This is a genomic window from Actinocorallia sp. API 0066, assembly GCF_020991275.1.
In the GTDB taxonomy this organism is placed as follows: Bacteria; Actinomycetota; Actinomycetes; order Streptosporangiales; family Streptosporangiaceae; genus Actinocorallia.
The window spans coordinates 1-56,729 of the sequence record NZ_JAJLQY010000016.1 but is presented as its reverse complement, the minus strand read 5'-3'; the positions used below and the strand labels follow the sequence as shown (position 1 = coordinate 56,729).

52 protein-coding genes (1 of these 52 running past the window's edge) are annotated in these 56,729 nt (G+C 71.4%); 33 read left to right on the top strand and 19 right to left on the bottom strand.

Going from position 1 to position 56,729, the window contains the following annotated elements; genetic code table 11:
* The 24 genes from LO762_RS30170 to LO762_RS30055 all read left to right on the top strand — a co-directional run.
* A protein-coding gene (locus LO762_RS30170) for an ROK family transcriptional regulator (RefSeq protein ID WP_230619547.1) crosses the window boundary here: on the top strand, window positions 1-826 show its 3' portion. It extends 359 nt beyond the left edge of the window; the window shows 826 of its 1,185 coding nt (coding positions 360-1,185); the start codon falls outside the window, past its left edge; it ends in the stop codon at window positions 824-826.
* A 435-nt stretch (window positions 827-1,261) separates the two neighbouring features.
* A complete protein-coding gene (locus tag LO762_RS30165; RefSeq protein WP_308104802.1) occupies window positions 1,262-2,893 on the top strand; it encodes a DUF885 domain-containing protein in 1,632 nt (543 codons plus the stop codon).
* Window positions 2,894-3,215: 322 nt separating this feature from the next.
* On the top strand, window positions 3,216-5,033 hold the full coding sequence (gene asnB / locus LO762_RS30160) for an asparagine synthase (glutamine-hydrolyzing) (protein ID WP_230619545.1): 1,818 nt from the start codon (window positions 3,216-3,218) through the stop codon (window positions 5,031-5,033).
* Between the two features lie 37 nt (window positions 5,034-5,070).
* A complete protein-coding gene (locus tag LO762_RS30155; RefSeq protein WP_230619543.1) occupies window positions 5,071-5,925 on the top strand; it encodes a TauD/TfdA family dioxygenase in 855 nt (284 codons plus the stop codon).
* 12 nt (window positions 5,926-5,937) lie between these two features.
* Complete coding sequence (locus LO762_RS33780) at window positions 5,938-7,554, top strand: GMC family oxidoreductase (RefSeq protein ID WP_230619541.1); 1,617 nt, start codon at window positions 5,938-5,940, stop codon at window positions 7,552-7,554.
* Complete coding sequence (locus tag LO762_RS30145; protein ID WP_230619540.1) at window positions 7,547-8,923, top strand: hypothetical protein; 1,377 nt, start codon at window positions 7,547-7,549, stop codon at window positions 8,921-8,923. Before LO762_RS33780 ends, LO762_RS30145 begins: the two co-directional genes overlap by 8 nt.
* Window positions 8,924-8,928: 5 nt before the next feature.
* Window positions 8,929-9,621, top strand: a complete 693-nt coding sequence (locus tag LO762_RS30140) for a bifunctional 2-polyprenyl-6-hydroxyphenol methylase/3-demethylubiquinol 3-O-methyltransferase UbiG (protein ID WP_230619539.1) — start codon at window positions 8,929-8,931, stop codon at window positions 9,619-9,621.
* 24 nt (window positions 9,622-9,645) lie between these two features.
* Complete coding sequence (locus LO762_RS30135; protein ID WP_230619538.1) at window positions 9,646-10,911, top strand: diaminopimelate decarboxylase; 1,266 nt, start codon at window positions 9,646-9,648, stop codon at window positions 10,909-10,911.
* Window positions 10,908-11,732 (top strand): 2,3,4,5-tetrahydropyridine-2,6-dicarboxylate N-succinyltransferase, encoded by an 825-nt coding sequence (locus LO762_RS30130; protein ID WP_230619537.1) that lies wholly within the window; start codon window positions 10,908-10,910, stop codon window positions 11,730-11,732. The genes LO762_RS30135 and LO762_RS30130 overlap by 4 nt, the downstream gene beginning before the upstream one ends.
* 2 nt (window positions 11,733-11,734) lie before the next feature.
* On the top strand, window positions 11,735-12,916 hold the full coding sequence (locus tag LO762_RS30125) for an aminotransferase class I/II-fold pyridoxal phosphate-dependent enzyme (protein ID WP_230619536.1): 1,182 nt from the start codon (window positions 11,735-11,737) through the stop codon (window positions 12,914-12,916).
* Window positions 12,906-14,486 carry an AMP-binding protein gene (locus tag LO762_RS30120; protein ID WP_230619535.1) on the top strand — a complete coding sequence of 527 codons (1,581 nt, stop codon included), beginning with the start codon at window positions 12,906-12,908 and terminating at the stop codon, window positions 14,484-14,486. The genes LO762_RS30125 and LO762_RS30120 overlap by 11 nt, the downstream gene beginning before the upstream one ends.
* On the top strand, window positions 14,483-14,728 hold the full coding sequence (locus LO762_RS30115; RefSeq protein ID WP_230619534.1) for an acyl carrier protein: 246 nt from the start codon (window positions 14,483-14,485) through the stop codon (window positions 14,726-14,728). The genes LO762_RS30120 and LO762_RS30115 overlap by 4 nt, the downstream gene beginning before the upstream one ends.
* A gap of 3 nt (window positions 14,729-14,731) precedes the next feature.
* Entirely contained in the window at window positions 14,732-15,682 is a 951-nt protein-coding gene (locus tag LO762_RS30110; RefSeq protein WP_230619533.1) for an amidohydrolase family protein, read from the top strand.
* Window positions 15,679-16,584: a chlorinating enzyme gene (locus tag LO762_RS30105; RefSeq protein ID WP_230619532.1), complete on the top strand. Its 906-nt coding sequence runs from the start codon at window positions 15,679-15,681 to the stop codon at window positions 16,582-16,584. Before LO762_RS30110 ends, LO762_RS30105 begins: the two co-directional genes overlap by 4 nt.
* The gene (locus tag LO762_RS30100) at window positions 16,584-16,859 is read left to right on the top strand and encodes a hypothetical protein (protein WP_230619531.1); all 276 of its coding nucleotides are present in this window, start codon (window positions 16,584-16,586) and stop codon (window positions 16,857-16,859) included. Before LO762_RS30105 ends, LO762_RS30100 begins: the two co-directional genes overlap by 1 nt.
* Window positions 16,856-17,788, top strand: coding sequence for a hypothetical protein (locus LO762_RS30095; protein ID WP_230619530.1), 933 nt, complete (start codon window positions 16,856-16,858; stop codon window positions 17,786-17,788). The genes LO762_RS30100 and LO762_RS30095 overlap by 4 nt, the downstream gene beginning before the upstream one ends.
* Entirely contained in the window at window positions 17,785-18,240 is a 456-nt protein-coding gene (locus LO762_RS30090; RefSeq protein WP_230619529.1) for a GNAT family N-acetyltransferase, read from the top strand. Before LO762_RS30095 ends, LO762_RS30090 begins: the two co-directional genes overlap by 4 nt.
* A gap of 3 nt (window positions 18,241-18,243) precedes the next feature.
* A complete protein-coding gene (locus LO762_RS30085) occupies window positions 18,244-19,188 on the top strand; it encodes a hypothetical protein (RefSeq protein WP_230619528.1) in 945 nt (314 codons plus the stop codon).
* A 16-nt stretch (window positions 19,189-19,204) separates the two neighbouring features.
* Window positions 19,205-19,738: a cupin domain-containing protein gene (locus tag LO762_RS30080; protein ID WP_230619527.1), complete on the top strand. Its 534-nt coding sequence runs from the start codon at window positions 19,205-19,207 to the stop codon at window positions 19,736-19,738.
* Window positions 19,728-21,005, top strand: coding sequence for an MFS transporter (locus LO762_RS30075; RefSeq protein ID WP_230619526.1), 1,278 nt, complete (start codon window positions 19,728-19,730; stop codon window positions 21,003-21,005). The genes LO762_RS30080 and LO762_RS30075 overlap by 11 nt, the downstream gene beginning before the upstream one ends.
* Window positions 21,006-21,009: 4 nt before the next feature.
* A complete protein-coding gene (locus LO762_RS30070) occupies window positions 21,010-22,230 on the top strand; it encodes an acetyl-CoA carboxylase biotin carboxylase subunit family protein (protein ID WP_230619525.1) in 1,221 nt (406 codons plus the stop codon).
* Complete coding sequence (locus LO762_RS30065) at window positions 22,227-23,459, top strand: ATP-grasp domain-containing protein (RefSeq protein WP_230619524.1); 1,233 nt, start codon at window positions 22,227-22,229, stop codon at window positions 23,457-23,459. The genes LO762_RS30070 and LO762_RS30065 overlap by 4 nt, the downstream gene beginning before the upstream one ends.
* Before the next feature lie 100 nt (window positions 23,460-23,559).
* Window positions 23,560-24,450 (top strand): hypothetical protein, encoded by an 891-nt coding sequence (locus LO762_RS30060; RefSeq protein WP_230619523.1) that lies wholly within the window; start codon window positions 23,560-23,562, stop codon window positions 24,448-24,450.
* A 62-nt stretch (window positions 24,451-24,512) separates the two neighbouring features.
* Complete coding sequence (locus LO762_RS30055) at window positions 24,513-24,740, top strand: hypothetical protein (protein ID WP_230619522.1); 228 nt, start codon at window positions 24,513-24,515, stop codon at window positions 24,738-24,740.
* Between the two features lie 67 nt (window positions 24,741-24,807).
* On the opposite strand, the gene LO762_RS30050 is transcribed toward LO762_RS30055, so the two are convergent.
* The 8 genes from LO762_RS30050 to LO762_RS30015 all read right to left on the bottom strand — a co-directional run bounded on the left by LO762_RS30050 (window position 24,808) and on the right by LO762_RS30015 (window position 35,711).
* Window positions 24,808-28,038, bottom strand: a complete 3,231-nt coding sequence (locus LO762_RS30050; RefSeq protein WP_230619521.1) for a S41 family peptidase — start codon at window positions 28,036-28,038, stop codon at window positions 24,808-24,810.
* A gap of 33 nt (window positions 28,039-28,071) precedes the next feature.
* On the bottom strand, window positions 28,072-29,022 hold the full coding sequence (locus tag LO762_RS30045) for a GNAT family N-acetyltransferase (protein WP_230619520.1): 951 nt from the start codon (window positions 29,020-29,022) through the stop codon (window positions 28,072-28,074).
* 66 nt (window positions 29,023-29,088) lie between these two features.
* A complete protein-coding gene (locus tag LO762_RS30040; RefSeq protein ID WP_230619519.1) occupies window positions 29,089-30,390 on the bottom strand; it encodes an Ig-like domain-containing protein in 1,302 nt (433 codons plus the stop codon).
* Window positions 30,387-31,667 (bottom strand): Ig-like domain-containing protein, encoded by a 1,281-nt coding sequence (locus LO762_RS30035; RefSeq protein WP_230619518.1) that lies wholly within the window; start codon window positions 31,665-31,667, stop codon window positions 30,387-30,389. Before LO762_RS30035 ends, LO762_RS30040 begins: the two co-directional genes overlap by 4 nt.
* Before the next feature lie 145 nt (window positions 31,668-31,812).
* Window positions 31,813-32,460 carry a VC0807 family protein gene (locus LO762_RS30030; RefSeq protein ID WP_230619517.1) on the bottom strand — a complete coding sequence of 216 codons (648 nt, stop codon included), beginning with the start codon at window positions 32,458-32,460 and terminating at the stop codon, window positions 31,813-31,815.
* Window positions 32,461-32,609: 149 nt separating this feature from the next.
* Window positions 32,610-32,912: a GlsB/YeaQ/YmgE family stress response membrane protein gene (locus LO762_RS30025; RefSeq protein ID WP_230619516.1), complete on the bottom strand. Its 303-nt coding sequence runs from the start codon at window positions 32,910-32,912 to the stop codon at window positions 32,610-32,612.
* A 111-nt stretch (window positions 32,913-33,023) separates the two neighbouring features.
* A complete protein-coding gene (locus LO762_RS30020; protein WP_230619515.1) occupies window positions 33,024-33,764 on the bottom strand; it encodes a hypothetical protein in 741 nt (246 codons plus the stop codon).
* A gap of 111 nt (window positions 33,765-33,875) precedes the next feature.
* Window positions 33,876-35,711: a long-chain fatty acid--CoA ligase gene (locus LO762_RS30015; RefSeq protein ID WP_230619514.1), complete on the bottom strand. Its 1,836-nt coding sequence runs from the start codon at window positions 35,709-35,711 to the stop codon at window positions 33,876-33,878.
* Between the two features lie 379 nt (window positions 35,712-36,090).
* On the opposite strand from LO762_RS30015, the gene LO762_RS30010 reads away from it, so the two are divergent.
* On the top strand, window positions 36,091-36,993 hold the full coding sequence (locus tag LO762_RS30010; RefSeq protein ID WP_230619513.1) for a metal-dependent hydrolase: 903 nt from the start codon (window positions 36,091-36,093) through the stop codon (window positions 36,991-36,993).
* An 8-nt stretch (window positions 36,994-37,001) separates the two neighbouring features.
* On the opposite strand, the gene LO762_RS30005 is transcribed toward LO762_RS30010, so the two are convergent.
* Window positions 37,002-37,427: a CBS domain-containing protein gene (locus LO762_RS30005; RefSeq protein ID WP_230619512.1), complete on the bottom strand. Its 426-nt coding sequence runs from the start codon at window positions 37,425-37,427 to the stop codon at window positions 37,002-37,004.
* A 121-nt stretch (window positions 37,428-37,548) separates the two neighbouring features.
* Window positions 37,549-38,406: a hypothetical protein gene (locus LO762_RS30000; RefSeq protein WP_230619511.1), complete on the bottom strand. Its 858-nt coding sequence runs from the start codon at window positions 38,404-38,406 to the stop codon at window positions 37,549-37,551.
* A 187-nt stretch (window positions 38,407-38,593) separates the two neighbouring features.
* Between LO762_RS30000 and LO762_RS29995 the strand changes: the two genes are divergently transcribed.
* Window positions 38,594-39,532 carry a sulfotransferase gene (locus tag LO762_RS29995; RefSeq protein ID WP_230619510.1) on the top strand — a complete coding sequence of 313 codons (939 nt, stop codon included), beginning with the start codon at window positions 38,594-38,596 and terminating at the stop codon, window positions 39,530-39,532.
* Between the two features lie 218 nt (window positions 39,533-39,750).
* Here LO762_RS29995 and LO762_RS29990 read toward each other — a convergent pair whose 3' ends face one another.
* The 5 genes from LO762_RS29990 to LO762_RS29970 all read right to left on the bottom strand — a co-directional run bounded on the left by LO762_RS29990 (window position 39,751) and on the right by LO762_RS29970 (window position 45,128).
* On the bottom strand, window positions 39,751-40,188 hold the full coding sequence (locus tag LO762_RS29990; protein WP_230619509.1) for a hypothetical protein: 438 nt from the start codon (window positions 40,186-40,188) through the stop codon (window positions 39,751-39,753).
* Between the two features lie 93 nt (window positions 40,189-40,281).
* Window positions 40,282-42,177 (bottom strand): ABC transporter ATP-binding protein, encoded by a 1,896-nt coding sequence (locus LO762_RS29985; protein ID WP_230619508.1) that lies wholly within the window; start codon window positions 42,175-42,177, stop codon window positions 40,282-40,284.
* Window positions 42,178-42,261: 84 nt separating this feature from the next.
* Window positions 42,262-43,026, bottom strand: coding sequence for an enoyl-CoA hydratase/isomerase family protein (locus LO762_RS29980; RefSeq protein WP_230619507.1), 765 nt, complete (start codon window positions 43,024-43,026; stop codon window positions 42,262-42,264).
* A gap of 175 nt (window positions 43,027-43,201) precedes the next feature.
* Window positions 43,202-43,414, bottom strand: a complete 213-nt coding sequence (locus LO762_RS29975) for a helix-turn-helix domain-containing protein (RefSeq protein WP_308104791.1) — start codon at window positions 43,412-43,414, stop codon at window positions 43,202-43,204.
* A 115-nt stretch (window positions 43,415-43,529) separates the two neighbouring features.
* Window positions 43,530-45,128, bottom strand: a complete 1,599-nt coding sequence (locus LO762_RS29970; protein ID WP_230619505.1) for an ABC-F family ATP-binding cassette domain-containing protein — start codon at window positions 45,126-45,128, stop codon at window positions 43,530-43,532.
* Between the two features lie 284 nt (window positions 45,129-45,412).
* Between LO762_RS29970 and LO762_RS29965 the strand changes: the two genes are divergently transcribed.
* The gene (locus tag LO762_RS29965) at window positions 45,413-46,204 is read left to right on the top strand and encodes a VOC family protein (protein ID WP_230619504.1); all 792 of its coding nucleotides are present in this window, start codon (window positions 45,413-45,415) and stop codon (window positions 46,202-46,204) included.
* Here the strand turns inward: LO762_RS29965 and LO762_RS29960 are convergent.
* Both LO762_RS29960 and LO762_RS29955 read right to left on the bottom strand, forming a co-directional pair.
* Window positions 46,201-47,319, bottom strand: a complete 1,119-nt coding sequence (locus LO762_RS29960; protein WP_230619503.1) for an EAL domain-containing protein — start codon at window positions 47,317-47,319, stop codon at window positions 46,201-46,203. The two genes, LO762_RS29965 and LO762_RS29960, sit on opposite strands and share 4 nt — an antisense overlap.
* A gap of 117 nt (window positions 47,320-47,436) precedes the next feature.
* Window positions 47,437-47,829, bottom strand: coding sequence for an ABC transporter permease (locus tag LO762_RS29955; protein WP_230619502.1), 393 nt, complete (start codon window positions 47,827-47,829; stop codon window positions 47,437-47,439).
* Window positions 47,830-47,982: 153 nt separating this feature from the next.
* Between LO762_RS29955 and LO762_RS29950 the strand changes: the two genes are divergently transcribed.
* The 4 genes from LO762_RS29950 (at window position 47,983) to LO762_RS29935 (ending at window position 50,926) form a co-directional block, all read left to right on the top strand.
* Window positions 47,983-48,612, top strand: coding sequence for an AIM24 family protein (locus LO762_RS29950; RefSeq protein WP_308104835.1), 630 nt, complete (start codon window positions 47,983-47,985; stop codon window positions 48,610-48,612).
* Window positions 48,612-49,262: an AIM24 family protein gene (locus tag LO762_RS29945; RefSeq protein ID WP_230619501.1), complete on the top strand. Its 651-nt coding sequence runs from the start codon at window positions 48,612-48,614 to the stop codon at window positions 49,260-49,262. Before LO762_RS29950 ends, LO762_RS29945 begins: the two co-directional genes overlap by 1 nt.
* A gap of 1 nt (window position 49,263) precedes the next feature.
* Window positions 49,264-50,214 carry an AIM24 family protein gene (locus tag LO762_RS29940; RefSeq protein ID WP_230619500.1) on the top strand — a complete coding sequence of 317 codons (951 nt, stop codon included), beginning with the start codon at window positions 49,264-49,266 and terminating at the stop codon, window positions 50,212-50,214.
* A 64-nt stretch (window positions 50,215-50,278) separates the two neighbouring features.
* Window positions 50,279-50,926, top strand: coding sequence for a DoxX family protein (locus LO762_RS29935; protein WP_230619499.1), 648 nt, complete (start codon window positions 50,279-50,281; stop codon window positions 50,924-50,926).
* On the opposite strand, the gene LO762_RS29930 is transcribed toward LO762_RS29935, so the two are convergent.
* The gene (locus LO762_RS29930) at window positions 50,905-51,762 is read right to left on the bottom strand and encodes an NAD(P)-dependent oxidoreductase (RefSeq protein WP_230619498.1); all 858 of its coding nucleotides are present in this window, start codon (window positions 51,760-51,762) and stop codon (window positions 50,905-50,907) included. The genes LO762_RS29935 and LO762_RS29930 overlap by 22 nt on opposite strands.
* Window positions 51,763-51,922: 160 nt before the next feature.
* Here LO762_RS29930 and LO762_RS29925 point away from each other — a divergent pair, with 160 nt between their 5' ends.
* Together LO762_RS29925 and LO762_RS29920 are read left to right on the top strand one after the other, a co-directional pair.
* Complete coding sequence (locus tag LO762_RS29925) at window positions 51,923-53,254, top strand: TrkH family potassium uptake protein (protein ID WP_230619497.1); 1,332 nt, start codon at window positions 51,923-51,925, stop codon at window positions 53,252-53,254.
* Window positions 53,247-53,906, top strand: coding sequence for a TrkA family potassium uptake protein (locus tag LO762_RS29920; RefSeq protein ID WP_230619496.1), 660 nt, complete (start codon window positions 53,247-53,249; stop codon window positions 53,904-53,906). Before LO762_RS29925 ends, LO762_RS29920 begins: the two co-directional genes overlap by 8 nt.
* 56 nt (window positions 53,907-53,962) lie before the next feature.
* Here the strand turns inward: LO762_RS29920 and LO762_RS29915 are convergent, their stop codons facing one another.
* Entirely contained in the window at window positions 53,963-56,008 is a 2,046-nt protein-coding gene (locus LO762_RS29915) for an alkaline phosphatase family protein (protein WP_255688072.1), read from the bottom strand.
* Window positions 56,009-56,729 lie beyond the last annotated feature (721 nt).

Genomic DNA, 56,729 nt, shown 5'->3' with positions numbered 1-56,729 from the left:
GTCCGAGGTCGTGCCGCGCATCCTCGCGGGGGTCGAGGCCGTCATGGCCGACGCGGGCGTCGACGCGTCGTCGGTGCTCGGCGTCGGCATCGGCGTGCCGGGCGTGGTGCGGCAGCGGCCCGAGGTCATCGTCGAGGCGCAGACGCTCGGGTGGTACTCGGTGCCGCTGGAACGGCTGCTGCGCGCCGGCACGGAACTGCCGCTGCTCATCGACAACGGCGCCAACACCATGGGCCGCGCCGAACTCTGGTTCGGTTCGGGCCGGGGCGCGCGCAACGCCGTCATCGGGCTCATCGGCTCGGGCGTGGGTTCGGCCGTCATCTCCGACGGCAGCCCCGACCGCGGCTCGGACGCCTCCGCGGGCGAGTGGGGCCACACCCCCCTCATCGTGGACGGCCGCCGCTGCCGCTGCGGCAACATCGGCTGCCTCGAAGCCTACGTCGGCGCCGAAGCCATGCTGGAGCGTTACACAGAGGCGGGCGGCCCCCCTCTGTCCGGCGACCAGGAGACCGCCCTGGCCTCCCTCATCCTCGAAGCCGCCTGCCCCGACACCGTCGCCGCCCTCATCGTCGACGAGACCGTCTGCTACCTGGGCGCCAGCATCGGCGGCCTCATCAACCTCCTCAACCCAGAACGCATCATCCTGGGCGGCTGGGCCGGCCTCCTCCTGGGCGACCGCTACCTCGACGCCCTACGCGCCGCCGCCTCCCGCCACACCCTCCACCACCTCTACAACACCACCTCCATAGAACTCTGCCGCCTAGGCCCCGACGCCGTAGCCCTAGGCGCCGCCACCCTCCCCCTAGAGAACTTCCTCACCGGCTAACCCCCACCCCCAAGCACACCCCCGCCGAGCACGTGATCGGCCTTGGCTCGGCGGTGGCGTCGGTCGGGGCTGGAGATCACGGCCGCCATCGTTGATCGTCTCCGCGAACCGGTCGAAGAATCTCGAATTCACGGCCGGTGCGCGCAGCGCGGGCTGACCTGGACGGTGGGGCGGTGCGGGTCCTGTGTCGTCTGGGCGGGGCTGCGTGCGTGTGCGTCTCCTGGGCCTTTGTGGCGGGGGGCTTGGGCGTGGTCCTGGGTGCGGGAGAGTGCGTCTTCGGCGGGCATGCGACGGGGAGTGTGTGGGCGTCGGGGCTCGGGGTGGTGCGTCGTTGTGCGGCATGTGCGGTAGGCGTTTCCTGGGTGGTCCGTTTGTTGGGTGGGGGTTGTGTTGGTTTGTTGGGTGGGGGTGGGGGGCTGATTGTAGGTTGGGGGGGTGGGTGGGGTTGGGGAGATTGCCGCGTGGTGGGTTGGGGAGTTGGGGCGGGTTGATGCTGGGGTGGCGGATCTTTGTGGGGTGGTGGGTGGGGAGGGGAGGCTTACGGATTATGGGGGGGAGGGGAGGGGGGAGAGGGTTGGGGTGGGGAGGGAGGCTTTGCGGCGGTTGCGGGGGGTTCGGGGGGAGTTGGGGGTGGGGGGGTGGGTGTTGCGGGAGAAGGTCGGGGTGCTGGTTGAGGTGGAGGAGAGTGGGGGGTTCTTGTGGGATTTTTCGGGGGTGGATGGGCCGTTTCAGCGGTTGCGGCGCGGGGTTGAGGTGGCGGAGGAGGGGGCTTGGGCTTGGCGGAGGGGTGGGGTGGCTGAGGAGGGTGGGGTGGAGGGGCTCGTTAGGAGGGTTGAGGGGTTTGGGGGGGCGTTGGGGGGGTTGCGGGAGGGGTTGGAGATCGGGAGGGAAGAAGGGAGGGTGCCTAGTCGGAGGATGGTGGTGGGGAACTTGAGGCAGGTGGAGGGGGCGGCTGGGTATTTTTTGCGGCTGGGGCGGGAGTGGGAGGGGTTGGAGCGGGGGGCTCGGGAGGCGGCGGGGGCCTGCCGGGAGTTCGCGGACTATCTGCGGGGGTTGGCGGGGGTGGCGGAGGACAGGGACGGGGTGGGGCGGGAGCGGTATGAGCTGGGGGTGCGGAACCATCTTGGGGCTCGGCTGGATCTGGTGGAGGTGTATGAAAAGGGGTGGGAGGAGCTTGCCGAGGTGAAGAGGGATCTTCGGGGGACGGCGGCGGAGATCCTGCCTGGGGCGTCGCTGCCGGAGGTCAGGGCGGAGCTGGACCGGCGGTATCGGATCAGGACCGGGCGGCCGTTTCTCGACTGGATTCAGGGGCTCGCCGACAAGGCGATCGAAGAACTCGACGGGGTGCACTTCGACATTCCGGCGCCGCTCAGGCGGATCGAGTGCACCGTGCCGCCGTCCGGTGAAGGGATCCTCTACCTGGCGCCGTCGGAGGACCTCAGTAGGCCCGGACGTGTCTACTACGGCGTCCAAGGGGAGGAGACGCCCACGTGGACGGTCCCGGCGATCATGTTCCACGAGGGGGTGCCGGGGCACCATCTCCAGCTCGGCGCCACCGTGCTGGAACCGTCGCTCAACCGGTTCCAGCGGATCGCCAGCGAGCTGCATCCCGGGTGGGGTGAGGGCTGGGGCCTGTACGCGGAGCGGCTGATGGACGAGCTCGGCCACTACCCCGATCCGGCGTACCGGTTCGGGATGCTCGACGGCGGGCGGCTGCTACGCACGGTCAGGGTCGTCCTGGACATCGGCCTGCATCTCGGCCTGCGCATCCCGGACCACGCCGGTTTCCACCCGGGTGAACGCTGGACGCGGGACCTGGCTGTGGCGTTCCTGCGCGCGCACAGCCCCGAACCGGACGAGGTCGTCGCCTGGGAGGTGGACCGCTACCTGGGCCTGCCCGCGCAGGCGATCTCCTACCGGCTGGGCGAGCAGGTCTGGCTCGACGGACGCGAGGCGGCCCGCGCAAGGCACGGCGCCGCCTTCGACCTGAAGGAGTTCCACGCCGCCGCGCTGCGTCTCGGCCCGATGGGTCTCGACCTCCTGGCGAGCGAGCTGGCCAGGCTCTGACACACGACCTGACCGCCCGCCGCACCCCCACCACACCGCCGTTCCGCGCGCCCCCGAGCCGCCCGCACCGCACGTCCGGCCCGGCACCACACCCGCCGACGCCGAATCAGAACCGTCACACGCATATCCATGACCTCAACGGCAACACCATTCCACCCACAACGGGAATTGTTGTTTCGGCTGCGTTTCGGAACTCTCACCCGGGATACCAGATCTTAACGACATATCCTCATTGACACACTGACTCGCGCCATGTGAAAGTCGTTTCGTCACCAGCCGAATTGCCGATAACCGTAATGCAGCCGGAGGACGGAAAGCAGCGATGAGCGGGCTCGTGGGCTGTGTCGATTTCACCGCCGATCTCCCGGAACAACGGGAAGTCCTGACCGCGATGACCGAGACGCTGCGTGACCGCGGCCCCGACGGCGGCGGCGTGTGGCTTTCGAAGAACGTCGGCCTGGGCCACCGCGCCCTGTTCACCGGAGCGCGGGAACAACCCCAGCCCGTCCACCTGGCGCTCCCCCGGGGCGAGCTGGCCGCCGTCCTCACCGGGACCCCGGACAACCTCGCCGAGCTGCGCGCCGTCCTGGACCGTCCCACCGACGCGGCGGCCGAGGTGCTCCTGCACGCCTACCTGCGCTGGGGGACGAGCTGTGTGGAGCGGCTGCACGGCGCCTTCGCCTTCGCCCTCTGGGACGGCCGCGTCAGCACCCTGCTCCTGGCCCGCGACCGGATGGGCGTCAAGCCGCTCTACTACCACCCGCACGGCACCGGCGCCGTCTTCGCGTCGCAGCCCGCGGGCGTCATGGCCCACCCGCGCTTCGAGGCCGGCCTCGACCTGGCGAAACTCCCGATCGTCCTCCAGCCGAGGCTCGCGCTCCCCGGCGAGACCCCGCTCAAGGACCTGCACGAGGTGCCGCCCGCCCACGTCGTCCGGATCAGCCCCGAGGGCAGAACGGTCCAGCGGTACTGGCGCCTCACCAGCGCCCCGCACGAGGACACGTTCGACAAAACGGCGCGCCGGGTGCGCGAACTGCTGGAGGACGTGGTCGCACGCCAGGCCGACCCGGCCGCCCCGACGGGCGCGATGCTCTCCGGCGGCCTCGACTCGACGTCCGTCGCCGCGCTCGCCGCACGCAGCCTCAGCCCCACCAGGCTCCGCACGTTCTGCGTCGGCTTCGACGGCGACGGCGAGCACTTCGCCGCCTCCGACCTGCGCCCCGACCTGGACGCCCCCTACGCCGCCGAGGCCGCCGCGCACCTGGGCGCCGAGCACACCGAGCTGACGTTCACCGTCCCGGACCTGCTCGCCGCCTTCCCGGCCACCCGCAAGGCAAGGGACCTCCCCGGCTGGGGCCAGTTCGACGCGTCGATGCGGCTCCTGTTCGAGCGCGTCGCCGCGACGTGCCGGGTCGTCATGACGGGCGAGGCGGCCGACGAGGTGTTCGGCGGCTACCCGTACTACTTCCGCCCCGACGTCAGGGCGAAGCGCGACGGCTTCCCCTGGATGTTCGACGGCCCGAAGCTCGTCGACCAGCTTGCCCCGGACGTCACGGCGGAGATAACGCCGGGGGAAGACGAACGCGCCCGCTACGAGACGCTGCTCGCCGAGGTGCCCCGCCTCCCGGGCGAGGATCCGGCCGAGGCCCGCATCCGGGAGCTGCTCTATTTCGGGATGTGCGGTCCGCTCACCGTCGTCCTGGACCGCAAGGAGCGGATGAGCGCGTCGGTCGGCCTGGACGTGCGGATGCCGTTCTGCGACCACCGGCTCGTCGAGTACGTGTGGAACGTGCCGTGGGCGATGAAGTCGGCGGGCGGCGTGAAGGGCCTGCTGAAAGCGGCTATGGGCGACCTGCTGCCGCCCGCGGTGCTGCGCCGCGCGAAGAGCGCCTACCCGCACGTGCAGAACCCCGCTTACGAGGAGGCGCTGCTCACCGAGGCCGCGTGGATCGTCAACGACCCGGGCTCGCCGCTGGCGCCGCTGTTCGACACGGCGCGGATGAACGCGCTGATCGGCCGGATCAGGGCCGGGCGGATGGCCGCGGAACTACCGGGCGGCGCCACTCCGGCGGCGCTGCTCATTCAGCTTGTGGAAATGCATCACTGGATCGAGGGCAATCGCATCAGAACGCCCGCCTGACACCCTCACCGGCAGCCGGAAAGAAACAGGACGCGCCATGCTCGAATTGCGGCCGATCACCGACGGTATCGGCACCGAGGTTCGTGGGATCGACGTCACCCAGGACATTTCTGACAAGGATTTCGACAGGATCTACGAGGCGTGGATCGACACGACGATCCTGCTGTTCCGGGACCAGCGGATGACCCCTGCCCAGCATGTGGCGTTCACCCGGCGGTTCGGCGAGGTCTACGCCTACACCCGCTCGCAGTTCAACCAGGACGACCATCCCGAGATCCTGGTGCTGTCGAACATCGTCAAGGACGGCAAGCCGATCGGGTCGCCCTACAGCGGCAGGGTGTGGCACAGCGACGGCGCTTACCTGGAGCGGCCGCCGGTCGGGTCGATGCTTTACGCCCGCGAGGTGCCGCCGGTCGGCGGGGACACCTCGTTCAGCAACCAGTTCGGCGCCTACGCGGCGCTGCCCGAGCGGGTGAAGGAACGGATAGCGGATCTCCAGGTCGTCATCAGCCGTGTCCGGTCCCGCCCCTACAACTACCCCGACCGTCCCGCGCCGACGGCCAAGGAGCGGGCCGAATGGGTGGACGTCTCCCATCCGATGGTCAAGGTGCACGAGGTGAGCGGCCGTAAGGCGCTCAACGTAGGCGGGAACGTTCCCTGGGAGATCGTCGGGATGCCGCAGGAGGAGAGCACGCCGCTCATCACGTTCCTCCAGGAGTTCGCGGTCCTCCCCCGCTTCACCTACCGGCACCGCTGGCGGGCCGGCGACATCATCCTGTGGGACAACCGCAGCGCGATGCACCGCGCCAGCCCGTACGACGAGACGAGGACCCGGCGGCTCATGCACCGCACGACGATCTCCGGCGCGCGCGTCGAGCGCCCGGCCGCCTAGGGGGACGGCGACGTGCGCGATCCCCACTACATCATCGTCGGGTCCGGCGCGGCGGGCGGTGTGCTCGCGGGCCGCCTCACCGAGGACCCGAAGGTACGGGTGCTGCTGCTGGAGTCGGGACGGGAGCGGCGCAGCCCGCTGCTGGCGATCCCGGCCGCCGAGACCCTCCTCATGGGCGACCCCCGCTACGACTGGTGCTTCACCGCCGAGCCCGACGCGACCATCGCGGGACGCGCCGTCGGCATCCCGCGCGGCCGTCTGCTCGGCGGCTCGAACGCGATGAACGGCATGATCTTCGTGCGCGGCCAGCGCGCGGACTACGACGGCTGGGCGGCCCAGGGCAATCCCGGCTGGTCCTGGAACGACGTCCTCCCCTACTTCCGCAGGATGGAGACGGCCGTCGGCCTCACCGGCGACACCCGAGGCACCCGTGGCCCCATCCGCGTCGGCCTCCCCCAGGAGCGCGACGTCCTGTGCGACGCCTTCCTGGAGGCGGCCGTCAAATCAGGCCACCCGGAGAACCCCGACTACAACTCCGGCGACCAGGAGGGCTTCGGCTACTACCAGGTCAACCATGACAGGGGCCGCCGATCCGCGGCCCTCGGCGGCTACCTGAAACCGGCGAGGCGCCGCCCGAACCTCACGGTGCTCACCGGCGCCCACGTCACCCGCCTCACCCTGGACGGCACACGCTGCGTCGGCGTCGCCTACCGCCACCGGGGCAGGGACAGGACGGCGAGCTGCACCCGCGAGGTGATCGTCAGCGCGGGCACGGTGCAGTCCCCGCAACTCCTCGAGCTCTCCGGCATCGGCCAGGCCGACGTGCTGCGCGCGGCGGGCGTCTCCGTCACGCACCATCTGCCGGGTGTCGGCGAGAACTACCGCGACCACTTCGCGGCCCGGCTGCGCTGGCGCGTCACCCGGCCGATCACGTTCAACGAGCGGTCACGCGGCCCGCGCCTGGCCCGCGAGACGGCCCGGTACCTGCGGCACCGGCGCGGGCTGCTCAGCCTGCCGATCGCGCTCGGCCACGGCTTCGTCCGCACCGCTGAGGCCGAGCCCACACCGGACGTCCAGTTCCACTTCGCCCCGGCCAGCTACGGCGAGGGCGCCACCCGCAGGCTCGACACCAAACCGGGCATGACGGTCGGCGTCTACCCCCTGCGCCCGGAATCCGCCGGGTCGATCCACATCACCTCCGCCGACCCCCTGACACCGCCCGCGATCCGGCCCCGCTACCTGGAGAGCCAGGACGACGCGCGCCGCCTCATCGCCGGGATGCGGATCGCCAGGTCCATCGTGGCGAACCCCGCCCTCGACCCCTACCGGGCGCACGAGCTCGTCCCCGGCCCGGACGTCCGGTCCGACGACGAGCTCCTCGACTACGCGCGACGGCACGGCGACACGTCCTACCACCCGGTCGGGACGTGCCGGATGGGCGCCGACCCGATGGCGGTCGTGGACCACCGGCTGCGGGTGCACGGGGTGGCGGGCCTCAGGGTCGTGGACGCCTCGGTGATGCCGTCGATGGTCTCGGGAAACACCAACGCCGCGGCGATGATGATCGGCGAGCGGGGCGCCGACCTCGTGCTCGCCGACCTGCGGGAGACGGGAGGCGTCCATGGCTGACGCGCGTGCCGCCGACAGATTCGACCATTCCACCAACCTGGCAAGAGCCGGGACGTACCGGGACCACCGGGGCGCGTTCTGGCCTCCCTCCGACGGCTACGGCCTCGCCGTCCTCGACCTCGGGCCCTCGGTGCCGGAGCTCGGCCCGCAGTTCCCCGGCGCGCTCGCCGCGCTGCGGTCGGCGGTCGAGGCCGAGTGGCGGCGGACCAAGGAGGCGGGGGTGCCCGCCCGGCGCAGGTTCAACGATCCGCTACCGGTCGCCAAGGCGCTGCGCGAGGTAGCCGAGCAGCTTCCGGGCGAGGCGGACCGGCACGCGGCGACGCTGCGGGCCGGCGCCGTCGAGGACGGCTACTCCGACACGATCCTGGCCGAGCTGGCCGGGCTGCGGGAGGAGCACACGGTCGTCGCGGGCCAGATCTCCACCTGGTTCGGCAAGGAGGTCAAGGGCCTGCCCACGGCCTTCGCCTGCCGCGCCGACGCCGCCCGCCAGGCGTTCGTCGAAGCCGCGACCCGCCAACCCTCCGCCGACTACCTGCGCTCCCTGCACCCGGACCTGCTCCTGGGCGACGTCCCCGCCTACGGCGCGACCGAGCTGTTCTTCATGGCCGGTGAAGGCGACCTGCACCCCAAGCACATCGCCTACTTCCTGCCCGAGGACGAGGGAGTGAAGTACTCGCCCTTCAAGAAGACCTACTACTTCGCCAACACCCACGCCGCCCTGCTCCGCGCCGTCTCCGCCCCGCTGCACCGCGAACTCACCGCGACCGGCGCCGACTTCGACCCGGACGACGCCCGGTGGGCCGCGATCCCGACGCTCGGCGTGCTCGGCCACGAGTTCGGGCACTTCGTGCACCGTCCGTCCACCGACTTCACCGCGCTCAACGCGGCCGACCGGTGGGTGTCGGTCACCCTCCAGGAGGTCGCCGCCGACGTGTTCGGCGCGCTCCTGCTCACCGAGGTGTGGGCAGAGCCGCTGGGCTACACGCAGACCGACGCCCTCTCCTACTACCTCGCCGAGTGCCTCAGGTACGTCTCGCGCGGCCTCGGGCACTTCCCCGACAGCGACGGCATGTACCTCCAACTGTCCTACTTCCAGCAGCTCGGCGCGCTCACCGTCGAGTCCGGCGGGGGCCGTCCGGTCCTCACCGGCGACCCGGAGGTCGTGCTCGCCGGCCTCCGCTCCCTCGCCCGGGTCCTCGCCGACACCCTGCTCGCGGGGGACGCGGCCGGGTCCCGCTCGCTCTACCGGGCCTTCGGCCCCGCGACGCCGGAGCCGCTGGCCCCGCTCGTCGCGGCGCTGCGGGATCGGCCGCTCATGTCCGTCGAGTACACACAGGAACACCTCTACTCGGGAGCCGACCGGGGATGACGACGATGCGCGCCAAACAGGATGTTGACCAGGTCCGCGACTACTACACCGAGCCCCGCAGGGTCGGCGCCGCCGAGGAGACCATCTACGACATCTGGGAGCGGGGCGGGGCGTTCCACGACTCCATCACCCCGTCCACGTACGTGCCGGAGTACCGCTCGCACATGGTGCTCAAGCTGCTGTCGCTCACCCAGGACGGGGCGAGTATCTTCTCGCTCGGCTGCGGCAACGGCTTCGTCGAGGGCGACCTGTGCGGGTTCGACCGCGAGGTCAGGGCGATCGACCTGAACGACGAGGCGGTCGAGCTGACCCGCCGCAAGGGCGTGGACGCGTTCGCCGCCGACTTCTACGCGCTGCTGCCGTCCAGCCTCGGCGCGCCCGACGTGGTGTACGCCGACGGGTTCCTCGGCCACCTCTTCGACCCTGAGCTGGGCACCGGGCCCGCGCTGGCGAAGCTGAAGACGTTCGACCTGAAGTCCGGCGGCCACCTGGTGATCTCCAACGACGCGCCGCGCGACGCGACGGCCCCGTACGCGCCGCACGACAGGCTGTCGGACTTCTGGTTCCTGTCCAAGAACTACCTGGGCGCGTGCCTGGCCGAGCACGGGTTCGAACCGGTCGAGTCGTACTACTTCCCCTATCTGCGGCCGATCAGCGGCATGCGCAACCGCACGATCTGCGTCGCGCGGGTCCCGTGACGGGCGGCGCGAAGGGAGGCGGCGGTGCCCGCTTCTGAGGAGTTCACCGCGCGGCTGCTTCCGCTCCTGCGGGAGGTCGTCGCGGTGTACGGCACGCCGTTCCACATCTACGACGCGCGCGGGATCGTCGCGACCCATCGGGCGATGGAGGCGGCGTTCGCGGGCGAGCCGTTCCGGCAGTACTTCGCGGTGAAGGCGCTGCCGAACCCGTCGGTGCTGCGGCTGCTGCTGGCCGAGGGCAGCGGGCTGGACTGCGCGTCGCCGGTCGAGCTGGAGCTGGCCGCGCGGGTCGGCGCCGAGGGCGACGCGGTGGTGTTCACGTCGAACAACACGGCGCCGCAGGAGTACGCGCTGGCGCGCAAGGGAGGCGCCCTCATCACCTTCGACGACCGCGCTTTCTTCGACAGGGTGGACGAGCTGCCCGACGTCGTCGCGTTCCGGGTCGCGCCGCACGGGCTGGCCGCCGGGTCGGCGCTGATGGGCGACGCGACCCGCACCAAGTTCGGCGTCCCGGCCGACGAGCTGGCCGACGCCTACCGGGAGGCGCGGCGCCGGGGCGCGCGACGGTTCGGCGTGCACGGCATGATCTGCGCGAACGAGCTGGACGTGGGCCGGGCCGCGCGGGCCGCCGCCGACGTCATCGAGCTGGGCGCGGCCGTCGCGGCGAGCGCGGGCGTGCCGCTGGAGTACGTGAACGTGGGCGGCGGGCTCGGCATCCCCTACCGGCCCGGCGAGCGCCCGTTCGACTTCGCCGCCTACGCCCGCGCGATCCTCGCCCAACGGGACGCGAGCTTCCCCGGCCCGGACAAGCCGAAGATCCTCATGGAGTGCGGCAGGTACGTGACGGGCCCGCACGGCGTGCTCGTCACCACCGTCCTCAACCGGAGCCGCAAGGCGCGCGAGATCGCCGGGCTCGACGCCTCGATGTCGGCGCTCATGCGGCCCGGCTTCTACGGCGCCTACCACCACGCGACCCTCCCGTTCGCGGACGACAGGGCCGAGGCGACGGTCGACCTCGTCGGGGCGCTCTGCGAGAACATGGACAAGTTCGCCGAGGACAGGACGCTGCCCGACCCGCGCGTCGGCGACATCGTCCTCGTGCACGACACCGGCGCGCACGGCCACGCCATGGGCTTCACCTACAACGGACGGCTCCGCCCGCCGGAACTGCTGCTCACCGACGACGGCGACGTCGTGGAGATCCGCAGGGCCGAGACGTTCGAGGACTACACGGCCACGGCCCGCTGGCGGCCCGAACCCGTGCTGAGCGCGGCGAGGACGGCGTCATGACCGACCCGAAGGCGCTCATCGACGACGCGTTCGCCCGGCGCGACCGGCTCACCGGCGCGGACCTCGAAGAGATCGCCCCCGTCGTCGCGGCGGGCCTGGCCGCGCTGGACCGGGGCGAGACGCGCGCGGCCCGGCCGGTCGGCGACGCGTGGGTGCCCGACACCCACGTGAAGAAACTCATCCTGCTGTCGTTCCTCACCTCCGCCAACACGATGGCCGACGGCGGCCCCGGACGGCCCAGGACGTTCGACAAGGTGCCGCTGAAGTTCGAGGACTGGGCGCCGGACGACTTCGTCAAGGCGCGGCTGCGGGTCGTGCCCGGCGCCGTCGTCAGGTACGGGGCGCACATCGCGCCGGGCGCGGTGCTCATGCCGTCGTTCGTCAACGTCGGCGCGTGGGTCGGCCCCGGCACGATGGTGGACACGTGGGCGACGGTCGGGTCCTGCGCGCAGATCGGGGCACGCTGCCACATCTCGGGCGGCGCGGGCATCGGCGGGGTGCTGGAACCGCTCGGCGACAGCCCCGTCGTCATCGAGGACGACGTGTTCATAGGCGCGCGCTCCGAGGTCGCCGAGGGCGTCCGGGTGCGGCGCGGCGCCGTCCTCGGGATGGGCGTGTTCCTCGGGAAGTCCACACCGATCGTGGATCGGGCCACCGGTGCGGTCACCTACGGGGAGGTGCCGGAGGACGCCGTCGTTGTCCCCGGAACCCGCGCCGACCCCAAACAGCCGGGGCTCGCGCTGGCCGCCGCCGTCATCGTCAAGTACGCCGACGCGCGCACCCGTGGCAAGACCGCGCTCAACGACCTGGTGCGGGAGTGAGCATGCCCGAGCCCAGCGCCTTCGACCGGCTGCGCGCCCTGCTGGACGGCGCCGCGCCGCCGCCCGGCCTCGCCCCGATCGCCCTGCACCTCGGGGAGTCCCGGCTGGCGCTGCCGCACGGCGTCGATCTCGGCCCGCTCGCCGACGCCGACGGCTGGACCCGCTACCCGCCGCTCGGCGGCACCCCCGAACTGCGCGCCGCCTACACCGGCTGGCTGGCCCGCCGCTTCGGCGTCACCCGTGCGCTCGCCGACGGGCGGGTCGCGGTGGAGCCCACGGCGGGCACCAAACACGCGGTCGCCGCCGCCGTGGCGCTCGCCGTCGCCCGGACGGGCGGCGCCGCCCCGGTCGTCCTGCCGAACCCGTACTACCCGACCTACCGCGCCGCCACCTCCTCGGCCGGAGCGGAGGCCGTCTACTACCCGGCCGACGCCGACGTGCCCGCCGCCGTCGCCAAGGCCCTCGCCGACGCCGGAGGCCACGCCGCCGCCGTCGTCCTCTGCGACCCGGCCAACCCCGGCGGCACCTTCCTCACCCCCGCCGAACTCACCGCCGTCGCCGCGCACACGGCCGCCGCCGGAGCCCTGCTGATCGTCGACGAGTGCTACACCGACCTGTCCACCGGCCCCCTCCCCCCAGGCTTCCTCTCCCTGGTCGAGCACAACGAGCACTCCTCGTTCCTCGTGTTGCACACGCTTTCCAAGCGGTCTTCGATGCCGGGTCTGCGCAGCGGGTTCGCTGCGGGGGATCCCGGCACGGTGGCGGCGTTCGCGGCGTACAACCGGGCCTGCGGGGTGTCGATGGCGGGGCCCGTCGCGCGGGTGTCGGCGGCGCTGTGGGCGGACGAGGCGCATGTCGCGCGGGGGCGGGCGGCGCTGGCCCGCGCCTGGGACGCCGCCGACGAGCTGCTCGGGGGGCTGCCCGGCTACCGGCGCGCGGACGCGGGCTTCTTCCTGTGGCTGCCCGTCCCCGACGACGCGGAGGCGGCGCTGGCGCTCTGGCGCGAGCAGGCGCTCACCGTCATGCCCGGCCGGTACCTGGCCGCCGCGACGGGCGCGGGCAACCCGGGCGCTGGCCACCTGCGGATCGCCCTCGGCCACCCCGAGGACACGGTGCGCGCCGCGCTGACCCGCCTGGCCACCGGACTCCACGGACCCACCGGAAGGAGTACCCATGTCCGCTGACCTGGCCGGGCTGACCGACGCCCTGGCCGCGCATCCGGACCGCACCGTCCGCCACGTGGGGCGCGACGGACGGCTCACCACCCGCACGTTCGCCGAGCTGCGCGCCGACGTCGAGGCGCTCGTCGCGGAGCTGAGCGGGTGCGGGGTCCGTCCCGGCGACCTCGTGGGGATCGCCGGGCCGAACTGCCACGCCTGGGTCGTCGCCGATCTCGCGCTCCTGGCCCTCGGCTGCGTCTCGGTCGCGCCGCCCCTCTCGGCAGCCCCGGACGCCGCCGAACTGGCCGGCCTCGCCGAGCGGTACCACATGACGGCGCTGCTGCTCGCCGGAGACGCGGTGCCGCCGGAGCCACCGCCCCACGTCGCGGCGCTCGCGGACCGGCCGCTGCGACTCGTCCCGCGCGAGGCGCCACCCGCCGAGACACCCGAGGGCGTGTTCACCGTCGCGTTCTCCTCCGGCACGTCCGGCACCCGCAAGGGCCTCCTGCTGACCCGCGCGGGCGTCGCCAACACGATCGACGTGTCCGCGACGGCGTGGCGGCTCACCGGCGCCGACGACCTCCTCGTCGTCATGCCGTTCTCGAACTTCCAGCAGCGCTACCTGATGTACCTCGCGATCACCACGGGCTGCTCCGCGACGATCGTCGTGCCCGAGCGCATGTTCCAGAAGATGCGGACGCTGGAACCGACCGTGGTGCTCGGCCCGCCGTCGTTCTACGAGATCGTCGCGCACCGGGTGGACGCCGCGCGCGGCCGGGAACGCCTCCCCTACCTGCTCGCGACCGCCCTGCACACGCTGCTCCCCGACCGGCTCAGCCGCGGCCTGCGGGCCCTGCTCGGCGCCCGCTGGACGGGCATGTACGGCTCGCGCGTCCGGCTGATGTTCACCGGGTCGGCGCCGGTGCCGTCGCGCGTCGTCCGGATGTTCCAGCGGCTCGGCGCGCCCCTGTACGAGGTGTACGGCAGCACCGAGGTCGGCTGGATCGCGTTCAACCTGCCCGGCGCGCACCGCACCGGCACCGCCGGACGCCCCGTGCCCGGCGTCGCCGTCGAGCTGGGCGACGACGGCGAGGTCGTCGTGCACAGCACCGCGCCCCAGGCGGCGGGCTACGTGTTCGACGGCGTCGAGACCGCCGCGTCGGTGTTCCGCGCCGACGGCGCCCTCACCACCGGCGACCTCGGCGTGTTCGCCGGACGCGGGTTCCTGCGCCTGGTCGGCCGCAGCAAGAACGTGATCATCACCCGCAGCGGCGTCAAGATCAACCCGGAGGAGCTGGAACTCGACGTCGAACGGCGCTGCCCCGTCACCCGCGCCCTCGTCGCCTCGCCGACCGGCGACGGACTCCTCACCTGCGTCGTCTGGCTGCCCGACCCGGCGGCGCCCGACCGCGTCGCCGAGGTCGAGACGGCGGTCGCCGCCGCCAACGCCGCACGCGACACCGCCCACCGCATCACCGAAGTCGTCTTCCGCCCGGACAAGGAGCTGACCGTGGAGAACGGATTGCTCACCAGGAACCTGAAACTCGACAGGGCGGCGGCGCTCCGCGAGGTCTTCCCGGAGGCCGTCCGGTGAGCGCGCCCACCGACGACGGGCTGTGCGCGCTCATAGCCACGGTGCTGCCCCGCGCCGCCGCGCGCGGCGGCGTCAAACCGTCGATGAGCCTGCGCGCCGACCTCGGCGTGGACTCGGTCGGGCTGATGAGCATCGTCTTTGTGCTGGAGGAACAGGTCGGCATCGACGCGTTCGGCAACGTCGACCGGTTCGTCAGCGCCGAGTACGTGTCCGACATCATCAAGATCGTGCGGGAGGGCTGAGCGATGACGGGCGAGCCGATCATCGACTTCCACTGCCACATCGCCGACCCGATGTGCTTCCCGCCGTCGTTCCGGGACGGCGTCGTCGCCAACATGGAACTGGCCCTGCACGCCAAGGGCCTGCCCGTGCCGCGCGCGAAGGTCGCCCGCATGCACGACGGCACCCTCAGCGACCCGCTGTGCGACGAGCTCGTCGCCCAGATGGACGACGCGGGCATCGGCGAGGCCGTGCTGCTCGTGCCGGACTTCACCTACGCGCTGCGCGACGGCGACCACGGCATCGAGGAGATCCTCGCCCACCACGCGGCGGTCGTCGCCCGGCACCCCGGCAGGTTCCGGGTGTTCGCCGGGGTGGACCCCCGCTGGGGCGCGGACGGCCTCGCCCTGTTCGAAAGGTCCGTCACCGAGTGGGGGTTCGACGGGATGAAGCTGTACCCGCCGTGCGGCTACCGGCTGTCGGACAAGATCCTCTACCCGTACTACGAGATCTGCGCCCACTACGGGCTGCCCGTGCTCACCCACATCGGCGCGACCTCGCCGGTGCTGGACTTCGAGGCGGCGCTGCCCATCCACCTGGACCGCCCGGCCCGGGACTTCCCCCAGGTCGACTTCGTGCTCGCGCACGGCAGCGTCCACTACCCGGACGAGTGCGCGATGCTCTGCACCAACCGCCCGAACATCTACCTGGACGTCAGCGGCTACGAGGCGAACGGCGTCGCCGCCCTGCGCGCGCTGTTCGGCCGCGGCATCAACCACAAGATCCTCTTCGGCACGGACTGGCCGATCTTCCGCCTCCAGGGCAGACAGTCCGACTTCGTCGCGCGGCTGGAGGCCGAGGGCGCGTTCCCGCCGGAGATGACCGACACCGAGCGCGCCCTCTTCTTCCACGGCAACGCCGCCCGACTCCTCGGCAAGCGCAAGGTGAAGCACAGCGAGAAAGGCGTACTGACATGACCGAGACCAAGGCCATGGGCCTCACCGACGAGCAGGTCGCGTTCTTCCGGGAGAACGGGTTCGTCGGCCCGTTCGACCTGTACTCCGAGGAGGAGGCGCCCCTCCTGTGGAACCAGGCGAAGATCGAGATGGTCCTGTCGCAGAACAAGCCGCACAACTCGACCATCATCAACTACGACCGGCACCTGGACTGCAACACGCTGTCCGACCACGTCAGCAGGCCGGAGATCGTGAACCGGCTGCGCAGCCTCATCGGCGACGACATCCTGTGCTGGAAGACCAACATCTTCCAGAAGGTCCCCGGCGAGGCCGGCACCGGCTGGCACCAGGTCGAGACGTTCGTCGTCGGCGACACCACGACCGCGTCCACCCCGTCGCTCAAGTACACCGAGGAGAGCAGCTACCTCACCCAGGAACTCACCGTGTGGACGGCGTTCTCCCCCGCCGGACGCGAGAACGGCTGCCTCCGGTTCATCCCCGGCAGCCACAAGCGCTGGTACTACGACGAGTCCAAGCCGCTCACCCTGAACGTCGAGAGCAAGACCCACGACTTCTTCGGCTACGACTACGCCGAACTGAAGCTCGACAAGGACTGGGACCCCGAGGGCGAGCAGATCTTCGAGATGGAGATGAAGGCCGGCCAGTTCGTCATCTTCCTCGCCAAGTGCATCCACGGGTCGCTGCCCAACGTCAGCGAGGAGACCCGGCTCGCCTACGCCTCCCGGTACGTCGCGCCGTCCGTGAAGGTCTACGAGAACGTCGACAGCCTCAGCGAGTTCGGCGACACCATCAGCCTCGACTACCACGGCAGCGTCCTGGTCTCCGGCGAGGACACCTACGGCTACAACCGCATCCACGACCACAACCTGAACGGCCACCCCTTCCGGAAGGTGACCGACTGATGACGACCGACCTGGAGACCGGGACGCCGCTCAAGCGGTTCGCCGACTTCCTGCGCACACAGCCCGAGACGGCCGGGCTCACCGACGCCGACGTCGCCGCCGCCACGACCCGGCAGGAACTCGGGATCGGCTCGCTGGCGATCATCCTGCTCGTCAACAACTACATCGTCGCGCACGCGCCGGGCGTCATGATCAAACCCGAGTGGGTGTCGCGGCTCAACGACATCGAGGGCATCCTGGCGGTCCTCGCGGAGATCGACGCGAGCGCCGCATGACCCGTCCCCCGGCCCCGGCGATCGGCTCGTTCGCGTGCGTGTTCGGCGACCTCGAACGGGCCCCCGCCGACCTGCCCGGGTTCGCCGACCTGTGGCGGGCCGCCTCCCCCGACACGGACTTCGCGGCGATGGGCTGCGGCACGTTCCGGACCATGACCCGGCCGCCCGGCGAGTATGTCGCCGACTGTGTCAAACGGGTCCTGGCCGACCGGGGCGTGCCCGCCGGCGAGGTGGACCGTGTGGTGTTCGCGACGTCCGACGCCACCCTCGCCCGGCTCGGCCGGGACTTCGCCGTCACCGCGCTCACCGGGCTCGGCATGACCGCCGCCGTCCCCACCGTGCTGTCGTTCCGGCAGTGCTGCGGCTCCCTGGAGGCGCTCCGCTACGGGTGGGAGACGTTCGCCGACCCCGGCGTGCGGCACGTCGTCGTCGTCGCGCTCGACTTCACGCCCGACGACGCCGAGCGGATCCGGCAGTTCGCGCTGTTCGGCGACGCCGTCGCCGGACTCCTCATCAGCCGGACCGCCGCCGGGCCGCTCCGGCTCGTCGCCGCGACGGCCGCCGTCGACCCGGACGGGCTGGCGGGCCACGACTCGTTCGTCTCCCGCCAGCGCGTCGCCCGCGCCGCCCTCGACCGGGCGCTCGACGCGGGCGGCACCGACGTCGCCGGGATCGCCAAGGCGTTCCCGACCAACCTGTACGAACCACTCACCGTGTTCAACACCATGGCGGCCGGGCTACCGCGCGCCCTGCTGCACTTCACCGAGCCGATGCGCGCCTACGCGCACTGCGGAAACTGCGACTGGATCATCAACCTGGCCGACTACGCGGACAGGCACGGCCTCCGCCCGGGAGAGCGGTACCTGGCGCTGGCGTCCGCCCCTGGCTTCTTCGCCTGCGGGCTGCTGGAAGGAACGGGAAACCCATGAAGATCATCATCGACGACCTGAGCGGCCCCGAGATCGCCGCGTTCCTGGAGGCGCACGTCCAGGACATGCGGGCGATCACCCCGCTGGAGAGCAAGCACGCGCTCGACCTCGACGGGCTGCGCGTCAAGGAGATCACCTTCTGGTCGGTCTACGACGGCGACGAACTCGTCGGCTGCGGCGCGATCAAGGCGCACGACGCGGACCTCGGCGAGATCAAGTCGATGCGCACCTCCCCGGCGCGGCGGCGCGGCGGCGTCGCCGCGTTCCTGCTCGACCACATGATCACCGAGGCGCGCGCGACGGGCCTGACCCGGCTCAGCCTGGAGACCGGCGCCACCGAGCACTTCCTGCCCGCGCGCAAGCTGTACGAGCGGTTCGGCTTCACCTACACCGGGCCGTTCGCCGACTACACCGACGACCCGCACAGCGCGTACATGACCCGGGTGCTGTGAGCGGTGGCGGACGTCGTCTACCCCTACGACCAGGCCCTGTACAGCAGGGCCTACCTCAACTGCTACCAGCGCCAGGCGCTGGTACGGCTGGGCGAGACGGTGCCGGACGTGCCGCTGCTGTTCGCCGGATCGCTGGTCGGCACCGACGACATCCGCGAGCAGATCATCAGACGTGCCCGGCCAAGGTACGACTTCGAAAGCCCCGTCCTGGACCCGGCGGCGCTCGCCCTGCTCGGCGTCACCGCGCGCGAGACCGTCGTGGACGACTACGCGGCGGCCCGCGACATCGCGCTCGAAGCCATCGCGGCCAGCGGGTTCGCGCTGCTCGTCATCGACGTGTTCTACCTGCCGCACTGCGTCGAGTACCGCAAACAGCACGTCGTGCACACCATCATGCTGACCGGCCTCGCCGACGGCGCCTGGACGTTCGTCGACGACAACCCGGCGAGCCTGCTGTGCGCCTACACCTTCCCCGAGGACGTCGTGGCCGCCGCGTTCGAGAACGGCGAGCGGCGCGCCGTCCGGACCTTCACCACCGCGCCCTACGACCCGGCGGCCGCCGCCACCGGCGCCGCCACGGCGTTCGCGGCGCGGCTCGCCGCGTCCACCGACGGCCTCGGCCTGCTCGCCGACGCCGCCGACCTGCTCACCTCACCGTGGACGGCGCCCGACCGGGCCGTCGAACTGCTGTACGACGCCCTCACCGTGCACCTCGGCGCGCGCACGTGCCTGCGCGAGTACGTCCGCCGCCAACTGCCCGACCCCGACACCGACGCGCTGCTCGCCGCGTCCCTCGCCGGGACGGCCGACCTCCAGGGCCGCCTCCTCATCGGCAAGGTGACCGGCACCGTGGACCCCGCCGCCTTCGCCGTCGGCGCCCGCGCCCTGCGCGACACCGAGGCCCGTCTCATGGACCGGCTGCGCGGCGCCGTCCTGCAACGCCAGTGAACCAAGGAGCCTTTTCTTGCCGATCCAGCCACGTCTCGTCGTCACCGGCGGCGCCTCGGCCGTCCTCGCGGACGCGCCCGCCGTGCCCGTCTCGGTCGCCGCCGCCCCCGGCGTCGAGTTCTACCCGCTGTGGGGCACCGGCGACGGCGTCCCCACCGTCGGGCCCAAGCCCGCCGAGCCGGTCACGCTGCCGTTCTTCGCCGGACCCGGCGGCACCCGGCTCCTGCTCGCCCGGTACGCGCCCGCCTCGACCGTCACCGTGCCGTCCGGCGACCCCGCCGAACTGCGCGCCGAGGCCGACGCGGTGCTGCCCGGCCTGATGGACCCGTTCCCGCCCGGCGCCGACTCCGGCATGCACACCACCGACACGCTCGACTACGCCGTCTGCCTCGAGGGCGAGCTGTGGCTGGAGACGGGCGACGGCACCGAGGTGCTGCTCACGCCCGGCACCTGCGTCGTCCAGCAGGGCGCCGCGCACGCCTGGCACAACCGGGGCGACGTGCCCGCCCTCATGTGCTTCGTCGGGATCGGCGCGGTCCGTGAGCGGTGAGCGGCACTCGCTCGGCGCCTACCGGGACGTGCTGCGCGAACGTGACTTCCGGCGGCTGTGGACGGGCGCCGTCATCAGCCTCGTCGGCGACGGCAGCACCTGGATCGCGCTGTCGTGGATCGCCGTCACCACCGGCGGCGTCGGCTCCCTCACCCTGCTCGGCGTCTGCTTCTTCGCGCCCATCGCCGTCGGCGGGCCGCTCGCCGGACGGATCGTCGACAGGTTCTCCCGGCGCAAGGTGCTCGTCGCCGACAGCGTCGTGCGCGGCGTCGTCATGCTCAGCATCCCCGTGTACGCGCTGTTCTCACAGGTGCCGCTCGGCTACCTGTACGTCGTCGCGGCGCTCTACGGGCTACTGAAGATCCTGCCGATCGGGATCGTGCCCGCCGTCATCCCCGAACTCGTGCCCAAGCGCGGGCTCAGCGCGGCGATCGCGCTGGAATCGGTGGCGGCGTCGGCGGCCGGGCTCATCGGGCCCGCCGTCGGCGGCGCGCTCATCCCGCTCATCGGCGCGCACGGCGTGCTCACGTTCGACGCGCTCACCTACTTCGTGTTCGCGGGCGCCGTCCTCAGCATGCGGGCCCGGCTCGACCGGCCGCCGCCCGTGCCCGGCGCCGACGCCAAGGCCGCCGCCTCCTGGCGGCCCGTCGTCCGGTTCCTGCGCGGGGACCCCGTGATGCTCGTCATCACCGTCACGTTCTCGCTGTTCAACGTGGCGATGGGCATGCTCGTCGTCGCCCAGCCATGGCTCGCGCACGAACGGCTGCCCGGCGGGGCCGCGATGCTCGGCGTGCTCGTCAGTGTGCTCGCGGCGGCTGAGGTGACCGGATCGCTCATCGCCGGGGCGCTCCGGCCCGCGCGACGGCCCATGCTCAGGATCGGGCTGCTGCAACTCGTCTCCGGTGGCGGGCTGCTTCTGCTGCTCGGGGCCGACCCCGTGCTGGTGCTCATCGGACAGGTCGCGTGCGGGCTTCCGGCGGCGCTGCTCGTCGTCTCGTCCCAGGCCGTCCGGTACGAGCGGACACCCGAGGAGCTGCGCGGGCGCACCATGACGCTGATGCGCACCCTCATGCTCGGCGCGGTGCCGCTCGGCTCCATGCTCGGCGGACTGCTGCTCGACACCGACTCCTACACCGCGACCGTCCTCGTGATGGCCGCGATCGCCGGGCTGCCCGGCCTCCTCAGCCTCCTCGTCCGCGACCACGCCGTCACCGGCGCCGCACGGCCCGCCGCCGTCGCCGCCCCGACCCACGGAAAGGCCGACTGAACCCATGCGCGTCCTCGTCATGCACCGCATCCCCGACTCGTTCGCGCACTACGCGCGCAACATCGACCACGACCTGCACGAGGTGACCTACGTCAGCGCCCCCGACCGCGCGGCGACCCTGCCGACCGGCGTCCGGGCGACGTTCCTGGACCGGCCCGGCACCGGCGACACCGCCGACGAGGTGCTCGCCGCCGTCGCCGGGCTGCCCGCGCCCGACGTGCTCGTCGCGATGTCCGAATACGACCTGCTCGCGGCGGGCCGGGTGCGGGACGCGCTCGGCGTCCCCGGACCGGGCGAGGCCGACGTGCTGCCCGTCCGCGACAAGGTGCTGATGAAGGCGGCGGCCGAGGCGGGCGGGCTGCGCACCCCGCGCTACCTGCCGCTGGGCGACGCGCTCGCGGGCGGGCCGTCGTCCGTGCCGTGGAAGGGGCGGACGGTGCTGAAACCGCTCTCGGGGGCGTCGAGTGAGGGCGTCTCGGACTATCCGGACGTGGCTTCGGCGCTGGAGGCCGGGCGCGCCGTGGACGCCGCAGGGCACGAGATCGAGGAGTTCGTCGACGGGCCCATCGTGCACCTCGACGGGCTGATGCACGGGGGTGAACTCGGCGTCGTCGTCACCTCCAAGTACGTCGGGACGTGCCTGCGGTACGCCGCGCTCGGCGAGCCGCTCGGCTCCGTGCAGATCGCGACACCGCCGCCGCTCGCCGCCTGGGCCACCCGGGCGCTGCGCGCCGTCGGCATCCACGACGGGCCGTTCCACCTTGAAGTCATCCTCGCCGCCGAAGGCCCCGTCTTCCTTGAGGTCGGCGCCCGCGTCGGCGGCGCGGACATCGTGGACGCCGTCGAACTCGCCACCGGGGTGCACCTCCAGTCGGCGCAGGTGCGGCAGCTCGTCGGCTCGCCCCTCGGCTCCGGCCCTTCCCGCGACCCCGGGCCCGGGCCCGACGAGCGGTACGCCTTCTTCATGTTCCCCGGCCACACCCTCGGCTCCCGGCACTGCCGCATCACCGGCGAAGACCCGTTCCGCGCCTCCCCGCTCGTCCACCGCTGGGTCCAACGCACCCCGGACGAACCCATCAAGGACACCATCACCTACGCCGACTCCGACATCCCCGTCGCAGGCGTCCTGGGCCCGGCGACAGCCGACGAACTGACGGACTTCATGCTGGCGATGTTCACCACCATCAAGATCCACCCCGCCCCCGAGCCCGGGGAGGCGTCGTGACCACCGCCAAGGACAGGCCACTCCTGCTGATCGTCATCACCGGCCAGCGCGAGTACCGCGAATACCTCCTCCGTTCCATCGCCACCGAGTACCGCATCCACCTGGTCACCCCCGTCGAGCCAACCTGGGAGAAGCCCTACCTGGACGGCGCGACCGTCGTCCCCGACACCGGCGCCGACCAGGTGGTCGCCGCCGCCAAGGCCCTCGCCGCGACCGCCGACGTCGCGGGCGTGCTGAGCTGGCACGAGGAACACATCGTCCAGGCCGCCCTGGCCGCCGAAGCCCTCAACCTCCCCGGCACCCCCGCCGACGCCGTCCGCCGCTGCCGCGACAAGTCCGCCACCCGCACCACCCTCGCCGCCCACCACCTCCCCCAACCGAACTTCGCCCTGGTCGGTGCGCTAGCCGAGGCGCGGGCCGCCGCCGCCCGAATCGGCTACCCGGTCGTCATCAAGCCCCGCGCCGCAGGCGGCAGCCAGGGCGTCGTCCTCGTCGCCGACGAGCGTGAGCTCACCGACCACTTCGCCGCCACCCGCGACGTCCCCGTCACCGACCAGCCCATCTTCGACCGTGGCGTCCTGGTCGAAGAGTTCCTGGACGGCCCCGAGATCAGCATCGACTCAGCCGTCCACAACGGCACGGTCACCCCCGTTTTCCTCGCCCGTAAACAGATCGGCTATCCCCCCTTCTTCGAAGAGACCGGCCACCTCGTCACCGCCGACGACCCCCTCCTCCACGACGAACGTCTTCGCGCCACCCTCACCGCCGTCCACCGGGCCCTCGGCTACACCCAGGGCTGGACCCACTGCGAACTCAAACTCACCGCGACCGGCCCCAAACTCATCGAGGTCAACGCCCGCCTGGGCGGCGACCTCATCCCCTACCTCGGCCTGCTCGCCACCGGCGTCGACCCCGGCCTCATCACCGCCGCGCTGGCCTGTGGCATTCCCCCCATGCCCGTCCCCACCCATTCCCAAACCGCCGGAATCCGTTTCCACTATCCCCCGCACCCGGACTCGGTGGTCACCTCCATCACCTTTCCCACACCCCTCCCCGAGGGTATAGAACAGGCCATTCCTCTCATTCCGCCTAACACCAGAATCTCTCCCCCGGTGAAGGGCAACATCGACTCCCGCCTCGCCCTGGTCACCGCCACCGCCCCCACCCCCGACCGCTGCCAAACCCTCCTCACCAGCACCGTCCCGACCGTCGTCCTCAAGACACCCTGATTCCCCCAAATTTCTTTTCCTTTCACATCTCTACAAATCTACTCCAATCGTCCTAAACACCCTTTGCGCCCACCTGAGTCCCCTGAGTAACGTCCGGGTCATGCCAACCTCTCAACACGAGGCGCTGCACCGGATCTTCCAGGAAGACACCGGCCTGGCCTGCCGTGTCCTCACCGAAGTCCTCCGCCTCCCCATTCCCCCGCCGGAGAAGGTCGAGATCATCAACGTCGATCTCACCGACCTGAAGCCCGTCTCCCGCTGGCCCGACACCCTCCTCCGGGTCGAGTCGGCGGCGGGCCCGCTCATCATGGTGATCGAGGCGCAAACCGAACCCTCGGACACCAAACGCCGCCGCTGGGCCCGCTACATCGCCCACCTCCAGGACGTCCACGACTGCGACGTCTCCCTCATCGTCACCTGCCAGAAGAAGGCGACCGCCCGCTGGGCCGCCGTCCCCTTCCACATCGGCCCCGCCGCCTGGCCGTCCATGGTGATCCACCCCCTGGTCCTCGGCCCCGACACCATGCCCGTGATCACCACCGTCAAGGAGGCCGCCCGCGACGTCCCCCTCGCCATCCTGTCCGCCCTCATGCACAGCAAGTCCCCGCACACGGATGCGATACTGGAATCCCTGGTGGACGCCCTTGCCACGATCGACGTCGGCAAGGCCACCCACCTGGCCGAGTTCACCGAAAGCGGCCTCGGCGAAGGCCCAGCCCGCCAGAAATGGAGGACCCTCATGGCCACCCAACCCCACACCTACATCTCCGAACTCCGAGCCGAAGGCCGACAGGAAGGCCGGGAAGAAGGCCGGGAGGAGGGCAGGCAGGAAGCGGCCGCCGGGATCCTGCTCATGCTCCTCGGGGATCGGGGCATCAGCGTCAGCGACACGCAGCGGGAGCTGATCGAGGGATGCGAGGACGCCGAGAAGCTCCAAACCTGGATCCGACGGGTCGCGACCGCCACCACCGCCGACGAGGTCCTCTCCTAAGCGGACACGGCCACCCCGCCCAACCTCAGCCAAAACCCACCCGCCAGCGACAGAGGATCCCCGTGACCGCCCAACACCGCACCTACATCTCCGAAATCCGCGCCCAAGGCCGCGAGGAAGGGCGGCGGGAGGCGGTCGCCGAGATCCTTCTTATGGTCTTGGCGGAGTGGGGCATCGGCATCAGCGACGCGCAGCGGGAGCTGATCGACGGATGCGTATCCGTCGACCAGCTCGAAACGTGGATCGTACGAGCGTCCTCCGCGAGCAGCGCTGACGAGGTTTTTGCCTGAGGGGTGTGTGGGCGCCCTGTTCGGTTCTGGCCTTGGGCCGGGGGCGGACAGGGTGCCCGTGGTGGGGTTAGTGGGGGGTGGGTGGGGTGGAGGGGGGGTGGTCGGCGAGGGTGGTGAGGGCTTGGGTTATGGCGGTGTCCAACTGGGGGTCTCGGGTGTTTACCCAGTCTTCGGGGGTCATGACGACCTCGGTGTCGGGGGTTACGCCGTGGTTTTCCAGGGACCAGGCGTAGGTGTCGAACCAGGTGGCGTAGCGGGGGATCGTCACCGAGGTGCCGTCGGCTAGGCGGTGCCAGGCGTCTATGCCGATGACGCCGCCCCAGGTTCGGGTGCCGATGACCTGGCCTAGGCCGAGGGTTTTGATGGCGGCGGAGATGATGTCGCCGTCGGAGCCGGCGCGTTCGTCGACCACGGCGACGATGGGGCCTCTTGGGGCGTTTTCGGGGTAGGGGGAGGGGAGTTTGCCTCTCGGGACGTCCCAGCCGATGATGCGGCGGGCGAGTTTTTCTACGACCAGTTGGCTGGTGTGGCCGCCTCGGTTGCCTCGGAGGTCGACGATGATGCCTTCGCGGGCCATCTCGACGCGGAGGTCGCGGTGGAGCTGGGCCCAGCCGAAGCCGACCATGTCGGGAATGTGGAGGTAGCCCAGGCGGCCCTCGGAGGCTTCGCGGACGTGGCGGCGGCGGTCGGTCACCCAGTCCTGGTAGCGGAGGCGTTCGTCGTCGGGTAGCGGGACGACGGCGACGCGGCGGGGGGCGCCGCCGTCGCGCGGACCGATGGTCAGTTCGACCGGGACGTCGGACATGCCGGCGAGCAGCGGGCCGGGGCCCGTCACCGGGTCGACCGGGCGGCCGTCGATCTCCAGGAGGATGTCGTCGGGGCGGACGACGATGCCGGGCGCGGCCAGCGGCGCGCGGGCCCGCGGGTCGGACGACTCGCCGGGCAGGATCCGGGTGAACCGCCACACGTCGCCGTCGCGGCGCAGGTCGGCGCCGAGCATGCCGAGCCACTCGCCCTCGCGCCGGTAGCGGGCCCGCGCGACGTAGGCGTGCGACGTGCCGAGTTCGCCGAAAACCTCCCAGAGCAGGTCGGCGAAGTCGTCGGGGGTCGCCACCCGGTCCAGCAGCGGGCGGTACCGCTCCAGCACCGACGTCCAGCCGACGGCCTCCAGCGCCGCCTCGCTCCAGAACTCGTGCCGGACCAGCCGCCCCGCCTCGGCGTAGGCCAGCGCCCACCGGGCCGCCGGGTCGAAGATCGTCCGCGCCTTGAGCAGATCGACCTTCACCGTGTCGTCGTCGGACCCGGAAGCCGCGACGACCCGCAGCCGCCCACGATCCCGGATGACGAGCCGCTCCCCGTCGCCGCTGACCGCGTACCCGTCGATCGGATCGACGATCTCCTCACATTTGCGACTCGACAGGTCGAACCGCTCAAGGGTCGGCCGCAACGGCGCCGCGTCGGGCTGCGGCCCGCTCTCGCCCAGCGAACCGGACAGAGGCAGCTTCATCCAGACGACCCCGCCCTTCACCGGGCTCATCGCGTCGTACCGGGACGCCTCCACCGGGAAGGGGACGACCCGGGCGGCGAGCCCTTCGAGGTCGACGGACGCGTGCTGGTCCTCCTTGCCCTCCTCGTCCTTGTCGTCGGCGCCGTTCGGGGGCCGCCCGTCCACCGAGGGCGCGAACGGCGACGGTGTGGACGCCGAAAGCGGCACCAGATAGGGACGGCATCCGAACGGGAACGAAAGGTCGAACACGTGCTGGTCGTAAACGGGGTCGAACCCCCGCCACGAGAGGAAGGCCAGGAACTTCCCGTCCTGGGTGAAACACGGTGACGTGTCCTCGAACCGCCCGTCCGTGACGTCCACGATCGTCCGGTCCCCCAGCCGGGCGAGCCGGATCCGGCGCAACGGGTCGGCGGTCGGCTCGGACCAGGCGAGCCACTCCGAGTCGGGTGAGAAGGAGGCGTCCTCGATCTGCCCGGCGGCCGAGACGGCGAGCTCCGAAGCCTCCCCCGACTCGATCTCCACGAGGATGAGCCGCCCGTCCCGGGTCGAGACGGCGACGGTCTTCCCGTCCGGCGAGGACACCAGTTCCGTCGCCCAGCCGAGCCGTCCGGCGGCGAGCCGGCGCGGTGTGGTGCCCGGCTCCAGGCCCGAGACGGGCGCGACCTCAAGGGCGTCGCCGGGCAGGTCGGTGCCCGCGTCGATGATCCACGCCACGCCCGCGTCGCCGCCCAGCACGGTGGGGAGCCGGGCGCGCGCGCCGGGGTCGGCCGACAGGGTGCGGGCGGGCCCGTCCCGGTGGGTGACCCAGTGGATGGTCCCGGCGACCTCGACGGCGCTGGCCCGGCCCGTCGCGTCGCAGGCGAAGCCGCCCAGGCGGTCCTCGCCCGTGATCAGGTAGGGCCGCCGCGCGGTGCCCGACCCGCCCAGGGTGACCTCCAGCGGACGGGCCTCCGCCTCTTCCAGGTCCTCAACGAGCCAGAGCCGCCCCGCCGAGGAGTAGACGACACGGGAGCCGTCCGTGGCGGCGTGCCGGGCGTAGAAGCCGTCCAGGGGCCCGTGCCGGCGCAGGTCGGATCCGTCGAGGGAGCACGAGTACAGCGCCCCGACGCCCTCGTGGTCGGAGAGGAAGGCGACCCGCTCCCCGACGATCATGACGGAGTCCACGTGTCCGCCCAGGTCGGGCAGGATCCGGGTGAAGTGCCGTTCTTCCAGGGCGAGCGCCCCGTCGGCCTCCGTCCGGTACTCGGCGGGTTCGACGGCGGCGCCCGTCCAGAGCCGTCCCATGCCGCCGCCCCGGTAGCGCTTCCAGCGGGCGGGTTCGGCGGCGCCGCCGGTGAGCAGCGCGGCCTTCTCGGAGCGGTGTTCCCCGGACAGGGCGAGGTCCTCGACGGGCCCGTAAGGCAGCCGCGCGGCTGTGCTTCCGTCCACCGGGACGGCGTAGGCCCACGTGTAGTGCGAGAAGGGCTGCCCGGTGGAGGAGGTGGCCAGGACGCGCCCGCCAGGGGTCCAGCCCCGCACGCGGGTGGTAGGCGAGCCCCAGTAGGTGATCCGTTCGCTGACGCCGCCCTCAGCGGGGGCCAGGTGGACCTCCGGGTCGCCGTCGCGCCAGCTCGTCCAGGCGACCTTGGTGGCGTCGGCGTTCAGCCGGGGATGGCTCACCGGGGCGCGGTCGGCGCTGAGCCGCCAGGCCCGGCCGCCGTCGAGCCCGGCCAGCCAGACGTCGTCCTCGGCGACGAACGTCAGCAGCCCGTCCCGCAGATGGGGATAGCGCAGATACTCACCCGAAGTCACCCGTCCATCGTAGATCGCGGGGCGCCCCTTCCGTCACGGAAGGTCAGCGACCGACGCCAGATACTCGCGGAACTCGCGCAGCGGCTGGTATCCGAGCGCCTCGTTGACGGCGAGCATGTGCACGTTGTCGTGTGAGTTGTCCGTCTCGATCTCGACGACCTCGGGCCGCTCGTCCTTGATCCACTCCAGCATCGCGGCCTTGACCCAGAGCCCGATCCGCCGCCCCCGGTGCTCGGGCACAACGGCGGTGTCGTATTGGAAGGCGCGTTCGGGGACGTCGCCGGGCACGACGATCTCGGTGAACCCGGCGATCACGGACCCGTGCAGGGCGGCGACGGTGTAGAGGTCGTCGCCGCGTTTGGCGACGGCGTCGGCGGTCTCCCGGACGACGTCGGCGTTCCACGCGGAGTCGCCCTCGTCGTGGTCGGCCATGGCGCTCTTGGCCTGGGCGAAGACGACGGCGAGGTGGTCGGGCACGGGGCCGGTCCAGCGGATCAGCCGGTACCCCTCGGGGTTCAGCGCGGCCTGCGCGGACGGGTCCACGTCGCCGGGCCGCAGCACGAGGCTGCGGGTGGTGAGCAGGCAGCGGAAGCCGTACCGCTCAAGGAACGGCACGGCGGGGGTTCCGGCGAGGGCCTGGGCCAGGGCCGAGGACCTGCCGTCGCGCCGGGCGGCGTCGGCGGCGCGGCGCAGCAGGGTGAGGCCGATGCCGCGACGGCGCAGCGCGGGCAGCACGTGGATGTCGATCTCCGCGGCGCGGACGGCGGGGTCGCCCGGCAGCCAGACCGAGGCGACCGCGCCGAACCCGTCGCCGTGCGGGACGGTCCAGAGGCGGCGGGCGCCCCCGCCGGAGAACCGGCCGATGGTCTGGCCCGGGTCCGGGGCGGGGTCGCCCGGATGGTCGTGCAGGTGCACCGCCGACACCAGGCTGTGCCAGGCGTCGAGGTCGCCGTCCTGCGGGTCGTCCACCTCACGGATGTCCATCTCCGGAGTTCTACCGGATAACACAGATGGATGCGCCCGCAACGACAATGTCGTTCGGTTTCCCCGTCAACCAGCCGTGTCGGGGGCGGAGGTGGCGGGCGCGGTCGGCGTGTCGGACGGCGCCGCGGGGGTGGACGGGGAGGCCGAGCCGCCGCCGTAGGGAAGCGTGGTGATCTCCTTGTCGAGGGCGCCGCCCTTGACCCACTGCTTCCACGGCATCTCGTAGTACGACCAGCCGTTGTTCCACTCGACCCTGCGCTTGGTGCCGGTGATCTCCACGACGTCGCCGCGCTGGAAGTTGTTGAAGTACCACTCGGCGAAGCCGGGGGGCGCGTTCACGCAGCCGTGGCTGAGGTTGTACCGGCCCATGGCCCACACCCGCGACGCCATCGAGTGGACGTACTCGCCGGAGTTCGAGATCCGGACGGCGAAGGGGATGATCTCCTTGTAGCCGCCGTTCTCCTTGTCCTCGGGGTCGACGCCCATCCACTCCGACGTCATGATCTCCACCCGGTGGCGGGACATCGTGAGGTGGGTGCCGCTCGTCGTCAGGTAGGTGTCGACGCCGTTGACGACCCGGCCGCCCTTGCCCGCGCTGATCGGCTCGTGCTTCACCCTCTTGCCGTTGCGCATGACGGTGATGTACTTCGTCCTGGTGTCGACGGTGCTGATCTGGGAGTCGCCGATCTTCCACTTCTGGGTCTTGTCGGCCAGACCGTAGACGCCGTTCGCGGCCCGCACGCCGGTGAGCTTCGCGGTGAGGCTGACGTTCTGGTTGGCCTTCCAGAAGGCGCCGTTCTTCGTCCGGAAGATCACCTGGTTGTTGGCGGTCCAGTACCAGGCGCCGACGGCGGGCTTCTCCGACCGCACCTCGAGGGCGCGCTCGACCGTCTTCTTGTTGGTGATGTCCCGGTCGAAGGTGACGGTGATCGGCATGCCGACGCCGACCTTCTCGCCCGGCATCGGGATGATGTCGGCGATCGCGAAGGTCGCCTTGGGCTTGAGGGTCCTGAACGTGCTGGTGGCCTCGACGGGCTCGCCCTCGCCGACGGCGGTGGCCGTCACCGCGTAGGTGGCGTTGGGCCGCAGGTTGGCGCTGGACTTCCAGGACAGGCCGTCGGCTGACAGCTCGCCCGGGACGGTCCGCTTGCCGACCTTGACCTGCACCGTGTCGAGCTTGCCGTCGGCGACGGTGACGGTGATCTTGCTGTCGGGTTTGACCTCGCCCGTCCCGTCGGCCGGCGTGATCGTCACCTTGGGGACGATCGGCTCGGGCTTCGGCTCGTCGGACCCCTTGGGGCCGCCGGAGCACGCGGCGGTGAACAGCAGGGCCGCGGCGGCCAGGGCCGCGGTCATACGACGGGTCATGAGGTGGTGCTCTCCGCGGGTGTGTCGGTGCTGGGGGTTGCGGACGCGGCCCCGGGGACCGAGCCGTCCGTCACGACGGGGGCGTCGAACGCGCTGCCGAGTACCCAGTCCTTCCACGGCTTCTGCCAGTAGCCGTAGCCGTTGTCGTACTCAAGTTCGCGATTCGTCCCCGTCACAGTGACAATATCGCCCCACTTTGACTGGTTGTAGTACCATTCCGCGAACTCCGGCGGGGCGTTGATACAACCGTGACTCACGTTCGCGTTGCCCTGGGAGCCCACCGACCACGGGGCCGAGTGCACGTACTCTCCGCTGTAGGAGATGCGCACCGCGTGCGGGACGATCTCCTTGTAGTAGCCGGGCTGGCCCGGCTCGATCCCCGGCGAGATCATCGTCTCGGGGTTCTTCTTGTCCATCGTCACGTGGACGCCGTTGGTCGTCGTGTACTTGTACTCGGTGGCGTTGCCCGCGCTGATCCCGACGTCGCGGACCTTCTTGCCGTCGATCTCGACGACCATCCGGTGGGTCCTGGCGTTGACGGTCGAGAGGTTGGCGGTGCCGACCTTGAAGTTGATCTCGAAGTCCTTGGTCCCGTAGGCGCCCTTGGCGGCCTTGACGCCCGCGAGGCTCCCGATGACCTTCACCTTCTGGTGGGCCTTCCAGTACTCCTCGCCCCGGAAGATCACCTGCTTGTCGGTGTACCAGTACCAGGCGCCCTCGACCGGTTCGTCGCTCTTGATCCGCAGCGCGCTCTCGACGGCCTTCTTGTCGGTGACGGCGCCGGAGAACGTGATCACGATGGGCATGCCCACGCCGACGGTCTGGCCCGACCACGGGATGTTCGACTCCAGGCCCCACGCGACCTCGGGCTTCAGCGTGGTGAAGGCGCTGGTCGCCGTCGTCGTCTTGTCCTTGGCGCCGGCGGCGACGGCCTCGACGGTGTAGGACGCGTCGGGGACGAGGGAGCGGGCGGCCTTCCAGGTGACGCCGTCGTCCGAGAGCGCCCCCTCGACGTCCTTCGGCTCGGCCGTCCCGCCGTCGGCGGCCTTGGCCGTCACCTGGACCTTGACGCTGGTGAGCTTCCCGTCCTGCGCGGTGACGGTGACGCCGTCCTCCGGCCTGGCCTCGGCCGTGCCGTCGGCGGGGGTAATCGTGACGACCGGAGGCTTGGCCTCCTCGCCGAGGATGCCCCCTCCGGTGCATCCCGCCGCCAGCAGCGCCGCGGCGAGCAGTCCCGCGAGTCCCGCGGCGCGCGTCGTTCCCCGGACGCTCCGCATGCCCCCACCTCCAAGATCAAACCCCGTCCATGCCTAGCAAAGGCACGTACCTGAGACATTAATGGCTAAGACGGGTGAGGAAGCCATAAGGTTCGGGACCGTCCGGAGTTCGGACAAGCGAACGTCACCGCAGGTCAGGGAAGTGTCACGCGGCGGCGGGCGCGGGTGCCGTGACGTGGCACAGGGTGCGCCGGAACCCGGCGAGGGTGATCGCGGCGGCCGCCGTCCACAGCAGCGCGACGACGGACGTGCGCAGCACCAGGAACGTCTCCAGCGACTCGTGGAACAGCAGCCACAGGCTGAACACCGCGTTGGTGAAGAACACCAGGGCCCACAGCAGCGAGATCCGCAGGAAGAACCGGTGGACCCTGCCGTGCGCGAGGAAGTCCGGGGGCAGCGGCACGAGGTCCGAGGCGATCTTGGCGGCCATCGGCCTGCCGAGCGGCACCGAGGCGAGGAAGACCGAGCCGACGAGGAGGGTGCCGAGCGTCGGCTGGAGGAAGAACAGCCGGGGGTCGCCGGTGCCGAAGGCGAGCGCGGCGCGGGCCAGCACGCCGATCGCGGCGAGCGTCAGGGTGCCGGGGACGGGGTCGCGCCGCGCCATCCGCCAGGCGATCGCGGCGAACACCCACAGCACCGCGGCGACGATCGCGCCGCCCTGCCCGAGCGCGGCGAGCGCCAGGTAGAAGACGGCGACGGGCGCGATCACACCCTCGACGAAGCGGGGGACCGCGTGCCGGAGGAGCACCGAGAAGGGTGGCAGTGCGAAGGCATGCGCGTCTTGACCATCCATACGAGCGCCCCCGGATCCGCACGTGTGCCGAGGCACCACGTTACGGGACCCGGGGGCGTTCGACGCGCCTTTTCGGGAATCTCACTCATTAACGGACAGCCCTGAGCGTCGGTCGGGCGCCCGATCCGCGGCGACGAAGGAGCCGCCGACTATCTTGTGGTCGTGCCCGCGCCCGTCCCCGGGCCGTGGCCGTGGCCCTTGGGCCAGAGGGCCGCGACGATGAAGACGGCGAGCGCGGCGATCCCGATCTGGAAGATCAGCTCCCAGAAGTTGAACCCGCGGGTGGAGAGATTGAGCAGGCGGGCGAGGCCCGTGCCGAGGAAGGCCGCGACGATACCGACGATCACGGTCAGCCAGATGGGCATGTTCTGCTTGCCGGGGACGATGAGCCGTCCCAAGGCCCCGATGATGGCGCCGAAGACGATGGCGCTGATGATGCCCGTGACGGTCATGGGCGCTTCCTTCCCGTGCGACGTTCTACGGGATCGGACTACCCACCCCCATAACGGACAACACAAACCCACCGAACACCTGACCAAAAACGGACCTCCGCAACGGACCCGCTAGCGCGTCACCCGCACGTAGTCCGGCCACGAGCGGGAGGCGGCGTAGTGGGTGGAACCCGTGTGGCCCGCGCGCCAGTAGCCCGAGCTTCGGGCCGGGACCGTCTTGGCGAAGCGCCCGTCGGCGTCCGTGACGGCGTTGGCGACGTACCGCCACACGCGCGGCTCCTGGTGGTCGCCGCTGAAGTACAGGCGGACGTTCGCGCCCCCGTACCGGACGAGGCCGCCGCCCAGCGCGCGCAGCGGGTCCAGCCGGGCGAGGGTGCCCTCCAGCCGGAGCCTTCCGCCCGCCCGGACGGGCTCGGGAGCCGCGTCGAACCTGATGAAGCGGGTCTCCCGGCGGACGAACACCTGCTCGGTGCGCGTCGCGGTGGTCGCGGCGCCGTCCCAGGCGTTGATCTTCACGTCCCACAGGCCGGTGGGGCGGCCCCGGTCCAGGACGAGTTCGGCCTCCCACTGCTGGACGGTGCCCGACAGCGTCGTCCGGGCCGCCTGCACCTGCTGTTTGAGCCCCTCGTGCGGGCCGAAGTCGACGGTCACCGACGAGGCGCCGGTGGCCCGTATTCGGGCGGTGAGCTTGGTGGTGCGCGCGTCGTACAGCACCGGGTCGGCGGGCGTCACCGCGACGGCCTCCAGCGTCACCGCGCGGCGCTGCGCGGACGGCGCGGCGGCGGAGGCGGGCGCGGCGAGGCCGAGCGGCAGCACGACGGCGACGGCCGCGGCGAGACGGGCGTGGTCCATGGTCCCCCTGTCGTTCGAGAACGGCGGGACCACCCCGGGTGGTCCCGCCGCCGAACGCTAGCCGTCCGCGCGCCGCGCGCCCCGCCAGGCGGGGTAAAGGCGCGGCCCGGATCAGGTGTAGAGGGCGTCGATCTCTTCGGTGTACTTGGTGTGGATGACCCGTCGCTTGAGCTTCAGGGTCGGGGTGAGCTCCTCGGTCTCGGCGGTCCACTCGCCGTCGAGCAGCGCCCACTTCTTCACCTGCTGGACGCGGGCGAGGCGGGCGTTGGCGTCCTCGACGGCCTTGCCGACCTCCTCCAGCACCAGCGGGTGCTTGGAGAGGGCCGCCACCGAGGTGTCCTCGATGCCGCGCGCCGCGGCCCAGACGGGCGCGACCTCGCCGTCGAGGGTGAGCAGCGCGACGACGAAGGGCCGCCGGTCGCCGTAGGCGAGGGACTGCCCGATGAGCGGGTGCTCCTTGAGGTGGTTCTCGATGAGGGACGGCGCGATGTTCTCGCCGCCCGCGGTGATGAGGAGTTCCTTCTTGCGGTCGACGATGGACAGGTAGCCGTCCTCGTCGATGCGGCCGATGTCGCCGGTGGCGAGCCAGTCGCCGTCGACGTAGAGGTCGGCGGTGGCCTCGGCCCGGTTGAGGTAGCCGGGGGTGCAGGTGGTGGACTGGACGAGCACCTCGCCGTCCTCGCCCAGCCTGATGCCCACGCCGGGGAAGGGGCGGCCGACGGTGCCGAGCTTGAACAGGCCGTTGGTGTTGGCGGTGACGGCGCCGGTCGTCTCGGTCATGCCCCAGACGTCGAGGATCGCGATGCCGAGGCCGGAGAAGAACTTGGCGACCTCCAGCGGCAGCGGCGCCGCCGCGCTCATCGCGTGCACGACCCGGTCGAGGCCGAGCAGCGCCCTGATCTTCGACAGGACCGCCTCGTCGGCGGCCTTGAACTGGGCCTCCAGCTCGGGTGAGGCGGTGCCGCCGTTCTCGCGGGCGGCGATGTAGGCGCGGCCCACGGCCATCGCGCCCTCGATGGCCGCCTTCTTGGCCTCGTCGGTCTCCATGGACAGGAACGCGGTGATCCCGGCCATGATCTTCTCCCAGACCCGGGGCACGCCGAAGAACGAGTTCGGGCGGACCTGGCCCAGCACCGCGGTCAGCTGGGCGGGGTCGGGGCAGAAGTTGACGTGTCCGGCCAGCTCCATCGCCATGTAGTAGGAGATGACGCGGTCGGCGATGTGCGCGAACGGCAGGTAGGAGACGATGGCCGGGTGCTCGGGAAGGCCGGCGGTCTCCCGGGAGCAGAGCGCCTCGTACATGGCCATGCGGTGGGTGATGGGCACGCCCTTGGGGTTGCCCGTGGTGCCCGAGGTGTAGAGCAGCGTCAGCGTGTCGGTGTCCTGGATGGACTTGGCGCGCTCTTCGACGGCGGCAGGGTCGGCGGCGTAAGCCGACTCGCCGAGGGCGGCGAAGTCGGCCCAGGAGATGTAGCGGTCGCCATCGGGGCAGTCGTTGACGACGATGACCTTGCGCAGCTCCGGTAGCTGGTCCAGGACGGGCTGCCAGCGGGCGAGCTGGTCGGGCCCTTCGAGGACGGCGAAGGCCGCCGCGGCGTCGGCTGCGACGTACTGCACCTGCTCGGGCGCGAGCGTCGCGTAGACGGTGCTGGGCACGCCGCCCGCGTGTACGGCGGCGAGGTCGGCGAGGATGTGCTCGGAGCGGTTGGACAGCATCAGCGCGACGACCTCGCCGTGCTGGAGACCGAGCGCGGTGAGGCCGGCGGCGAGCTTCAGCGCGCGGTCGCGGACGTCGGCCCAGGTCAGGGTCGGGCCGCCCAGGTCGGTGTAGGCGGGCAGGTCGCCGTGTTTCTCAGCGGTCTCCTGGAGAAGCGTGCAGACGGTCCGTCCAGCGATCTGAGCGTCGTACGCGGCCCGCTCCTCATTGACGGCCGTGGTGGTGCTCATGGGTGCGCGCCTCCGTAAACGTTCACTTATGCGTCGGGGACGTCCATGGGACCATGGACGGACGCTTGAGACAAGACCCGTTTCCCGATGTGTCGCCAATCGTGTCCGCGCGCCCACCCGACCTGCGAGGAAACAGGGGTTCCGCCCATTGCCGGAGGCCCATCAGGCGCCCTTCCGCCGCCGGTGCGCGTCCCGGAGCGGGGCCGCCGACGCCGGGAGGACGCCGGGAAATTGTCAGGTTCGCCAGGGATTGCCGGGGCCGATTGTCATGAACCGTAGTGGCCGATCTCCGGTGGTTTCGGCATAGTGCTGAGCCTGCCCTGGTCTGTCGTGACCCGTGTGACCCCGCCCGGTGAATCCCCGCCCCCTGGAGGACCGCATGCCCGCGTTCGAGGTAGACGAGCGGCATCCGCCCATCAAGCCGCGGCGGGTGAGCTTCGACTGGGAGAACACCCCGCTGCACTGGATCCCGGGTCACCCCGTCGCGACCCACATGATCAACTCGTTCCACCTCGTGCTGCCCGAGGGCGAGCGCTGGTTCATCCAGTGCGTCCAGGACGCCAAGCCCGAGATCAAGGACGAGCGGCTGCTTGAAGAGATCAAGGGCTTCATCGGCCAGGAGATGGTGCACGCCCGCGCGCACGGCAGCTTCCTCACCGAACTGCTCGACACGCACGGCATCGACCACCGCAGGATCACCGAGGCGGGCGAGGCGGGCAACAAGGCGCGTCCGGCCGAGCGGGCCAAGCTCAAGCCGCGCGCCCGGCGCCGGATGCTGAGGTTCGAACTGTCGGCGGTCTCGGCGATCGAGCACTACACCGCGGTCCTCGGCCAGTGGATCCTCAACAACGACGACCTGGACAAGGCGGGCGTCGACCCGACCATGCTCGACCTGCTGCGCTGGCACGGCGCCGAGGAGGTCGAGCACCGGTCGGTCGTCTTCGACGTCTACAAGGCGCAGGGCGGTGGCTACCTCACCCGGGTGGCCGGCTGGCTCGTCTCGCTGACGTTCCTGTACTGGGCGCTCATCGGCGGCGCGAAGTTCCTGCTGGACCGCGACCCCACGCTCGGCCGCAAGCCCACCTTCCGCTGGATGTACCGGGAGTACCGCAGGGCGGCCAAGGCGAACCTGGTGCCCAGCCTCTTCCGGCTGCTCGTTGTGGAGGGCCTGATCTACCTGAAGCCGGGCCACCACCCGTCGCACATCGGCGACACGCCCCAGGCGCTGGAGTACCTGCTGAGGTCGCCCGCCGCCAAGGCCGCGGGCTACGACCCGTACTAGGCGACGCGTCAGCTGTTGAGGTAGCCGACGAGCGCCTCGCGCTCGGTCTCCAGTTGGTCGATCGCGCTCTTGACGACGTCGCCGATGCTGACGATGCCGACGAGCCGGCCGCCGTGCACCACCGGCAGGTGCCGGATCCGGTGCTCGGTCATCACCTGGCGCAGGCCCTCGACGTGGTCGTCCGGCGCGCAGGTGCGGACCGGATGGGTCATGATCGCCGACACCGGGCCGTCCAGGACCGCGGGTCCGTGCTCGTGCAGCCGCCGCACCACATCGCGTTCGGAGGCGATGCCGGCGATCTCGCCGCCGTCCACCACCACGACCGCGCCGATGTTCTGTTCGGCGAGCACGGCGAGCAGGTCCCGGACCGTGACGTCCGGCGAGACCGTGGCCACCTGGTGGCCCTTGCCGCGAAGAATGTCAGAGATCCGCATGGCCTCGCCCTCCTTTTGCACACGGTCGCACGTTCCGGGCCGTTCGCCTAGGGCCCCCCGGGGGGCCTTTACCGGAATCCGGGCGGCCTACGCCCTGGACATCACCCTTTGCCCTGGTTCGTCACTGGGCTCCGGCCATCGCGGCCAGGAACTCGCCCGGCAGCACGATGTCGGCGCCCTCGCCGCGCGTCTCCAGCAGCGCCAGATCGCCGTCCCGCCACCAGAACAGCGCCGGGCTGAGCGAGCCGGGGCCCTCCTCGTAGGCGGCGCGAGTGTGCTCCTTGAGGCCCGCCGCCGCGCGCAGCGCCGCGCCGGGGCCGACGTCCTGGCCGAGCGGGAACGCGATCACCGTGCTGCGGTTCGGCACCGCCACCAGCGCGCCGCGCGTCCCCAGCTCCAGGTACTGCTCAAGCCAGGCCAGATGGGTGGCCGCGTAGAACGTCCAGCCGTGCAGCAGGTGCACCGGCATGCCGTCCACCTCGTGCAGCTCGCGCTGCAACGGCCCGTCGGAGTGCACGCCGTCGCGGCCGAGCGCGAACAGTTCGTTCATCGGGGCGGGCCAGGCCGCCATCTCCTCGCGCGTCACCGTGCGGACGGTCGTCGGGGTGTCCACCACGACGACCTCGATCAGTCCTGGCGCGAACGGGCGGGCGGCGAGCATGCCGTTGTCGGCCTCGGCCGGGTAGACGCGGGTGCGCAGCAGGTGCCGGGCCAGCGAGAAGTCACTGAGGTCCAGCGGCTCCTCGATCGCCGTGATGATCGTGGTGACGTGGTCGGCCACCACGGCCGGCCAGTCGTCGCGCGGCACGAGACGCGCGAGCTGCCGCAGGTTGCGCATGCCGACGTGCAGCCGTCCCGCGCCCTCCAACAGCATGACGTCGCCGGGAACCCGGGTGCAGGAGTAACCGAGGTTCTCGGCGACCAGCACCACGAGGGAGTCCAGGGCGGCCTCGTCGCCGTCCCGACGGCTCCCGCTCATGGGATCCTCCCCCCACACACGGCGTCACCCAGGAAGCTTGACAGCAAGAGACCTTCCGGCGGAAGACCCCACAGGGTGCTGATCTCTCCGGTCCGCCCGGCCTGCCCGAAAGGTCCAACTGATCCCTCATGCCATCCCTTCCCACGGGATCGCGGTCGGCCCGGGTGATGGGAGACTGGGAAGAGTCATGAGACAGACCCCGCACATCCTCGTGGTCAACGGGACCAAGGTCCGCCGGCCGGTTTTTGTCGTGGGCGCGCCCCACTCCGGCACCGGCATGGTCGCCCGTGCGCTCAAGCGCTCCCCGGGCTTCCACCTCACCCGCGGCCGACCCGAGGTGACCAAGCTCGTGTACGCGTTCGCCCGGCGCCCGTCACTGGCGGCCGAGCAGGGCAGGGGCGCGGCGCGGGTGCTGCGCGACGCCTACGCCGAGGCGTGGCGGCTGACCCCCGGCTCCTGCCGCGCCTGCCCCGCCGAGTGCCGCGCGCTGTCGGGCTCCGCCGAGCCGCGCGGCGAGTGCGCCGACCCGGCCGCCGTGCACCGGTTCGCCGACGCCACCCCGGATCTCATCTACAGCACCGACGTGCTGCTCGACGCGTTCCCCGACGCCCAGTTCGTCCAGCTGATCCGGGACGGCCGGGACGTCGTCGCCGCGATGCTGGGCGACGAGCGGTGCCTGGCCTGGTTCAAGCCCGGCATCCTCAACCTGGACCACGTGTTCCCGCACCCGTTCCTCGGGGTGGACGACCCGGCGTGGCGCAAGCGCTGGCCGGAGGCGAGCACCGCGATCAAGTGCGCGCTGCGCTGGCGCGGCTCGGTCCGGCTGAGCGCGTCGCTGCGCGCCCAGGTCCCCGAGGACCAGTTGCTCACCCTCCGCATGGAGGACGTCGTGGCCGACCCGTCGGGTTCCGCCGCCCGGCTGTCGGACTACCTGGACGAGACGGTCTCCCGCGACGCGCTCACGGCGGCGACGTCCCGCCACCGGCCCGACGCGGGCCGCGACCTCCCCGCCCTGCCCGGCTCCCCGCCGACCACCTGGCGCGAGCTCCTCACCCCCCGCCAGATCGCGCAGATCCACAAGATCGCCGGCAAGGAGCTGGGGCGACTCGGTTACTCGAAGGACTGAGTGCCAGGGCGCAGATCGTCGGCGAGCCAGCCGATGGCCAGGCCGGTGGCGGCCATGCCCAGGATGAGGGCGGTGACGCGGACGTGGAACGGACGCATGGGGTCTCCAGTTCTTCCGATTCCGACCGGAATGTCGTTTTTAGGGTGCGCCGGGTCCGTGACGGACACGCCAACGCGGGGGCGCGGGGCGGCGAACACCCGGGATACTGCGGGAAGGGCTCAGGCGGCCGGACGCCACACGTCGTCGTTCGGGCCGCGCCCCGGGACGCAGCGGTACTCGACCCGGCCCACGGTGCCGACCGCGCCGCGCGCCGGGCACTGCTCGCCCGGCCGTACCGTGCCGTCCGGGTAGGCGCCCTTGTCCAGCACCCAGACGGTGTCGCTCGCCCCCTGGGCCTTGACACAGCGGAGTTGGCGGCCCTGCGCCGTCCGGTCGATCTGGCCCGCGACCTCGCACCCGCCGCCCTGCGCGGCCGGGCCGGTGGCCGACGGGCTGACGAAGACGGTCTTGCCCGCGACGGTCACCGTGACCGTCGGGTTGGGCGTCTCAACGGGCCCGGTGAACCGGTTCGGCGAGGACCGCGAGCCCGGCACGGTGCCGGAGCACCCGGCCAGCGCGACCGCCACGCACAGACCCGCCCCCACCGACTTGATCATGGCAGCTCCCCCGAGACCGATGACCGCCCGCGCCGGACGGGTGGGACCGGTCGGCACGGTCGCCCTCAGTCAGTGACCGAGAGCACAGTGTCATCATCCTAGCGGAGCGTCCGAAGGCTCCTCCTGCGGGGCGAACTGGGTGCGGTACAGCTCCGCGTACACGCCGCCCCGGGCGAGGAGTTCGTCGTGCCCGCCGCGCTCCACGATCCCGCCGTCGCCGACCACGAGGATCAGGTCGGCCTCCCGGATCGTGGAGAGCCGGTGCGCGATCACCAGCGACGTCCGTCCCACGAGCGCGGTGCGCAGCGCCTTCTGCACGGCGACCTCGGACTCGGAGTCCAGATGCGCGGTGGCCTCGTCCAGGACGACGACCGCAGGGGCCTTCAGCAGGAGACGGGCGATCGCCATCCGCTGCTTCTCGCCGCCCGACAGGCGGTGGCCCCGGTCGCCGACCACGGTGTCCAGGCCGTCCGGCATGTCCGCCACCAGATCGCGGATCTGCGCGTCGCCCAGCGCCGTCCAGATCTCCTCGTCGGTGACGCCGGGACGGGCGTAGGCCAGGTTCTCCCTTATCGTCGCGTGGAACAGGTGGGCCTCCTGGGTGACCACCCCCACGGTGTCCGCCAGCGAGGCCAGCGTCAGGTCGCGGACGTCGTGCCCGTCGATCCGCACCGCCCCCTCGGTGACGTCGTACAGCCGGGAGACGAGCTGGGTGATCGTGCTCTTGCCCGCCCCGGAGTGCCCGACCAGCGCGACCATCCGGCCGGGCGGGGCGGTGAACGACACGTCGTGCAGCACCTCGCGGCCCGGCGTGGTGTCGCTCCTGGCGATCGACTCCAGCGACGCCAGCGACACCTCCTCGGCCGACGGGTACCGGAACGTGACCCCGGCGAAGGTGATCTCCGGAGCGCCCTCGGGCACGTACGCGACGGCGCCCTCGCGCTCCCTGACCATGGGCTCCAGGTCGAGCACCTCAAAGACCCTGTCGAAGCTGACCAGCGCCGTCATCACGTCGACCTGGACGTTGGACAGCGCGGTGAGCGGCCCGTACATCCGGTTGAGCAGCGCGGCGAGCGCCACCAGCGTGCCGATCTGCATCGCCCCGTCCACCGCGAGCGCGCCGCCCACCCCGTAGATCGCGGCGGTGGCCAGCGCGGCGACGAGGATGAGCGCTGTGAAGATCACCCGCCCGTACATCGCGGACAGCACACCGACGTCACGGACCCGGCCCGCCTTGCGGGAGAAGCCCAACGACTCCTCGTCGGGGCGGCCGTAGAGCTTGGCGAGCACCGCGCCCGCCACGTTGAACCGCTCGGTCATGAGCGAGCCCATCTCGGCGTCCAGCACCATCTGCTCGCGGCTGATCTTCTGCAACCGCCGTCCGATCACCCTGGCCGGGATCACGAACACCGGAAGGAGCAGCAGCGCTATCAAGGTGATCGGCCACGACAGATAGAGCATCGCGACGAGCACGAGCGCAAGGCTGATGACGTTCGACACCACCGAGGACAGGGTGGTCGTCAGCGCGCGCTGGGCCCCGATCACGTCGTTGTTCAGCCGGGACACCAGCGCGCCCGTCTGGGCCCGCACGAAGAACGCGACGGGCATCCGCTGCACGTGGTCGAAGACCTGGGTGCGCAGGTCGTAGATCAGGCCCTCCCCCACCCGGGCGGAGAACCAGCGCTGCGCGAGCGACAGGACGGCGTCCGCCAGCGCCAGCCCGGCGAGGGCGACGGCCAGCCAGACGACGACGGCGAGGTTCCCCGGCACCACACCCTTGTCGATGATCTGCTGGATGATCAGCGGTCCGGCCACCACGATGACGGCGGACAGGGCGTTCAGACCGAGGAACCAGGCGATGTCCCGCTTGTAGGGGCGGCCGTAGCCCACGATGCGGCGGACCGTGCCGGGCCTGAGCCGTTCGCGCTTCACCGACGAGTCCCTGCGATAGGACCGCATGGTGGCGAAACCGTTGCCCGGCATGCCCATGGGCGTCAACTCCTCGAACTGGACTGCACCTCCAGGTGCAAGGAGTCGATCTTGCCCGTTATTCCTGGTGTGCCGCCATCGGGGTCACGGTACGAGACGGAACGACTGCGCCACGCGCTCGGCCGCGCACTGCTCGTCCAGGGAGTTCGCGGGGGCCTGCTGGAGCAGCGCCTTGGTGGCGCGGGCCGCCCCGGCGTCCACCGCGAGCAGCGACGTGACCAGCTCGTTCACCGCGTCGTCCAGCTCCCCGCTCTTGGCGACCCGCTCGACGAGGCCGAGTTCACGGGCCTCCTCGGCGCCGATGTTGCGGGCGGTCAGGCAGATCTCCAGCGCGCGCGGCAGGCCCACGATGTCCACGAGGGGCTTGGTCCCGGTCAGGTCCGGGACGAGGCCGAGCGCGGGCTCCTTCATGCAGAACCGGACGTCCTCCGCCGCGATCCGCAGGTCGCAGGACAGGGCGAGCTGGAAGCCCGCGCCGATCGCGTGGCCGTGCACGGCGGCGATCGTGGTGAAGCGCGGGTCCCGCAGCCAGCGGAAGCCCTCCTGGTAGACGGCGATCAGCTCGACCAGCTCGGGGCGCGCGATCCCCCGCGGCAGCGCCGGGCCCTCGCCCGGGATGCCCTCGGGGGTGAAGGCCCTGACGTCCAGGCCCGCCGAGAACGACGGCCCCTCGCCCTTCAGGACCACCACCCGGACCGTCTCGGGCAGTTCCCGGCCCAGGGAGGCCAGGCCCGCCCACAGGGCCGGAGACTGCGCGTTGCGCCGCTCCGGACGGTTCAGGGCGATCTCCGCCACCGCGCCGTCATGGTTGTACTCGAGCCGAAGCCCGGCCTTCTCCAGATCCGTCATCACACGCCTCCTCCACGAGGCGCCCTCCCGCCTGTCGGGTGGGCGCGCCAAGGCGCGGAACGCGGACCCCCGGGCCCGCCACCGCGACCGAACCGAATGTTACTCGGAAGTATCGGGCACGGTATGTGGCGGGCCTGCCGGGACCTCGGGCGCGGGTACGCGCGGCCCGGCCTGGTCAGCCCTTCTTGCCGCGGGTGGCGCCGCCCCGTCCCCGCAGGTTCACTCCCGACTCCGTGAGTATCCGGTGGATGAATCCGTAGGAACGGCCGGTGGCGGCTGCCAGGGCGCGGATGCTCTCGCCTGCGTCGTACCTCTGCTTGAGTTCGCCGGCGAGCCTGTCGCGCTCGGCACCGGTCACGCGGGTGCCCTTCTTCAGGGTTTCTGCCACGAGTACCTCCCGTAGTGATGTGGTGACCGCTGCGTTATCTGCCCCCATGATCAGACATCTTCGCCGCTTCGGCTACCCGCTAGGCCAGAAAAGATCTGCCTCCTTGCTGAGACGGTCAAGCCAGGGCCACCAGATCGGCGAATTCGTCACTCCAGATGTCTTCGACACCATCGGGGAGCAAAATCACGCGTTCCGGTTGGAGGGCGGTCACCGCGCCTTCGTCGTGGGTCACCATCACGATCGACCCGGTGAAGGTGTTGATGGCGCCGAGGATCTCTTCCCTGCTGGCCGGATCGAGGTTGTTCGTGGGCTCGTCCAGGAGCAGCACGTTGGCCCTGGACACGACCAGTGTGGCCAGCGCCAGCCTGGTCTTCTCACCGCCGGACAGGACGCCCGCGGGCTTGTCCACGTCGTCGCCGGTGAACAGGAACGAACCCAGGATCTTGCGCGACTCGACCTCCGGCAGATCGGGCGCCGCGGACTTCATGTTCTCCAGCACGGAACGGTCGTGGTCGAGAGTTTCGTGCTCCTGGGCGTAGTAACCCAGACGAAGTCCATGACCCGCGACAACACTTCCCGTATCGGGCTTTTCAACGCCCGCGAGGAGACGCAGCAGCGTCGTTTTCCCCGCTCCGTTCAGTCCAAGCACGACGACCCGGCTGCCCCTGTCGATGGCGAGCCCGACATCTGTGAAGATCTCCAAAGATCCGTACGATTTAGACAAACCGTCCGCGGCGAGGGGGGTTTTGCCACAGGGAGCCGGTTCCGGGAAGCGGAGCTTGGCCACCCGGTCGGACTGCCGCTCCCCCTCGACGCCCGACATGAGCCGGTCGGCGCGCTTCAGCATCTGCTGCGCCGCCTTGGCCTTGGTCGCCTTCGCGCGCATCTTGTCGGCCTGCGTCTGGAGGTGGGTCGCCTGCCGTGCCGCGTTCGCGAACTCGCGCTTGCGCCGCTTCTCGTCCGCCTCGCGGGTGTCCAGGTACTTCTTCCAGCCGACGTTGTACATGTCGATCACGGCGCGGTTGGCGTCCAGGTGGAAGACCCGGTTCACCACCGCCTCCAGGAGGCCCACGTCGTGGCTGATGATCACCAGGCCGCCCTGGTGGCCGCGCAGGAAGTCGCGCAGCCAGACGATCGAGTCGGCGTCCAGGTGGTTGGTGGGCTCGTCCAGGAGCAGCGTGTCGGCGTTGGAGAACAGGATCCTGGCCAGCTCCACCCGGCGCCGCTGGCCGCCGGACAGGGTGCGCAGCGGCTGGCCCAGCACCCGGTCGGGCAGGCCCAGGCTGGAGGCGATCGCGGCGGCCTCCGACTCGGCCGCGTAGCCGCCCAGGACGTGCAGGCGGTCCTCGGCCCTGCCGTAGCGGCGGACCGCCTTGTCGCGGGCCGCCCCGGTCTGCGTCGCCATCGCCTCCTCGGCGGCGCGGAGTTGGCGGAACACCTCGTCCAGGCCACGGGCGGCGAGGATGCGGTCGCGGGCGAGCACTTCGAGATCGCCGCTGCGGGGGTCCTGCGGGAGGTAGCCGAGCGTGCCCGAGCGCGTCACCTCACCGGCGGCGGGCAGCGCCTCGCCCGAGAGGACCTTGGTGAGCGTCGTCTTGCCCGCGCCGTTGCGGCCGACGAACCCCACCCTGTCGCCCGGATTGACGCGGAACGTCGCGTTCTCGATGAGCAGGCGGGCGCCCGCGCGCAGCTCGATGTCCTTGGCGATGATCACGGTACTGGAATCTCCCCGGGGTGTGCTGGTCGGCTCCGCTCGACGCCCTCGGCGGAGGCACAGGGAGCCGCCACAGTCTACGTGGCGGCCGTTACGGGCAGCGAACGCTTTCCGCCCACACCCGACGCCGCTCGGGCGCCGCTCCGACGCGCGGAAAGCGGGGTTTCGCCGGTCTTGGGGCGGCGAAGCTCCATGATGGGTCACGACAGCCCGCCGCGCCGCGCCGTGCCACCGTGACCCGGCTCACGGCCTCCGCCGCGACCGCACACACGAGAGGGGCGACGATGCCCGAGATCACCGGCCCTGTGGCCCAGGGAACGCCGTGCTGGATGAACCTGTCGGCCCCGGACGCGCAGGCCGCGCGGGAGTTCTACGCGCCGCTGTTCGGCTGGGAGTACGAGGTGGCGGGCGCGGAGTACGGGCACTACGTCGTCGCCCAGCGCCGGGGCCTGGCCGCCGCGGGCATCCAGGGCGACGCTGAGGGCCGCGCCTCCTGGGGCCTGTACTTCGCGGTGGACGACTGCGACGCGGCCGCCGAGCGGGCCGTCAAGGCCGGGGCGGAGGTCGTCATGCCCGCCGACGAGGCGGGGGAGCTGGGCCGGATGGCGGTGCTGACCGACCCGCAGGGCGCCGAGTTCGGGCTCTGGTCGGGCGCGGGCCACGTCGGGGCCGAGGTGGTGGACGAGCCCGGCGGGTTCGTCTGGAACGAGCTCGTGACGGCCGACACCCGCGCCGCCGCCGACTTCTACGGGACGGTCCTGGGCCTCGGGGCGGCGCCGCTCCAGCCCGGCGTGGACTACCTGACGCTGCGGATAGACGAGCGTCCCGTCTGCGGGATCTTCGGGGTGCCCAGGACGCGGCTGAACGCCGTGCAGGGCGGGAACGCCGCCTGGAAGGTGTACTTCGGCGTCGAGAGCGCCGAGGAGGCCGTCGCGGCGACGACGGCGCGGGGCGGGCTCGTCGTGCAGCCGCCCGTGGACTCGCCGTTCGGCCGCTTCGCCGTGCTCACCGACCCGTTCGGCGCCGAGTTCGCCGCGATGGCGGTGCCCGCCTTCGAAGACCAGCCCGGCGGCTAGCGGGACAGGGCCCGGATGAGGTCGGCCACCCGGACGATGCCCTGGCAGCGGCCTATCTCGTCGGTCACGACAAGGTCGTCGTAGACGCGCTCCTCGTCCCGTCCGGCGGCGCGCAGGGCGGCGACGGCCGGGACGGTCTTGGGCACCAGCCGAGGCTGGTCGGCGAGCCGGAACGCGGGCTTGGACGCGTGCAGGGCGTGCCCGAACGGCCCCGACAGCGTCAGCAGGAACCTCGACCTGTTGACGGTCGCGCGCGGCCGGTTCCTGGCGTCCACCAGGACGATGCTGCTCGTGCCGTCCGCCCCGTGCAGCGCCTCCAGCACATCCCCGGCGCTCGCCCCCTCCGGCAGCGTGACGGCCGGGAGGGTGAACTCCGAGACGCGCGGCCCCAGGTCGGCCGTACCGGGATGGTCGTCCCGCGCGACCGGCACCGGGACCGTCACCGGCTGCCCGGGACGCCAGTCGGGCGGCGTCAGCAGGGGGCCCTGCACCAGGCGGACGCCGAGGGCGCGCAGCTTGATGAGCTGCTCCTCGGTCTGCACGCCGGGCGCCAGCACCCGCGTGCCCATCCGGTGCGCGACCGTCACCAGGCCCTCGACCAGCGCGGCCCGGCGCGGGTCGGCGACGGCCCGGCGGGCGAGGTCGCGGTCCAGCTCGACCATCGACGGCGTGCCGTCGATGAGCAGGTCGAGGGGGGCGTGCGCGGCGCCCAGGCCGCCGTACGCCACCGGGTAGCCCGCGTGCCTGAGGTCGGCGACGCCCGCCGCCACCGAGGCCCGCACGGCCGGCGGGAAGCCGCCCGCGACGCACACGATGACGTCGCGCGGATGGCGTCCCGCCTCGTGCAGCCCGTGGTGGAGCCGGGTCAGCGGACCCCGGCCGAGCGCGAGTGTCTCGGCTCTGATCGTGATCCGCAGCGGCAGGGTCACCCCGGACAGCGCCCGCGCCCCCTCCAGGGCCTTGCGCACGTCCTCCCCCGCCGGATCGGAACTCACCTCAGCCGGAACGGGCGGTCCGGCATGCGCCGTCACCGCCACGACGGAGCCCGAGTCGAGATCGACAACGGGCTGGAAGAGCGCACCGCCGGCCACTCCGGCCGGGAGCAGGGTGTCCATAACAGCCACATCGGCATCATCCCGCCGAGTCCCGGACCGATCCACAGTCCAGCGCCGACGTTCACCCAGATTTCGCTGAACCAGCGACGCACGTCACGCTGGACGCGCGGCCGGGCACTAGAAGTCGCCGGCGACCACTATCGAGACGATGTAGGTGAGCCCCGCCACGGCCGCCAGGTAGGGCAGCGGCCCCAGCTCGGCGCCTCGCAGCGCCTGGACGACGACGGCGGCGACGAGGCCCGCCACGAGCACGTCCCCCGTCATCGCGGCGGCGCGCAGATGGCTCCGCCCGCTGCGCCCCCGCCCGAACGACTCGCTCACGGCGAGCCCCCGCTCGTCCCGCCTGTAGGCGAGCTGGATCCCGTACCCCAGGAGCACGGCCCCCGCTATCAACCCGGCGACGGCCTCCTCCCGGTACACGAGCAGCCCCGCCACCCCCACCCCCGCGAGCATCGCGAAGACCGGTACCACCCATCCCTGCCGACCACGGCGTTCCGGAGCAAGCCACATGCCCCCATCCTCCCCCACCCAACCCCCCGACGCCCAGATCTTCCCAACGCCTGTCGCCCAAGATCCACCGACCCCTCCGCCCCTCCCCGAGAACACGAGGTGGTGCGAGGGGTGGGGTGGGGTGGTTAGGGTGCTGGCGTGGCGCAGTTTCGGATGAACGGCTCGAGCATGGTGGCCGTGGACCTTCGTGGAGAGACCATCAGGGCTCTCAACGGGTCGATGGTGGCCTACGAGGGCCAGATGACGTTCAAACGTCAGGGGATGACGGGCGGCGAAGGGCTCATGGGCGCGGTGCGCCGCAGGGTCGCCGGCGAGTCGATCACCCTGATGGAGATCACGGGCCAGGGGACGGTGTACCTGGCGCACGAGGCGACCGAGATCAACCTTGTGCCGTTGCAGGGCGACACGCTGCTCGTCGAGTCCGACAGCCTCCTCGCCCTGGACGGCCAGTTGCAGACCGGCGTCCAGTTCACCGGGCTGCGCGGGATGAGCACGGGGCAGGGCCTGGCCACCACCAAGGTGGAGGGGCACGGGACCGTCGCGATCCTCTCGGACGGGCCCGCGATCGCCCTGGAGGTGACGCAGGGGCAGCCGCTCCAGGTGGACCCACAGGCTTACGTCGCGCACCGGGGCCAGCTCCAGCAGGACTTCGTCACCGACGTGAACTGGCGGACGGTGCTCGGCCAGGGCACGGGCGAGAGCTTCCAGCTCAGGTTCACCGGCCACGGCCTGGTCTACATCCAGCCCGCCGAGCGCGGCGGCGGCTTCGCGGCGGAGGTCTGATGCCCGGCTACAGCGCGGTCAACAAGAAGATGATCCAGGTGCCGGTCGGGCCGGGCGGCGAGCTGTACTCCAAGCGCGGCGCCATGCTCGGGTACGTCGGCGCGGTCACCTTCACCGGCACGACGACGGCCGGGGCGGGCCTGGGCGCGACGTTCGGCCGCGCGATGGCGGGCGAGAACGTCGGCATGATGCACGTGACGGGCCAGGGCAGCGTCATGTTCGGCCACCGCGGCCTGTACGTGGAGATCGTGGAGTTGCAGGGCGACGTCCTGTACGTCGAGGCGGACCGGCTGCTGGTGCACGACGCGTCGCTCCAGCGCGGCACGATGTTCCTCGGCGAGCAGGGCGGCCTGTCGGGCGTCATCCGGGGCCAGGTGACGGGCCAGGGCCTGTTCACCACGACGCTGACGGGCCACGGCTCGCTGGCGCTGCTGTCGCACGGCGGGGTGATCCAGCTCCCGGTCCAGCCGGGACGTCCCGTCTACGTCGATCCGCAGGCGTACGTGGCGCACCGGGGCCAGATCCAGAACCGGCTGAAGACGGCGGTGGGGCTGCGCGACCTCATCGGCCGCGGCTCCGGCGAGGGATTCCAGCTTGAGCTGTCCGGCCAGGGCGTGGTGTACGTCCAGGCCAGCGAGAGGAAGATCTGACATGGGCTACCCGCCTCAGCAGCCCCCGTACGACCCCTATGGCCAGCAGCCGCCCTACGGCCAGCCGGGGTATGGCCAGCCCGGGTACGGGCAGGCTCCGCCGCCGCCTTACGGGCAGCCCCAGCAGCCTTACCCTCCGCAGCCCGGCTACCCGCCGCCCGGTGCCGTCCCGCAGCAGGCCGCCTATGACGCTCCGCCTCCGATCGCGACGTACAACGCCGCGACGCTGCCGAACGACGACAACGTCAACCCGTACGCCTTCTCGGTGAACCTGAACGGCCGCTGGTTCATCCAGAAGGGCAAGATGATCGCCTACTACGGGCAGATCCGGTTCGAGGCGCTGTCGGCGGGTCCCCTGGACGCGCTCGTGGCGGGCCACTTCCACTCGCCGCTCTACGCGCACGACTGGGTGGTGGCCGAGGGCCAGGGCAAGCTCCTACTCGGCGACCGCGGCTACGACCTGAACTCCTACGACCTGGAGGACGGCAACCTCACCGTCCGGGCGACGAACCTGCTGGCGTTCGACCCGAACCTCAGCCTGAAGCAGTCGATCATCCCGGGCTTCCTCACCCTCATCGGGACGGGCAAGTTCATCGCCGCCTCGAACGGCCCCGTGCACTTCGTGGAGCCGCCGATCCGGTTGGACCCGCAGGCGGTGCTGGGCTGGGCCGACGTGCCGTCGCCGTGCCACCACTACGACCACGGCGCCGTCCGGGGTGTGCTGGGCAACGCGCGCGCCCTCTTCGGCATCGGGCCGTCGTCGGGCGAGGAGCACCAGTTCGAGTTCACCGGCGCGGGCACCGTGCTGATGCAGTCGTCGGAGAAGGTCGCGGACTCCTCGGCGCAGGTGCGCGAGTTGGAGTCCCAGATCGGGATGCTCGGTGTGGGCGGCCTGCAGCGGCTGCACCAGGTCATCGGGCAGCGGCTCGCGGCGGAGCGGCACGACGATTGACCATCCCGTGTCTTTTCTCGGAGGATCGGTACCTACACCGACCAATTCGGAAGGACACGGGCATATGCAGCGCAGTCGCCTGTTCGACACCGCAGCCCTGCTCGCCCGCACCGCCGTGGGCGTCGTTTTTGTCGCGCACGGCTGGCTGAAGATCGAGGACGGCATCACCGCGACCGCCGTCGAGTTCGCCGCGCTGGGCGTGCCGCTGGCCAAGGCCGCCGCCGTCTACGCGACCTTCGCCGAGCTGCTGGGCGGGGTCGCCCTCATCGCCGGGCTGGGGCTGCCGGTCGCCGGCACCGTCCTGTTCCTCGACATGGCCGGCGCGTTCGCGTTCGTGCACGTCACCGAGGGGCTGACGGCGCCGGAGGGGTTCGAGCTCGTCATCGTGCTCGGCATGGCGAGCCTGCTGTTCGCGGCGGGCGGCGGCGGGAACCTCACCCTCGACCACGCCCTGCGGGTGCGCCGGACACGCGGCGAGGAGCTGAGGGACTTCCTCCCGCCAGACGACGACGGCGGCGCCCCGCCCTATCTGCCCGCCGCCCGCGAACCGGCCCCCGAGGTCGAAGGGCACACCGGCCCCGACCCGGCCGACCGCTTCACGCCCGAGGCGACGGTGCCCGACGGCGTCACGGCCCCCGAAGCCGCCCCCGGCGACGTGGTCGTCGCCCGAGGCCGCGCGCGGCGGACCCGTCAGGAGAAGGACGCGAAGTAGGACGCGGCCATGTCCTCGCCGCCGTGGCCCTGCTCGGCGGCGCGGCGCAGCCGTTCCAGGCCCGCCTGCGCGAGGTCGAGCCGGACACCCGCCTGCTCGGCCTCGTGCACGATGAGACGGGCGTCCTTGGCGGCGGTGTCCACCGTGAAGGACGGCGGGGTGAAGGAGCCCGAGCGGATGACGTCGGCCTTCAACCGCAGGTAGCCCATGTCCAGGCCGCCCCCGGCGATCGCGTCGAGGAACTGGCCGGGATCGACGTCGAGGGCCTTGGCGAGCGCGAGGGTCTCGCCGACCGCGTTGTTCACCGCGAGGACCCAGCTGTTCACGACGAGCTTCAGCCGGGTCGCCTCGCCCGGATCCGCCTCCATCCAGACGGTCTGCGCGCCGATGGCGTCGAAGACGGGCTTGAGCGTGCCCCAGACGCTGTCGGGGGCGGCGGCCAGGATGGTGAGCTGGCCCGCCTCCGCGGGGGCCCTGGTGCCCAGCAGGGGCGCGTCCACGTACACGAGCCCGTTGTCGTTCGCGAACCCGGCGAGCAGGTCCACGTCGTCCGGCGAGGCCGTCGACGACTGCACCCACAGCGCGCCGGGACGCAGCCCCGGCGCGGCCTGCCGCATGACGTCGAGGGCCGCGTCGCCGTCGAACAGGACGGTCATGACGATCTCGGCGCCCGCGACGGCCTCCGGCGGGGTGGGCGCCGCGTAGGCGCCCTCTCTGGCGAGCGCCTCGGCCTTCTCCTTGGTCCGGTTCCAGACGCGGACCCGGTGCCCGGCTTTGAGCAGGTTCCTGGCGATCGGTTCGCCCATGATCCCGGTTCCCAGCACCGCAACGTCCATGTCCCCGCCCCTCACTCAAGGTCATTTTTCCCCCTTCCCCGGTCACCGCCCTCCAAATCCCCGGAAGGCGGGCGGGACCGTCCGCCCACGCCGACCACGGGGCGGGTCCCGGATGTTGGTACCGTCGGTCGCCGGGAGAGGCGCACGTCCAGGGAGCGTGATGCGCAGAGGGTTCCGCCACCCGACCCAGGTGATCGTCGGTGGCTTCGGCGCCGCGGTCGCGGTGGGCACCGGGCTGCTCGCGCTCCCCGTGGCGTCGGCGGACGGCGAGGGCGCGGGGCTGCTCACGGCCTTGTTCACGGCCACCTCGTCGATCTGCCTGACCGGCCTGGCCGTCGTCGGCACCGACACGCACTGGTCGGTGTTCGGCGAGGTCGTCATCATGCTGCTCATCCAGACCGGCGGCCTCGGCATCATGACGCTCGCCACACTCTTCGCGCTCCTGCTGTCGGGCCGTCTGGGGCTGCGCGCGCGTCTCCTGGCCGCCACCGAGAACAAGACGCTCACCGGCAGCGACCTGAGGCGCGTCATCCGCAACGTCGTCATCTTCAGCCTCGCGACGGAGGCGGTGCTGGCGACGATCCTGGGCCTGAGGTTCGTCCTCACCTACGGGTACGGGGCCGGGTCCGGCGCCTACCTCGGCGTGTTCCACGCGGTGGCGGCGTTCAACAACGGCGGGATCGCGCTGTGGCCCGACGGCGTCGTGCGGTTCGCGTCCGATCCGTGGATCTGCCTACCGCTGTGCTTCGGCGTCATCGTAGGCGGACTCGGCTTCCCCGTCGTGTTCGAATTGGCACGTTCCTGGCGGCGGCCCGCGCGCTGGTCCGTCCTCACCAAGATCACCGTCGGGATGACGGCGCTGCTGCTGACCGGCGCGACAGCCGTCTTCACCGTGTTCGAATGGGACAACCCGCGCACCCTCGGCGCACTCGAAGGCGGCGGGAAACTCCTCGCCGGGTTCTTCGCCGGCGTCATGCCGCGCTCGGGCGGGTTCAACAGCATCGACATCGCCGCGATGCGGCCGGAGAGCTGGCTCGCCACCGACATCCTCATGTTCGTCGGCGCGGGCAGCGCGGGCACCGGCGGCGGCATCAAGGTCACCACGTTCGGGCTGCTCGCGTTCGTGCTGCTCGCCGAACTGCGCGGCGACACCAGCGTCAACGTCGGCAACCGCAGGATCCCGCAGGACACCCAGCGGCAGGCGCTCACCATCGCGCTGATCGGCGTCGGCGTCGTCGCGACGGCGACGTTCACGCTGCTCGTGATCGTGCCGCACACCCTCGACCAGGTGCTGTTCGAGGTGATCTCGGCGTTCGCGACGGTCGGGCTGTCCACCGGGATCACGTCGAGCCTGCCCGCGGCCGGGCAGCTCATCATCATCTTCCTCATGTTCATCGGCCGCGTCGGCCCGGTGACGCTGTTCACCGCGCTCGCCCTGCGGGAACGGACAAGACTGTACGAACTACCCGAGGAGCGACCGATCGTTGGCTGAGAAAGACAACCTGCCCGTCGTGGTCATCGGCCTCGGCCGGTTCGGCAGCTCCATCGCGCTGGAGCTGACCCGGCTCGGCACCGAGGTGCTGGCCATCGACCACCGGTCCAAGGTGGTGCAGTCGCTCGCCGGGGAGCTGACCCAGATCGTCACCGCCGACTCCACCGACCTGCAGGCCCTCAAACAGCTCGGCGTGCCCGACTTCTACCGTGCCGTCGTCGCGATCGGCAGCGACATCGAGGCGAGCATCCTGACGACGTCGCTGCTGGTCGAACTGGGCGTGGAGAACATCTGGGCGAAAGCCATCAGCCGCCAGCACGGCCGCATCCTTGAGCGGATCGGGGCGAACCACGTCGTCCTCCCCGAACACGACATGGGCGAGCGGGTCGCGCACCTCGTGAGCGGCCGGATGCTCGACTACGTCCAGATCGACGAGAACTACGTGCTGGCCAAGACCCGCCCCCCGCGCGAGGTCGTCGGCGTCCCCCTCGGCGAGACCAACCTCCGCCGCAAACACGGCGTCACCATCGTCAGCGTCAAACCCAAGGGCGAGCAGTACACCTACGCCACCGAAGAGACCGTCCTCCAGTACGACGACCTCATCCTCGTCGCGGGCCCCACCAACAAGGTAGAACGCTTCACCGACCTGTAGCGGACGCGGCGGAAGCCCGACCCCTGAGGGGACGGGCTTCCGGCCGGGGTGGGGTGTCAGTTGAGGGTGAAGGTGATGGTGCGGGTGTTGCCTGCGACGTCGTGGACGACGAGGGTGTTGACGCCCTGGACGGCGCCGAAAACGCCAGGCTTCACAAAGTTCAGGTCGGACCAGGCGTTGTCGGTCAGGTCCTTGACCTTGCCGTTGAGGACGACCCTGTCGATCTTTCCGGCGTCGTGGAGTTTGAAGCTGACGAGGTCGTAGCCGGTCGCGTCGCCGACGGTGTAGGTGGCGCCCTCCTTGACCGTCGCGGTCGGGGCCGTCGTGTCGATCGTGAAGGCGGCGGTGCCGGTCGGGGCGATGTTGCCCGCGAGGTCCTGCGCGTTGTACTTGACCGTGTAGGAGCCCTCGGGCAGCGTCACCGTCGCCTCGTGCGTGCCGGACTTCGCGCCGTTGACGGCGGTCTGGGTGCTCTTGACCAGGGTGCCGTCCTTGTAGATGTTGGCCACGATACGGCGCAGGCCCGTCTCGTCGGACGCGTCCACCTTCACCGTCAGGGCCCGGAACGGGCCGGCCGTGGTCGGCGCGACGAGGGTGGCGCGCGGCTTCACGGTGTCGGCGGGCGCGGGCGGCGCCGCCTGCTCCAGGACGACCTGGTCGACCGTCCAGAACGCGCTGTTCGTCCCGGTGTAGCGGAAGCGGAACTGGGCCGTCCCGGCGCCCTCGGGGACGTCGAACGCGAGGCGCTCGATCGTGTTGGCGGGCGCCGTGTAGTTCTTCAGCACCCGGGGCGCGCCGCCGTCGAAGCTCACCGCGACCTCGGCCGACTGCGGGCCGTCGATCGCGTACCGCGTCGCGTAGACGAGCGTCGCGGTGGCCGCGCCGGTGAGCGGGTAGGCCGGGCTCACCAGGGTGGAGTCGAACTGTCCGGCGCCGTGGCTTCTGTCGTCCCACTCGTCGGAGTCGGCGACGGCGAACACGTCGCGTGCCCGCACGTTCGTCTCGCGGCCCTGGTTGCGCTCGGCCTGGGTCCAGAACTCGTCGGTGGTGAACGACCAGCCCGCCCACTCCGTCACGCCGCCCGAGGGCATCCGCGAGTTGTCGATCGACCAGCCCTCGGGGGCGGTGCGCGTCCAGCCGAGCACGTTCGCGCCGATGCCGGTCTCGTCGACGCGGGTGCGCAGCGACGGGCGCAGCGCGTCGAACGCGTCCGGCCGCAGCGAGCTGATCGGCGCGCCGTCGAGCTTCCAGGCCGGGTCGACCGGGATGCCGACGGCGTCCAGGACGGTCGGGGCGATGTCGGAGATCTTCACGTCGTGCCGAGTGCCCGGCGCGATGCCCGCGCCGGACGCGATCACGAACACCTTGCGTTCGGCGATGCTGTTGCCGCCGTGCCCGCCGGTCGGGGTGTGCCCGTGGTCGCTGGTGACGACGACGAGCCACTCCTCGGTGTCGGGCCTGGCGTCCACGGCCGCCAGGATCGTGCCGATACGGCCGTCGGCGACCCTGAGCGCGGTCCGGTAGGCGGCGCCGTTCGTGCCGACGCTGTGCCCGGCCCCGTCCACCTCGTCGAGGTGCACGAACACGTCGTCCGCGCCACCGGCGATCGCGGCGACCGCGTTGGCCGTCGTCGCCGCGTCCGACCCGGAGCCGCCCGCGACCCGCGAGTCCACCGCCGGACCAAAGATCGTCGTGACGATCGGCCCCCACGTCCCGACGGCTGCCGTCGACCGCTCCGGCTTCGCCGCCTCCACCCGCGTCAGGTAGTCGGGGTACTCCCCGTAGTTCGGCGAGCCGAAGGCGTTGTCGGTGACCCGGTGCTTGTCAGGCCACACCCCCGTGGCGATCGTCGACCAACTCGGCCCCGAGACCGTCCCCGCCATCGGCAACGCCTGCAGGTTGCTCGTCCCCACCATGCTCCGCGCCATCAACGCGTCCAGGTGCGGCGTCTCCGCCCCCGCCAACGCATCAAACGAGGCCCCGTCCACCCCAATCACCAACGTCTTGACCACCCCTCCCGGCGCCGCCTGCACAGCCCCGCCCAGACCGGCGACCAACGAAGCAGCCAGCACAGTTGTAGATACAGCACCAACGACCCGCATCGGCGGCATCATCCCTCCAAATCCAGAACTCTCCCAGGCACGGAAGCCCCGCACCACCCCCGAGTCTCCACCCCCACCCCCCACCCCCACACCCCTCCCCCAAAGTTGTCAATACACGTCCCCCCCCGGTTCACCCACCCCACCCACCCCACTGCCAGCGGCAGCGGCAGCGGCAGCGGCAGCGGCAGCGGCAGCGGCAGCCAACAGCATCACAAGCCAACCGCCCCGATGCCCCCCACCACCTCCACCGAGAACCCCAGGTCAGCCGGTCTCCCACTCCTCGCGCACCGGACGAACCCAACCCCAACCCCAACCCCAACCCCAACCCCAACCCCAACCCCAACCCCAACCCCAACCCCAACCCCAACCCCAACCCCAACCCCAACCCCAACCCCAACCCCAACCCCAACCCCAACCCCAACCCCACTCGGTCACCGCTTCGCGGCGGCGCCTTTCTCAGTGCGGCACTCAATGCGAACGCACAGCCCCCTGTCGCAAGTCCCGCCCAGCCCCACAGAAAACCTCATGCGTTCCCACATCCACAGAACCAGCGCAGTACTCACTTGCCACACGGACCCGAGCCACGTGGAACTGCACCGGCATGGCGAGCACTCAGAAAGCGCGGCCACCGCGCCACGTAGGCACGATGGTTTTCACGTGTGGTCACTCGCTGATCAGAGCGTCAACGCCTCCGCAACGATCCACCCGCGCGCTCGCGCCG

Excerpts from the sequence above, each read along its gene's own strand:
- LO762_RS30000 (WP_230619511.1), bottom strand. The coding sequence starts at position 38,406 with ATGAGCGGGAGCCGTCGGGACGGCGACGAGGCCGCCCTGGACTCCCTC.
- LO762_RS29935 (WP_230619499.1), top strand. The coding sequence starts at position 50,279 with ATGCAGCGCAGTCGCCTGTTCGACACCGCAGCCCTGCTCGCCCGCACC.
- LO762_RS29930 (WP_230619498.1), bottom strand. The coding sequence starts at position 51,762 with ATGGACGTTGCGGTGCTGGGAACCGGGATCATGGGCGAACCGATCGCC.
- LO762_RS30100 (WP_230619531.1), top strand. The coding sequence starts at position 16,584 with ATGACGACCGACCTGGAGACCGGGACGCCGCTCAAGCGGTTCGCCGAC.
- asnB (WP_230619545.1), top strand. The coding sequence starts at position 3,216 with ATGAGCGGGCTCGTGGGCTGTGTCGATTTCACCGCCGATCTCCCGGAA.
- LO762_RS29985 (WP_230619508.1), bottom strand. The coding sequence starts at position 42,177 with ATGGGCATGCCGGGCAACGGTTTCGCCACCATGCGGTCCTATCGCAGG.
- LO762_RS30145 (WP_230619540.1), top strand. The coding sequence starts at position 7,547 with ATGGCTGACGCGCGTGCCGCCGACAGATTCGACCATTCCACCAACCTG.
- LO762_RS29945 (WP_230619501.1), top strand. The coding sequence starts at position 48,612 with ATGCCCGGCTACAGCGCGGTCAACAAGAAGATGATCCAGGTGCCGGTC.
- LO762_RS29965 (WP_230619504.1), top strand. The coding sequence starts at position 45,413 with ATGCCCGAGATCACCGGCCCTGTGGCCCAGGGAACGCCGTGCTGGATG.
- LO762_RS30060 (WP_230619523.1), top strand. The coding sequence starts at position 23,560 with ATGCCAACCTCTCAACACGAGGCGCTGCACCGGATCTTCCAGGAAGAC.
- LO762_RS29955 (WP_230619502.1), bottom strand. The coding sequence starts at position 47,829 with ATGTGGCTTGCTCCGGAACGCCGTGGTCGGCAGGGATGGGTGGTACCG.
- LO762_RS30155 (WP_230619543.1), top strand. The coding sequence starts at position 5,071 with ATGCTCGAATTGCGGCCGATCACCGACGGTATCGGCACCGAGGTTCGT.
- LO762_RS30040 (WP_230619519.1), bottom strand. The coding sequence starts at position 30,390 with ATGACCCGTCGTATGACCGCGGCCCTGGCCGCCGCGGCCCTGCTGTTC.
- LO762_RS29960 (WP_230619503.1), bottom strand. The coding sequence starts at position 47,319 with ATGGACACCCTGCTCCCGGCCGGAGTGGCCGGCGGTGCGCTCTTCCAG.
- LO762_RS30045 (WP_230619520.1), bottom strand. The coding sequence starts at position 29,022 with ATGGACATCCGTGAGGTGGACGACCCGCAGGACGGCGACCTCGACGCC.
- LO762_RS30030 (WP_230619517.1), bottom strand. The coding sequence starts at position 32,460 with ATGGATGGTCAAGACGCGCATGCCTTCGCACTGCCACCCTTCTCGGTG.
- LO762_RS30130 (WP_230619537.1), top strand. The coding sequence starts at position 10,908 with ATGACCGACCCGAAGGCGCTCATCGACGACGCGTTCGCCCGGCGCGAC.
- LO762_RS30005 (WP_230619512.1), bottom strand. The coding sequence starts at position 37,427 with ATGCGGATCTCTGACATTCTTCGCGGCAAGGGCCACCAGGTGGCCACG.
- LO762_RS30035 (WP_230619518.1), bottom strand. The coding sequence starts at position 31,667 with ATGCGGAGCGTCCGGGGAACGACGCGCGCCGCGGGACTCGCGGGACTG.
- LO762_RS30110 (WP_230619533.1), top strand. The coding sequence starts at position 14,732 with ATGACGGGCGAGCCGATCATCGACTTCCACTGCCACATCGCCGACCCG.
- LO762_RS30095 (WP_230619530.1), top strand. The coding sequence starts at position 16,856 with ATGACCCGTCCCCCGGCCCCGGCGATCGGCTCGTTCGCGTGCGTGTTC.
- LO762_RS30010 (WP_230619513.1), top strand. The coding sequence starts at position 36,091 with ATGCCCGCGTTCGAGGTAGACGAGCGGCATCCGCCCATCAAGCCGCGG.
- LO762_RS29950 (WP_308104835.1), top strand. The coding sequence starts at position 47,983 with ATGAACGGCTCGAGCATGGTGGCCGTGGACCTTCGTGGAGAGACCATC.
- LO762_RS30015 (WP_230619514.1), bottom strand. The coding sequence starts at position 35,711 with ATGAGCACCACCACGGCCGTCAATGAGGAGCGGGCCGCGTACGACGCT.
- LO762_RS30125 (WP_230619536.1), top strand. The coding sequence starts at position 11,735 with ATGCCCGAGCCCAGCGCCTTCGACCGGCTGCGCGCCCTGCTGGACGGC.
- LO762_RS30020 (WP_230619515.1), bottom strand. The coding sequence starts at position 33,764 with ATGGACCACGCCCGTCTCGCCGCGGCCGTCGCCGTCGTGCTGCCGCTC.
- LO762_RS29915 (WP_255688072.1), bottom strand. The coding sequence starts at position 56,008 with ATGCGGGTCGTTGGTGCTGTATCTACAACTGTGCTGGCTGCTTCGTTG.
- LO762_RS29990 (WP_230619509.1), bottom strand. The coding sequence starts at position 40,188 with ATGATCAAGTCGGTGGGGGCGGGTCTGTGCGTGGCGGTCGCGCTGGCC.
- LO762_RS30105 (WP_230619532.1), top strand. The coding sequence starts at position 15,679 with ATGACCGAGACCAAGGCCATGGGCCTCACCGACGAGCAGGTCGCGTTC.
- LO762_RS30070 (WP_230619525.1), top strand. The coding sequence starts at position 21,010 with ATGCGCGTCCTCGTCATGCACCGCATCCCCGACTCGTTCGCGCACTAC.
- LO762_RS30140 (WP_230619539.1), top strand. The coding sequence starts at position 8,929 with ATGCGCGCCAAACAGGATGTTGACCAGGTCCGCGACTACTACACCGAG.
- LO762_RS30090 (WP_230619529.1), top strand. The coding sequence starts at position 17,785 with ATGAAGATCATCATCGACGACCTGAGCGGCCCCGAGATCGCCGCGTTC.
- LO762_RS29940 (WP_230619500.1), top strand. The coding sequence starts at position 49,264 with ATGGGCTACCCGCCTCAGCAGCCCCCGTACGACCCCTATGGCCAGCAG.
- LO762_RS30120 (WP_230619535.1), top strand. The coding sequence starts at position 12,906 with ATGTCCGCTGACCTGGCCGGGCTGACCGACGCCCTGGCCGCGCATCCG.
- LO762_RS29980 (WP_230619507.1), bottom strand. The coding sequence starts at position 43,026 with ATGACGGATCTGGAGAAGGCCGGGCTTCGGCTCGAGTACAACCATGAC.
- LO762_RS29925 (WP_230619497.1), top strand. The coding sequence starts at position 51,923 with ATGCGCAGAGGGTTCCGCCACCCGACCCAGGTGATCGTCGGTGGCTTC.
- LO762_RS30025 (WP_230619516.1), bottom strand. The coding sequence starts at position 32,912 with ATGACCGTCACGGGCATCATCAGCGCCATCGTCTTCGGCGCCATCATC.
- LO762_RS29995 (WP_230619510.1), top strand. The coding sequence starts at position 38,594 with ATGAGACAGACCCCGCACATCCTCGTGGTCAACGGGACCAAGGTCCGC.